Raw genomic sequence first — 57671 nt, 5'->3', positions numbered from 1 at the left:
CCTGATGCGGACCGGCGCCGCCGGCGTCCTGGTCGGCTTCGGCGGGGGAGCCACGTCCACCACCCGCCGCGCACTGGGGATCCACTCGCCGATGGCCTCCGCCATCTCCGATGTCGCCGCCGCCCGGCGTGACTACATGGATGAATCCGGTGGGCGCTACGTGCATGTAATTGCCGACGGCGGCATGGGCACCTCGGGTGACATCGTCAAGGCAATTGCCGTGGGCGCCGACGCCGTGATGCTCGGCAGCGCCCTCGCCAGGGCCAAAGAGGCCCCGGGCAAGGGCTGGCACTGGGGCCAGGAGGCCCACCACCTGGAACTGCCCCGCGGGGACCGGGCCAACGTCGGAACCGTCGGGCCTCTTGAAGAGGTGCTCTTCGGGCCGGGCCACCACACGAACGGCACGTCCAACCTGATCGGCGCCCTCCGCCGGTCAATGGCCACCACGGGATACTCTGACCTGAAGGAATTCCAGCGCGTCGACGTCGTGGTTTCACCGTACGCCGGTAACTGAGGACAGGTGGACGCCCTGCCCAACTAAGCGGCTAGGAAGTAGGGTGGATCTACTACCGGCAGCAGCGGCAATGGGAGGCGTTCCATGAACAATAGTCCAAACCAAGGCGGGGCCCTGGGGCCTGCAGCGCGGGAAGCGTCGATTGCCCGGCTCAGGGCGACGTCCGAGCCCGGCAATGAGCTGGACATCCTCATTGTTGGCGGCGGAATCGTCGGTACGGGGGCAGCGCTGGATGCGGTGACCCGCGGTCTCAGCGTGGGGATCGTGGAGGCCAGCGACTGGGCAGCCGGCACGTCGTCCCGGTCATCGAAGCTGATCCACGGTGGCCTGCGCTATCTGGAAATGCTTGACTTCGGGCTGGTCAAGGAAGCGCTGCAGGAGCGTGGGCTGCTGCTTTCTGAACTCGCCCCGCACCTGGCCCGGCCAGTGCCATTCCTGTATCCGCTCACGAAGCCTTTCTTCGAACGGCCCTACGTGGGCGCCGGCATCGCACTGTATGACCTGATGTCCGTTTCCAACGGGCACCGGCGCGGCGTGCCGTTCCACAAACACCTCTCCAGGCGGGGCACCCTCAGGGCAGCCCCCAGCCTGAAAAAGGATGCCTTTGTGGGGTCAATCCGCTACTACGACGGCCAGGTGGATGACGCGAAGTATGTGGCCAACCTGGTCCGGACGGCAGCCCACTATGGCGCCCATGCCGTGAACCAGATGGCCGTGGTGGATTTCCTCCGTGAAGGGGAACGCGTGGTGGGGGCCAAGGTGGTCAACCACGAGGACGGTTCGCACTTCAACATCCGGGCCAAGCAGGTCATCAACGCCACCGGAGTGTGGACTGACGAAACCCAGGCCATGGTCACCGACCGTGGCCAGCTGAAGGTCCGGGCATCCAAGGGCATCCACCTGGTGGTGCCGCGCGACCGCTTCCAGTCGACCGTTGGCCTGATCCTGCGGACCGAGAAATCGGTGCTGTTTGTGATCCCGTGGGGCCGGCATTGGATTATCGGTACTACGGACACTGACTGGCACCTGGACAAAGCCCACCCGGCAGCGTCCAGCAAGGACATCGACTACCTCCTCGAACGCGTCAACACGGTGCTCAAGCGGCCCCTCACCAGGGAAGACGTTGAAGGGGTTTACGCAGGTCTGCGGCCGCTCCTGGCCGGTGAGAACGACTCCACCGCCAAGCTGTCCCGCGAACACGTGGTGGCTCACCCCGTTCCGGGCCTGGTGGTGGTGGCCGGCGGAAAATGGACCACTTACCGCGTGATGGCCAAGGACGCTGTGGATGAGGCCACGCGCACCATGGATGAGCGGGTCCCGCCCAGCTGCACCGAAACCATCCCGCTGCTTGGGGCCAGCGGCTTCAAGGCTGCCTGGAACCGCAGGAACAGGACGGCTGACGAATCCGGCGTGCATGTGGCCCGGGTGGAGCACCTGCTCAACCGGTACGGGTCCATGACCCCGGAAGTGCTCGCCATCATCAAGGAGAATCCTGAACTGGCCGAGCCGCTGCCCGGCGCCGACGACTACCTGCAGGCGGAAGCTGTCTACGCCGCTACCCATGAGGGTGCCCGGCATGTCCATGACGTCCTGACCCGGCGGACCCGCATCTCCATTGAGTCGTGGGACCGTGGCGTGTCCGCGGTGCCGGTAGTGGCTAAACTGATGGGCGAAGTCCTTGGCTGGAGCGATGTGCAGCGCGAAAGTGAAATAAAGCACTACATTGCACGCGTTGAGGCTGAACGGCTGAGCCAGGAGCAGCCGGACGACGAATCAGCTGACGCCGCCCGCCTGGGCGTGGATGACATCGTCCCGTTGCGCTAAGGGCTCTGCGCATCACCACTCGCCTCACTGAAGGGACACTCCTTGGCGGAACTACTTGACCGGTACGATGCCGATCTCACCACCTCCGAATTGGTCATGCTGGAGCTGGAGGCAACGGACAAGGCGGATGCGGTGGCCCAACTCGCAGAATGCCTCTTCGCGGCCGGCCGGGTCACGGACCTCCCCGGCTTCCTTGGACACGTCAACGCCCGCGAACACCAGCTCGCCACGGGCCTGCCGGGCGGCATCGGCCTCCCGCACGCCCGCAGCGAATTCGTCTCGCGGACGTCCATTGCTGTTGGAATCACGAAGTACGGCCACGCGCTGGACTTCGGTGCCGCTGACGGTCCCGCCACCGTCATCCTGTTGATCGCCACCCCGGCCAGCTCGTTTTCGGACCACCTCGAGGTGCTGGCCACGCTGGCACGCTCCCTGTCCAAGGAGTCCTTCCGCGAGTCACTGCGGCGGGCCTACGACGCCGAAGTGATCGCCGAGCTCATCAACTCCAGCCTGGTGTTCTTCGACCACTGAAATTGGTGACCCCGGCGGCTCCGTTCCCTGGCCGGAAGCAGGGCGTTTAGTTGTTCTACGGCGGAACGAAGTACCTTTAAGGGGTGTGGAAAACAGCCCTTAAGCCCCGGTGGATCGCTGGCCTGGTGTTCGCGATCGTAGTATCGGGGGTGTTTGTCCTGCTCAGCCAGTGGCAGTTTGGCCGGTCCTTGCAACCCGAGGTTCCGGTCAGCCCTGCCACCGAGGAAACCAAGGCGCTGACGGACACCCTCCGGCCCGGTGGCTTCTTCCCCGGATCCGTGTCGGACCAGATGGTCTCCGCGGAAGGCACGTATGACCCCGCAAAACAGGTCCTGGTGCCGGGCCGCTTGAAGGACGGCAACACTGGCTACTGGGTGGTGTCCGCCTTTGCCGTGAAGGGGGCTCCTGCCCTCAGCGGTGTGGCCGCTTCCCCCGAAACGTGGATTCCGGTAGCCCGCGGCTGGGTGTCAGATCCCGACGACGCCGGCGCACCGCCGTCGGGCGCTATTCAGCTCACCGGACGGCTGCTGCCCTCCGAATCGCCGCTCCCGGCCACGGCGCCGGAATCCGGACGCGCCTCCGCCGTCTCCATCGCCGAACTCATCAATTACTGGGACATCAGCAGTTACCAGGGCTTTGTGGCCGCCACCGCTGAAGCGGCGGACGGCTCCGACGTGAGCGCTGCGGCGGTTGGCGGAGACCTGAAGCCGCTGAACATCGGCCCCCAGCCGCCCGCCCAGCAGGTCAATTGGCTCAATCTCTTTTACTCGCTGGAGTGGGTGGTTTTCGCCGGCTTCGCCCTCTTCATCTGGTGGCGCCTGGTGAAGGACGATTACCGGCGGGACCTCGAAGAGGAGCTCGACGACGACGCCCACCATGACACTCCGCCCACATCTGAACAGCTCCAACAAAAGGTAAAGCCATGATCGAACCGAAACCAGCCGTCCAGTCGGGTTCCGTGCAGGGGAAAAACAAGAAGCGCCGCTTCGGCGGTACCGAGGCGCAGATCCGCTCGGCGCTGAAGTTCTACAAGGTGTTGGCCTACCTGACCGGCGGGATGCTGCTGCTGCTGTGCGCCGAGCTGATAGCACGGTACGCGTTCGGCCAGTACCTGTTCGCCGGCGGGACCAACGCGGTCACAGGCCAGCCCTTCGTCCTGGGCTTCGCGGACGCCGAGCCCCAGGGCGTGCTGGGCGGAGTCAACGTTTCCGTTGGTGTGCTGATCGTCCACGGCTGGATGTACGTGGTGTACCTGATCTCCAACTTCCGGCTGTGGACGCTGATGCGCTGGCCGTTCTTGAAGCTCATCCTCCTGGCGCTGGGTGGAGTGGTGCCGTTCCTGTCCTTCATCGTGGAGAAGAAGTTCCACGCTGAGGTCGAGGCGGAGCTCGCCGCGCACCCGCAGGCCGCACAGCGGTACTGAGCACCGGCGGCCGAAGCCAAAGCGGAGTCTGCTCCGTCACAGCGGGCTTTCTAACGTGCGGCAGGGCAACGCGGCCAAGTAGGCTAGTACGGTGACTACTCCCACTGCATCCCAGACTTCCCAAAAGCCGGTGCTGGTTGTTGACTACGGTGCCCAGTACGCGCAGCTGATTGCCCGCCGCGTCCGGGAAGCAAATGTGTATTCGGAAGTGGTTCCGCATACCTACAGCACCGAGCAGCTCCTGGCCAAAAACCCTGCTGCCATCATCCTGTCGGGCGGCCCGTCCAGTGTGTACGCAGACGGCGCACCTTCAGTCGGCGCCGACCTCTTTGAGGCCGGAATCCCGGTCTTCGGCATCTGCTACGGGTTCCAGGCCATGGCCAACGCCCTGGGCGGCAAAGTCGACAAGACTGGCCTGCGCGAATACGGCTCCACCCAGACCACCATCCTAGGCGAGGGCCGCTCCGTGCTTGAGGGCATGCCGCAGCACCAGAACACGTGGATGAGCCACGGCGACTCCGTGCACCAGGCCCCCGAAGGCTTCGAAGTGCTGGCGACCACGGCGGGCGCCGAAGTGGCTGCCTTCGCCAACGAGGAGAAGTGCCTGTACGGCGTGCAGTGGCACCCGGAGGTGAAGCACTCGGCTTATGGCCAGCAGGTGCTGGAGAACTTCCTGTTTAAGGGCGCCAAGCTGGAACCCAACTGGACCACGGGGAACATCCTCGAGGAGCAGGTGGACCGCATCCGGGCGCAGGTCGGCGAGGCCAGGGTCATCTGTGGCCTCTCCGGCGGCGTGGACTCCGCAGTGGCCGCAGCACTGGTCCAGCGGGCCGTCGGCGACCAGTTGACCTGTGTGTTTGTTGACCACGGACTGCTGCGCGAAGGCGAAGCCGAACAGGTGGAGCGCGACTTCGTGGCCGCTACCGGCGTCAAGCTCTACGTTGCCAACGAGCAGGAGCGGTTCCAGGCCGCCCTGGCCGGCGTCAGCGATCCGGAGACGAAGCGCAAGATCATCGGCCGCGAGTTCATCCGCGCGTTCGAGGAAGCCGAACTGGCCATCATTGCCGAGGCGGCCGCCCACGGTGAGAAGATCAAGTTCCTGGTCCAGGGCACGCTGTACCCCGACGTCGTCGAATCCGGCGGCGGTGAAGGTGCAGCGAACATCAAGAGCCACCACAACGTGGGCGGCCTTCCCGAGGACCTGCAGTTCGAACTCGTGGAACCGCTGCGGGCACTTTTCAAGGACGAAGTCCGTGCCGTCGGCGCCCAGTTGGGGCTGCCGCAGGAAATTGTCGGCCGCCAGCCCTTCCCCGGCCCCGGCCTCGGAATCCGGATCGTCGGCGAGGTCACCAAGGAACGCCTGGACCTGCTCCGCAAGGCGGACGCCATTGCCCGCGCCGAGCTGACTGCGGCCGGCTTGGACAACGAGGTATGGCAGATGCCGGTGGTTCTGCTTGCCGATGTCCGCAGCGTCGGCGTGATGGGCGACGGCCGGACCTACGGCCACCCGATCGTGCTTCGTCCCGTGTCCTCCGAGGATGCGATGACGGCCGACTGGTCCCGCCTGCCCTACGATCTCCTGGCCCGGATCTCCAACCGGATCACCAACGAGGTGGAAGGCGTTAACCGGGTGGTGCTGGACGTAACCAGCAAGCCGCCGGGAACCATCGAGTGGGAATAGCAGTGTGAGTGGCCGGTCCCCGCCAGCGGGGGCCGGCCATTGCTTTTATCCGGCCAAATCCCGCAATTTGGCCTGACCCAGTGTTGCGGTCTCTCATCCCGGCTCGTTTTGCGGCTACCCTCGAAAGTATGCCGGTATGGTCCAGGGCGTCACGTGCAAACGCAGAAAAGAAGGCAGTAGTGTCAGTTGGTCAAGGCCACCCGGAGGGTTCTGAGGAGCTTGGAAAATGGCTGTCCGGGCTTAAACCCGTCACCGGGGCAGACACCATGCTGCGCTTCACCAAGACCCCCGAGGGTTCAATTGACCTGACGCATGCCCACCCGTCGGGGCTGGCCCAGTTGATGGCGGGCCGCCGCACCCGCCTGTCCACCCTGATCCGGGACCACCAGCAGTACGTGGTGGCGGCGCGGGCATCGCGGAACATCCGCTCCAAGATCTTCGAACTCGGAAACGACCGCGGCATTGATGCCGGGTACCTTTCCGCCGGCACTGTGGTGTGGACCTCCGCCGTCGGCGGCAAACCCCAGCGTGTTTCCGCTCCGGTCATGCTTACCGCAATTTCGCTTACGGTCCGTCCCGGCGAGGACGACTACGAGCTTCAGCTCACCGAACAGGCGCACATCAACCCGGCCCTGGTCCGGCTCCTGAAGACCATCCACGGCATCGTTTTTGACGTCAACGCCGTCACCCGCCTCGCCTACAGCACCGCGCGTTTTGACCCGCAGCCCGTCCTGGACCGGCTTGCTTCGCTCATCCGGCCCATCCACGGCGCGGAAGCCCAGCACAACCTGCTGGTGTCCACCTTTGCCGACCTCTCCGGCAACCTCGACGACCCCTGGATCAACGAGGGCAACCCGCTCATGAACGCATTGGCCAAGGCAGCCGGCGGCGAAGTGGTTGACGTTGACCCGCCGGACACGTCCCGCTTTCCCAGCGTTGACCAGCGCCACCCCAGGGACGAATTCCTCCTGCTGGATGCCGACCCGGACCAGCAGTACGTCGTTGATGCTGCGCGTGCAGGGGACTCCCTGGTGGTCAGCACACCGCCGGGCACCGGCCAGACCCAGACAGCCATCAACACCATCGGCGCCCTGGTGGATGCGGGGCGGACGGTCCTGGTTGTTGGTGACCGCCGGGCCAGCCTTAATGAAGTCTCGGCGCAGCTTGAATCGCTGGGCCTGGAATCGATCCTCTTTCAGCTGTCCGGCACCGCCACTCCGCAGCAGCTCAAGACCCAGCTGGTCCGCGCCATCGTGCGGAACGAGAAATCGCTTGAACCGCAGTTGGGGAACCTCCACAAGACCCTGACCGAACACCGGCACGCCCTGATGGACCATGTGGCGTCCCTGCATAACGTGCGCCAGCGCTGGGGTTGCTCGCCGTACCAGGCCATGCAGTCGCTTGCCGAGCTGACCTCCATCCACCCGGCGCCCGCCACCACGGTGCGGCTCAAGCGGAGCGTGCTGGACAGTATCCGCGACCGCAACGAGCTGGCCGGCCGGCTGCGCCGCGCCGCACAGCTTGGCAGCTTCAGCCGGGCGTCCACCACCAGCCCGTGGCACGGTGCCAGGCTCCTCACCCGAAAAGAAACCGAGGAAGCCCAGGAGCTGGCCCGCTCCGTGGCCAAGAACCTGCCGGTCCTGCGCGACCGGATGCACGGTGTGGCCGAGCATGCCGAGATCCGGTTGGGTATCTCCTTCGCTGAATGGGGCGAGCAGCTAGAACTGCTCGTGGCTGTCCGCGAAAGCCTGGACAAGTTCACCCCGGACATCTTCGACCGGCCGGTCAACGACCTGATCTCCGCCACCGCGTCCTCCGCCTGGCGCCGGGAGCGGAACCTAGACATGGCGTCCATGCAGCGTTCCCGGCTGCGCCGTGTGGCCAAGGAGTATGTCCGGCCGGGCGTCCACATTGCTGACCTTCACAGTTCGCTGGTGCTGGTGCAGGAGCAGCGGGCCCTCTGGGCCGGTTATGCCACCTCGCAGCGCCATCCGGCTGTTCCCTCCGGCCTGGCCGAAATGAACGTGATGTACCGTGCCCTCGACGCGGAGCTGACCCAGCTGGGGGCGGCCCTGCTGCACACGACAGCGGGCGGCTCGCTGGCTACGGCCCGCTATGAGGAATTCATGGAACGGCTCGAGCGGCTGGTCGCGGACACGCACACCCTGAAGACCCTCCCTGAACGCACGCTCCTCGTGGAAAACATGCGCGAACACGGACTGGGTGAACTGCTCGCTGACCTTGCCGACCGCGAGGTACCCGCCGAGTCCGTGGCTGCCGAGCTTGAGCTGGCGTGGTGGCAGTCCGCGCTTGAAGCCATGATCAGCGGCGATGATTATCTGGCCATGTCCGACGGCGAAGCCCTCCGGCAGCTGGAGGCCGAATACCGGCTCGCGGACAACGCCCACATCGCCAGTGGTGCTGCGCGGCTTCGCTGGGACCTGTCCGAGCGGTGGCGGGCGGCACTGACCGAGCACCCGCGCCAGGCCCAGTTGCTGCGCAGCCTGCTCAAGGACGGCCGGGTGACCCTCGCCGCGCTGACTGCCCAGGCGCCGGACCTCGTCCCGATGCTTGTCCCCGTGTGGTCGGTCAGCCCGTACCTGATGACCGGGCTCCTGCCTGCGGAACAGTCTTTTGATGCCGTGGTCATCCTGGATGCTGAAGCGACGTCGCTGCAGGCAGTCCTGCCGTCCATAGCCCGCGCGAAGCAGGTTATTGCCTTCGGTGATGCCAGGATCGCCAGCGCGCGGACCTTCACCGTGGGTGTGGAGCGACTGGCCGTTGGCGACGCGCCCCACCAGCGCGTCGGAAGCGCCTACTCGGCGTTGTCGGCCGTATTGCCAGTCTGGCGGCTGAATTTTGTCTATCGCTCAGTGGATGAGGACCTGGTCCTGCAGCTGAGCAAGAACTTCTACGACGGCGGCCTCCGCCGGCTCCCGGAAGGGCAGGCGGCCACTGGCCTGGACCGGGCCCTGACGGTGGAGTACCTGCCCGACGGGACCGGACTGCCCAGTGCTGACCACGAAGGCGTTGAGTCCGTGGTGGCAGAAGTCAACCGGGTGGTGCAGCTGGTCTTCGAACACGCACGCCTGCGCTCCCGCACATCGCTGGCGGTGGTTACCGCGAGCCTGCGCCATGCTGCCCGGATCGGCGAGTCCATCCGGCTCCAGCTGCCCAACCACCCAACCCTTGCCGGGTTCTTCGGCGGCGGGCCGGAGTCGTTCCGCGTGGTTGACCTTGAGAGGGCACAGGGCCTGGTCCGCGACCACATCATCTTCTCGCCCGGCTTCGGCCGCACGCCCCACGGCCGGGCGCTGCACAACTTCGGTCCGCTCTCTGCCGAGGGCGGCCGCGAGAAATTCGCGCTCGCCATGACGCGTGCCCGGCGCTCGATCCACGTCCTGACATGCTTCCAGCCCCAAGATCTCGATCACACCCGGCTTTCGTACGGCGCCGTGGACTTCTATGAGCTCCTCAACCGTGAGATCGCGGGCAAGACGGACCTCGGAACCCCGGCGTCCCGGGCTGCGGCCAGTGAGCAGGCCCTCGGGGCGGACCCCCTCGTGGCGGACCTCGGGGACCGGCTCCGCGCCCGGGGCGCCCGGGTCTGGCACCAGTACGACGGCGTCATTGACGTGGTGGCCGCGGCAGACCCGGTGAGCACCATGGGCCAGGACGACGCAGATACCCCGTGGCCGGTGGCGATTGAATCCGACGGCACGGAGCAGTACCGTACCATGAGCGTCCGCGAGCGGAGCCGCCTCCGCCCGCAGTTGCTGGAACGGATGGGCTGGCGGTACATGCCGCTGTGGACCATTGAAGTCTTCACGGACCCCTCCGCCTGCGCTGACCGCATTGCAGGCTACCTGGGCCTGGAAAATGTTCTGCCACCCGGTCGCGGCACTGCGTCGGGAGGCTTCTTTGACGAGGACGTGGATTCGCCCGCGCAGGGGACGGCAGAGAACTACTGGAACGATGACCAGGCAGAACGCCTGGACCGCGAGGAGGAGGTTGTGGTGAGTACACAGAACCCCGGCCGGGCCGATGCCCAGGGCAATGACGAGCAGGACACCCAGAACGGGGAGCACGCGCCCGCGCCGGAAAGCGAGCAGGCCGGTACCGCAGGCACCCTGCCGAACAAGGCAGCCGAGGACGACCCCCGGAATTGGGGCGACGGCTCGGACACCGATCACGATGCCTGGCTGAAGGAAAACAAGCCGCCGCACTGGGGCTGAGACCGGCCACGCTGCGTCACCCCGCCGCATTCGACGGTCCCACGAGGACAAAAAAGAGCTTGCCTTGTGTGGACGCGCCAGCCAGGCGGGCGGCCTTGTCGGGTGCTGCCGCTACCACAATCAGCCCGTCCGTCTCTCCTGTGCCGAGCCACTGTCCCGTCTTGCCGCCCTGCCCGGACGTCCAGAGGACGGGTACTGCTGAAGCGAGCACTTCGGACGGGGAGTTCTGGTCATAGCCGTTGGCGCCGGTCAGAACCACGTTGACCAGTTGCCCGGGCGATACCAGCTGGATGGAGGAAGGATCTGCCATCCGCAAGGGCACGGCCGCAGAACCTGGCGGCGTTCCGGTCAGGAGGCCTGGCCCCAGCAATTGGGAATCGGTCAGCAACTGGCCTTTCCGCAGCGGAGCCGCCAGTTGCTTGCCCGTGGCTTCACTGGCATCGGCTATGGATCCGGCGTTCACCATCTGCGGGGGGATCTTAACCGGGCTCAGGTCGGCTGCCGCCAAGGCCGTACCGGCGGGCAGGTCCCTCGCTGCGGCCAAGGCCGTCGCTGTGTCGGCAGGCGGGGGAGTGAGCTGATGGACAGTAATCCCGGCAGCGACGCACAGCAGGAGCGCGATGGCGAGACGCCGGTTCCGGCCCAGCCAGGACACAAGTCTGTTGCTGCCGCCGCGGCTTGTACGTCGGGCTGGAATCGGGCGGCGGACGGTGCGTGCGGGCGCGGAGGACCGGCGGCTGGGGCGGAAGAGGGTGGCGGGCATGGAACCCACGCTACGTTCCGGGGACAGCGCCGGACAGCGGCAGAGGTGCCTATGTGGACAACTCTTGTGACGGCGTCGGACGTGGCCCTGGACGGTGCGATGGCACCGGACTTACCCTGGCGGATCAGCTCGTCGGGGGGCGGCAGAGAGGGTAAGGTCAGCTGGCGGCGGCAGGTGCCGGTGCAGCTGCCGGGGCGGGTGCGGCTGGTGCCGCAGAAACCGTGCTGCCCTTGGCGTCCCGGGAATCGGTCCGGTAGAAACCGGAGCCCTTGAACACCACACCAACGCTGTTGAACTTCTTGCGCAATGCCCCCTGGCACTCTGGGCATGACGTCAGGGTGCTGTCGGTGAACGACTGGAAAACGTCGAAGGCGTGGCCGCAGTTCTTGCAGGCGTAGGCGTAAGTGGGCACTGGTGATCCTCCTCTGGGGCAAACGAGAGGTCCTGTGTTGCAATGAACAAATCTTGCAGTCCATTAGCAGTCTCAGGGCCTGAGTGCCAATTCTACCACCCCCGGAAAGTAGCCCTGAGAGTGCCGGAGGGGCCGATCAGGAACTGCCGGCCAAGGGAACCAGGCCAGACGGGGTCAGGGCAACAGGAACTGTACGGTCGAACTCTTCGGCAGGAATACTTCCTGCGGGCAGCACTTCGGAATCGAAGACGATGGCTGCCAGCGGGATATCGAGCCCCTCGCTGGCCAACGAGCCCAAAAAGACGTCGTAGTAGCCGCCGCCCTGGCCGATCCTGTTTCCGCTGCGATCCAGGGCAGTCGCCGGGATGAAGAGGCCGGCCACTGAGCGCATGATGGCCAGATCGTGGCGGGGTCCGGCGGGTTCCACGACCGGGGCGAAACGGCTGCGGACGAACTTTGCCTCGGGTGTCCAGGCTGTCCAGCTCAGCCGCCGCCCGGGCTCGCAGACGGGGAGCAGGACGGTGTGGCCACGGGCGTGGAGTTCCCGGATCAGCGGCAGCGTGGGCGGCTCGGGCACTACGCCAAGATAGGCGCAAAAGGTCGACGGCGCTCCGCTCGTCAGCTGTTCGGCCCAGGCTGCGCCGTGGACGGCCAGGGCGCCGCCGGCTGCATCGCGCTGGCCGGGTTCAATGTCGGCGCGATGCTTGCGATGGCGTGCCCGGATGCCTTCCTTGGCCGCCCTGTCGCGATCGGACATACCGTTCCCTCTTTCATGTGCACGTGGCCCGCGGCGCCTTTTGCGGTGCGCCGCTGCGGGCGCCAAGTCTGCATGGCCAATAATTACTGAATGATCGGCCCCTCCGTTAGATTAGTCCAGTGACTACCTCTCAGCAGACTGTACGCAAGGCCGTAATTCCCGCCGCAGGGCTCGGCACCAGGTTCCTGCCGGCCACCAAAGCGATGCCCAAGGAAATGCTCCCGGTGGTGGACAAGCCAGCCATCCAGTATGTGGTTGAAGAGGCCGTCAACGTTGGTCTTAACGACATCCTGATGATCACAGGCCGCAACAAGCGTGCCCTGGAGGACCACTTCGACAGGGTTCCTTCGCTGGAGGACACCTTGGAAGCCAAGGGCGACATGGCCAAGCTTGAGTCCATTCAGGCAGCCAGCAACCTCGGTGACATCCACTATGTCCGCCAGGGTGATCCCAACGGCCTGGGCCACGCGGTACTTCGTGCAAAGCAGCACGTCGGCAACGAACCGTTTGCTGTCCTCCTCGGTGACGACCTGATCGATGCCCGGGATGAGCTCCTCAGCACCATGATCGAAGTCCAGGCCAAGACCGGCGGATCCGTGGTGGCCCTGATTGAGGTTGAGCCGTCCCAGATCAGCGCCTACGGCTGCGCCGACGTGCAAACCATCGACGGTGAAGGTTACGTCAGGATCAACAAGCTCGTCGAAAAGCCGGACGTGGATGAGGCGCCGTCGAACCTGGCCGTCATTGGCCGTTACGTTCTCCACCCTGAAGTTTTCGACGTGCTTGAGCGCACCGGTCCGGGCCGCGGCGGAGAAATCCAGCTGACGGACGCGCTGCAGGAACTGGCAGCCGGCGAAGGCGAGGGCTACGGCGTTTATGGAGTAGTCTTCCGCGGCCGCCGTTACGATACTGGTGACAAACTCAGCTACCTCAAGGCCTGCGTCCAGCTCGCCATTGACAGCGAGGATCTCGGTCCTGGCCTGCGCGAGTGGCTGCCGGGCTTTACTGCCGGTCTCGCTAAATAGCTGCCGTGCGTCCCGGACCAATCTGGCCCACAACCCTGGAGTGCGGCGACGTGATCCTGCGCCCCATCAGGTACAGGGACAAGAGGGAATGGACAGAGGTCCGGTCGCGCAACCGGGAGTGGCTGGCGCCTTGGGAAGCTTCCAACCCGGCACCCGGGGGCCTCTTGCCGGACTACCGGCAGATGGTGCGGTCATTGAAGATCCAAGCCGCCCAAGGCACCGCCTTGCCGTTCCTAATCACCGAGCGTAGGTCCGGTTCCGGCTCGCCGGTCATAGTCGGCCAGTTAACCGTGTCATCGATTGTGTGGGGCTCGGCCATGATGGCAACGCTGGGTTACTGGGTTGACCAGGAACGGGCCGGCCATGGCATTGCTCCCACATCGGTGGCCCTTGCCACGGATCATTGCTTCCAGGCCCTTGGTTTGCACCGGATGGAGATCAGCATCCGGCCCGAGAACGGTCCCAGCCTGCGCGTGGTTGAAAAGCTTGGATTCCGCGACGAGGGCTACCGGCCGCGGTACCTTCACATTAACGGGGAGTGGGCTGACCACCTGTCGTTCGCCTTGACGTCGGAGGACGTTCCCGAGGGGCTGCTGAACCGGTGGATGGCCTCCCGGGCCTGAGCCGGGGGCTCGCGCTGGGTCATAAATCCATTGATTTGTGACGTTGCCCGCGACACACCGAGGCTAATGCGGGTGTGGCTGACTTTCTACTCATACGGTTTTGATTGTGGACTTCCCCCTAAGCAGCTCAGTGATCCTTGTGGTTGCCGTTGTGCTCTGGATTGTCTGGGTTGGGCCTTACGTCCTGCGGAACGGCCGTCACCAGGCCCAGGCCGCGGGTGAGTACTTTGCGGAAGTGCCAGCTATTGAAGCATCGGACCCGAGAGCCCGGGCGGTCATGAACATCACCGCCCAACAGGAGAAAGCCATGGATATCAGGAAGAGCCACGGAACCGCAGCCGAGACATCCGGCAGTGCGACGACGGGCGCGTTCCGGATCCGATACGGCCGGACAGCCATCGCCCTCGCCGGGGTGGTGGGTTTGCTGACCGCCTTTGTTTCAGGCATCCTGCTGCTGTTCGGGCTTGGCACGGCATTGCTGCCCGTTGCCAGCTTGGCTATTACTGTTGCCGCCCTTGCGTTGCTGCGCTCTCTTGCATTGCGAGACCGCAATTCCAAGGTGAACGCCGCCTTTCGCTCCGCGATGAGCGCGCCGGTCGGCCGCCAGGAACCCACTGCCGCGGCTGCCACCCGGCCCTCAGCTCAGCCGGAACCTCGGCTCTTTGATGCCGAGGCCCACCAGCCCGCCCCGAAGCCCCTCACCGCCATGGAGCTCAGGGAAGCCGCTTTGGCAGTCGCAGTTGCGGCCGGAGACACGAGCGCCAGCCCTGCACCGTCAGCCGTGCCTGTCACCACTACCTGGGACCCAGTGGACGTGCCGAAGCCCGTGTACATCGAGGCTGCCAAGGCCGAGCGACCGGCTCCCCAGCCGCTTGACCTCCCCGAAGCGCCGAAGGCCGTGGGCAAGCCCTCTCTGAAGCAGGGCACTCTCGCAACCGAGCCCGCCACAGCGGCAGCCAGGCCACTCACGAAGGCCCAGAGCGCCCTCAGCAACCTCGACGACGTCCTGCAGCGCCGCCGCGCCTGATCCGTCAATTGGCAATGCGCGGGGAAAATTTGTAGCCTAAGTGCACCGGTGCCGCCGTTCCACACCAGGGAGCGGACTGTTCCGGGGCTATAGCTCAGTTGGTAGAGCGCTTCGTTCGCATCGAAGAGGTCAGGAGTTCGAATCTCCTTAGCTCCACAAAGAAAGCCCTCTGACCTGCGGAAACGTTGGGTTGGAGGGTTTTTTGATTGCCTCGAGATGGATCAACCCCACGGAAACCACACGCTTTCGAAAAATTTGGGTTGGGCTTGAGGTATTGCATTCCACGCGTCCGGACTCCGTGACGGTGGCCGGCATTCATCTGGACATGCCTTCCGGACCGGATAGTGATTCTGTTCCAAACTTTTGGAGGGCCTCCGTGAGGTCCGGTGATTCGGTTGCCTTGGCGATGTAGTGCTTCTCTGTGATGGCCGTTCCGGAGTGACCCAGCTGGGCGGCGGCTTGCTTGGAACTGTATTCCCGGTCGATGAGAGTGGCAACGGACTTGCGGAAGACGTGCGGTGTGACCCATTCATAGGCGGACCCGGCCCGGGCGTCCCGCCATTGCCTACGGAAGTTATGTGGGCTGCGCACAGTTCCTGTGGAGGACGGGAACAACATGTCTTCGGCCTTGGGCTGCTCGGCTGAATGCCTGCGTTGGAGTGTTTGCACGGCAAAGGGAGGCACCTTCATGGTGCGGAAGCCGGCTTTTGTTTTTGGATGGTCTTGGCGATAGGCGCCGCGGCCTTTCTCCATGACGACAGTTCCCGAGATGGTGATGGTTGGCGGTTCCGCTTGGAGGTCGATGTCCTGCCAGCGGATGGCCAGGACCTCGCCTATTCGGGCGCCGGTGGCAAGGAATATATCGAGAACGTCAAGTAGGTCTGTTGCGCGTGGCCGTCCTTGGTGTGTGGGGTCCTCCTGCCACCTGCCAATGACAGTCCGAAGCGTCTGGACGTCTTTGACTGACAGGGCCTTGACGTCCTTCGTGGCGATCTTGATTGGTCCGACATCCCGGATTGGGTTGCTCTGAAGCGCATCATGCCGGACCGCGAGGCCGATCATGCCGTTAAGAACGATTTTGGAATGACGTGCAGTGGCCGGATGGTCGGCGGCGACGTTCTTGAGGAACCGGTCAATACGGCCGGTGCTCAGTTCGTGCAGTCGGAGGCCGGCCAGCGCGGGTTTGATGACACGCCTGTACGTGTCGCGATAGCCGTCGACGGTCCTTCGGCCTGCGCGACCGTTGTTCTCAATTTCGTCGAACCACAGCTCGCTGAGCTCGGATAGGCGAGTGTTTCTGGAAATCTCACTCGAGGTAGGGGCTTGCCGATCCTGGAACGAAGTGACGAGGTTTCGTTCTGCCGCCGCCCCGCTATTGCCCCAACCCTCCACGGTGCGGGTGATGCCATCGGAGTCACGGTACCTCGTCGCCGCACGCCAGCGGCCATTCGAGTGTTTCTTCCGACTGATCTTCCCCCATGTGCCGAGGGGAAGAGGAGGTCTTGGAGCCATCTACGCTTCCAGTCGCGAGGACAACCACGAGTCGTAGTCGGTCCGGCTGATCCGCAAGTGCCTACCGATTCGGTAGGCGCGGGGGCCGACGTGTTTGACCCGCCACTGATAGAACGTCTGCTCTGGGATCTGTAGCTGAGTGCAAATGTCCTTTGGGGTGAGCCACTGAACGTCAGCAGTTTCTGCAGGGCTGCTTTCTGGGTTGGTAGTCATGAGGTTCTCCGTCGTAGTTGCCGGTCCAGCGGCAAGTTGTGTTCCTGGTTCATGGGACCACAGCACCCGGGCGGCATGACGGAGTCGTGGAAGCTTGCCGCGAGATCCGAGGCGTAGCGTTGGACGCGCTCGGGAGAGGCGCTGAACTGCGTCGATGCGTGTTGCACCAGGCCTGCGTCCCGAAGGAGGCTGAGGTGCCACCGGACGTTCGACGGCGTTGTGTGGAGTTCGCTTCCGATCTGGCCACAGGTTGAGGGGCCGTTCCTGAGTAGGAAACGGATGATTCGGCTTCGCGTTCGGTTCATCAAGATGCTCGACATGGATACCACAACCTGAGGAAAGGTGAGGGATTTGCTTATGTAGACGGGTCTACACGAGCAGGTTACCCCCGTAGGCGTCATGTTGGAAGAGCGCGGCCGTGGAAATGATCCCCTACGAATGAGGAGATTGCCATGCAGGATCACCCGCAGATCAAAGCGTTCCACGAAGCCGCCTCGATGCTCCGTTCCGAACGCTACTGGGACCACGGGGCAACAGTCGATCGTGTGGAGTTTCTGCAGGCACTCGGCGAGGTGTTGACCGAGGTTTGCTACCACCTGGACGCGAATGAGGTGCTGCCGCGGGAATTGCTTGAAGTGGGTCAGGGCTTGGCGGGTCCTGCGACGCGGAGGCTGCCGGTACGGCCGTCGGCCGAGCTTCTCCTGATGACGTGCCTCGACCGTCGGATTGAGCAATTGATTGCCGCGCCGTACGTCTCACGGAATACTGGGGAGGAGTGGAGCTGCAGCACCTGACCGGGGTGCTGGCGCCGGGGTATCTGATCGAGGGGTGGGCAGCGCGGATGAACGGGACGGGCCTCCGTGGCATGGTGTCTCCCCAGGCCCTGCTTGCCCGTCGACTGAATCTTTTGCTCGACGTCGTGGTTGCCGAACGCGGGAAGCCTGTGACGTTCCGGGAGGTCCAAGCTGAACTCGAGGCCAGAGGCATCAAGTTGTCCCGCGCTCGCTGGTTCTACATGAAAGAGGGCACTGGACGCCTGGTCAGCGATCCGGTGCTACTGACAGGGCTGTGCAACCTTTTCAACGTTGATCCCTCTTACTTGATCGGCGACGACGCTGCCTTGCCGGAGCGGATCGACTCTCAGCTGGAGTTCGTGAAGTCCCTCCGTGCGGCCCGGGTAAAGTCCTTCGCCGCCAGGACACTGGGGGATGTCTCGCCGGACACGCTGAGGGCAATCTCTGAATATCTGAACAAGGATATTGGCCGGCACCCTGGAGGGGAACAGGCCGCTGCTAGCTTTCCAGAAGATACTCAAGATGAGCCGCCAGCAGCTCTTTGATCCTTGCGGGGTTGGCTGAATACCGCGGCGACCTTCCATGCCGCCGGCCCGGTTCCACATCGACGACGATGGCGCTGGTTTCTTCCAGCGCCAGCAGGTGTTTGGCCACGCTCGGCTCGCCGGCACTCACTGCTGCCACGATGTCCCCACGGGTCGCCGGGCCGTGTGCTGAAAGATACCGCAGGATCTCGTTCCGCGACCTGTTGCCAAACGTCGCGACGGCGGCCTCGACGTCGGCGGACCATGCGTCGTCGTGCGGCTGGGTAATCCTTGGCATGGAACCATTCTTACCGAACCATCCTCAAAAAGTAAATCCAGCAGTCTTGACGATACTTTAACTATCCTTGACAATAGCTTCTATAGCTTCTATAGCTTCTATAGCTTCTATAGCGTCTATAGCTTTCGTGTAGTCGTGGTTGGTCCTGATTGTTGAAGCCACGCTTGAGGTGCCAGCCATGCTGGTGCCGGACGTATTGGAATCGTTGAGTCGAAGCGGTGAAGACGCCATGCGAGTCGAATCCCGGGTGAATGACGCCCAAAAAGCACAAGCAATTGAAGGAACCATCGATGTCTCGTTACGCGGTACGCCGGAGGCCACCGCGCTTGCGGTTCCGGTGGATCAGATCATGTTCGCCGTCGACGGGGTGCACCGATATGTCGTTTCGCACCTTTCGCGGATCGGCCGGGCGTGCGATGCGGACGATGTCATGCAGGACGTCCGGGTGGCGGTGTGGGATGGAGTGACGCGGGGTCGTTATCGCCAGCTCCCAGGGGTTCCTTTCGGTGCCTGGGTTCAGGGAGTGTGCGCGAACGTGTGCGCCGCGCACATCCGCCGGGAGCTGAGCCATCAGACGTTTCCTCTGCTGATGGAACCAGCAGATGCCGACGGATCGGCGTCGTTCGATACTCTGGCGATCCTGGGCATCGGCGGCGTGGATCGAAGTGCTGAGAAGATCATCGACCAGGACTGGGCGCGAACAATCATTGAACTGACCCGGGAAAGCCTGCCCGCGGGAGTCTGGAAACTTGCCGTTGACAGTCTGACGGGCCCTCGCCAGTACGGTCCGCCGTCGCCGCAGGACCGACGGCGATGGCATGCCGTGACCGTGGTGCGCCAGACTGCGCGGACCGTGCAAAACGCGCTGGATGTTGACCATGCAGGAATCCGCAATATCGGGGACGTGTGCCAGTGTGCGGCAGAGTGCCTGCCCACACCGGTGCTCCGACGAACTGCGGCATCCATCGTACGTCCGGGCGTGAGTGGGCCAGCCCGTACCAAGGCGTTGGCGGCCTTGGCCGCTGAACTAGGCGTCACAGAGCGCTATGTGGCCGTGCAGATCGGCTTCGCCCGACGGCTGTATCAAACCTCATGGCGGATTCTCCAGGCCGGAAGGCGACCTGCCCTCTGAGTCATGTCCTGGGCCCGTCATCTTGCAATGAATGGACGAGGAGGCTGGAAATGTCGTTGACCCGGAAAATCGCATTGCCTGGCTCGAGCAGCCAGCGCCGATGGTTTGTCGCGGTGATCGCGCTGTTGACTCTTGCCACGGTGGTGTTCGCCTTCACGCGGCCTCCCCAAGGACCAACACGTGAACCAGAACCACCCTTACCGGCCGAGCTGCCACAAAGTGCGGCTCCCGCTGTCACCCGGCATCAGGCGCCAGCGCCGACGACGGCTCCCACCGGCCGGGGACCCGACAGGGACGGCGCGCCTCGCACTACGGATTTCCGCTTAGTCGCCTCCGCGGCGGCAATAGCGATTTACACTTGGGACACGCGTACGGCGTCCTACTCCGAGGTCTACTCCCGCCTCCGGAACTGGTGGCATGTGCTTCCTGACGGGTCCAATCCTCTGGCGGTGCTGGTGCAGGAGTTTGAAGCGACTGGTATCAACGCCGGAACCTATCCGTACCTGGCCGGGCAACAGGCAGACCGGTCAGCCACGGTGGCATCCCTGCTGTGCGACGGCGAGCTGGCCAAGGTGCGGGAGCGCCCGGCGCCTTGGGCAGGCCTGCATGTGTGCACGGTGTCCGTTCGTGTCCAGGATCAGTCGATCTCGGCTCGCAACACGTACACGGCCCCGGTCAGCGTGATGGTGAACTGTCCGCCGGCCGCTACTGCTCCCCTGGACCGATGCGTCATGGTCGGCTTCTATGCGGCGGCGAACAGGATCGTCTACTGATGCCGGCCGCCGTGGTGCTGGCCGGGCTTGCCAAGCGTCGCGCCATTTTGAAGGTCGTGGTGGCTGCTGTCATGACCCTGATCCTGGCGGGTGCCTTTGCGTTCTGCGCTGGCGTGGCGGTGCTCGGTGCCAACGTAGCGAATACGGCGACCGTCTGCTCCTCTACTGGCTTCAGTGGCCAGCCAGCCGCCGAGGAGGTCGGCGGCGTGAACATCCGCGATGGCAGCCAGGCGCCGGTCAATCTGACAGCGCGGCAGTTAAGCGTGGCCGAAGACTACATTTCAGTAGGGGAGCAACTGCGGGTGCCTCGAGATGGCCAGATCATCGCGATCATGATGGCTCTGCAGGAATCCAGCCTCAGACTCCTGGCCAACGCGAACATCCCCGCATCGCTTGGCTACCCGCACGACGGTATCGGAAGCGACCACGATTCTCTGGGCAGCGCCCAACAGCGCCCAGCAGCCGGCTGGGGGACCGTTGAGAAATTGATGGATTCCGCGTACAACGTGCGGGCCTTCTACGGCGGCCCCAATGGCCCCAACCACGGCAGTCCACGAGGGCTGCTGGATATCCCGGGCTGGCAGTCCATGACCAAGGGCCAAGCTGCCCAAGCGGTCCAAGTGTCCGCGTTCCCGGAACTGTATGCGCGGTGGGAGGCTGAAGCGACGGCGATCGTTGACGCGCTAGGGAGCGGACTCGCCCCAGTGGCGTGCACTGTGACGCAGGTGGCTCCGGCGGTGAGAATCGGGCGGGCCAATCTGAGCCAGATTCGCAAGGACATCCTGCGGTTTACTCAAGAAGGCGTTGGCGGCAACTATGTTTGGGGTGGGACGTCGTTCAAGGCCTGGGATTGCTCTGGCTATGTCCAGTGGATCTACCGGCAGGTCGGCATCAACCTCCCTCGAGTGGAGCAATGGCGGGTTGGTAAGCGAACGGAGGATCCGCAGCCGGGAGACCTTGTCGTGCAGAACTCGCAGGGACCGAATAACTGGGGACACGTTGGAATCGTCGCGGGGGACGGCATGATGTGGAGCGCCCTCAACCCCGCTGTGGGGACGCTCTTGCATCCAGTAGCTTGGAATTCGGACACGGCGTACTTCGATTTGCTGTCCTGACATCGGGCGCACTTTGGGCGTCCGCTGGTGGTCTTCCGTTTTAGGCGTTTACAAGCCCGTAGCAGCGTGTCACGATAAAGCTGTTGCGCGCTCTGCGGGTCAGTTTCTTTCGCAGAATATGACAAGGAACAGATCACTACAATCACCTCCTCAGAGGCATCTCCGGTACTTAGCGGCTCTCTCGCGAGGAATTCCTCATGTTCGATCTGTTCAAAGACCTTGATATCTACAAAGGGATCCCTCCGTACGCCAGCGAACATTATGGTGTCTATCAGCCTCTGCTGGGGTGGGAATCGCGGCTGACGAAGAAATGGATTCAGCGCGGGGGAATCGTTGTTGATCCGCACATCAAGAAGATCCTGGACGGCCGGTTCAAACCCGGCCCGGAACTCGTGCAAAACGATCATCCCCTCGAATTTCTGGCGTTTCCCCTGCAGCCAGGCTCCGGGATATCTCCCTACTCCGTCGTGTTGACCAAAACGCTCAACAGTGAATTGCTGGTTGTCCTTCGGGATGCCATACAGGGATTTGTAGAACAACATGACGGCCGGCTGCCGCAGGGCGCGGAATGGAATGCGCTGATCGAAATCAACAATCTGATGGACCCCGAGGAAGGGCCGTTCCGAAAGGTCAACGATATACACCGGGCCCGCCTTAATCAGCAGATGATGGCCCAAGCCCAAGGGGGCCAGATCAGCGCAGAGATGCTGGCGACAACAAAGCAAGCCCACCTATCACTTATGCAGTACGAATCTCAGATCGCCGTCTTCCTGCTTGCCCACGCCGAGGCGCAGGAAGGGGCAGATCCCAACGAGCTGGCCAAGCTGTTTTCTGTCGTTACCGCCGCGCCGGCCGATGACATCCTCAGGCCGACCGACCCCTTAGCGAGCATCGACCCCCGCGCCTCGGGTGGAGCGCTCTCTCCTGTGGGCTTTGTGCACTTGTTCCGCCAGTACTTCTTCGATCTGGGAACGTTCCTGGGCGAAAGCGTCGAGCACGTTTGGCTCGCACCCGGAACAACAATCGAGCTCATCGAAGTCAGTACCCGAAGGTCCATCGTGGAGCACCAGGAGGAAAGTGCGACCGAGACCACTACCGCTTCTGAAGAGAGCAGCGCCGTGAAGGATGAGCTCAGTGATGCAGTGAAAGCGGAGAACAGCAGCAGCACCAAACTTGGTGTGTCGACCACCAATACCGTGAATTTTGGTGTCTACCAAGGCACGGCTTCTGCAAACTACGGGGTCGAGAGCAGCCGGAAAGAGGCCCGCGAGGCTACGCACAAGCAAAACCGGGAACAAGCGGAAAAGCTTTCTTCCCAGATCAAGCGGAGCTACAAGTCCATCTTCAAGACCGTGACCGAGACGACAGATGTGCGCAGCCGCCGATACCTGCTGCAAAATACTTCGAACAAACTCATCAACTACGAGCTCCGGCGCAAGATGCGCCGCGTCGGAGTCCAGCTTCAGGACATGGGAAACCAACTCTGCTGGCAGGTTTTCATCGACGATGCAGGAGTGTCCTTAGGACTTTCCGAACTGGTGCATTTTGCGGAATCACCGGACCTAGCCAACCTCAAGGATCCCGATATCGGCCCACCCCCGGCCAACATCGCCAAGAAAGTCACGGTACCAATTCCCTTCACGCCCATCCTCAACTACAGCAACTGGCACGCCAACTACGAGTTCGCCTATCTGGAAACCGGTAACACTGCGTACAAGGACAAGTTCCTTGGCACAGTCAAGGGCGATGACGATGACGACGACAGTCAGATCATCATGGGCCCCTTCACCTTCAAAATTGACCCTCCGCAGAGCAATTACGTCCTCACCGACGACATCCGGATCATCGGGCCCCAAGGTAATAAGCAGGCTGTGGTTAGGACGAAAACCAAGAACGCGGATGGCTCGTTCACCTTGGTACTCCAGTTCATCAACTTCGGCAAAGAAAATGTCCTCAACCTCGATTTAGAGCTCGTCTTCGCCCCTCAGGCTGCCGCCCTCACCGAATACGAGACAAACAAGATGAAGATCCAGGAGAAATTCGACGCCGAGCGGCAGCGCCTGCTGAAGAAGAGTTTCCTGGAAAGCGTCAGGAAACGCATTAAGGACGCGAGCAGTATCAGGTCCCGGGCGGCATGGGATCTTAGAGAAGAAGAGCGCACGGTCATATACCGTCAGTTGCTCCAGCGGCTGATGCTCGACAGCTGGGACATCGCCTCTAAGAATCAAAAAGACACGGACAACCTTCGGCTCAGCCACGTCCGCTCTGAAATCATCCGGGCCATTTTCGACGTTGACGGCATGCTCTACTTTGTCGCCCCCGAATGGTGGATGCCGCGGCGGCACAGAAGCCAGCTCGATCTAAAAGTGCAGGTTGGGGACCCTGCCATCGAATTGACGGATAACGACGTCGTCAAATGGGATGACGTGGAAAAACGGCCCGATAATTATCGGATTACGGAAGACTCTGCTCCCGCAAGATTCGGCAGTTCGCTAGGGTGGCTGCTCCAGCTGGACGGTGACAATCTCCGCAACGCGTTCCTCAACGCACCCTGGGTGAAGGCCGTCATCCCCATCCGGCCTGGGAGAGAGCGGGCTGCGCTCAACTGGCTGAAGAACATCGAAGGCCACGAGAACGATGGATGGAACACGCCCTACATTGGCACGGCTGAAGAGGATGCCGAATTCAACGGGAAGACCATCGGGGAAGTACTGGAGATCATCGCAGGCCGGTTGGAAAAGGAGAACGGCAAGATCGCCAACGTGCTGGAAGCAGACAAGGTCTTTGAAAAAGGGTTTGACCCGCTGGCGTCGGGCTTCGACGCCGGGCTGCCCGCCAACAAGGTCTTCAGTCAGTGGATCTCGATTCTTCCCACAGACCAAATCGTGGCATCGGAGTACGAGCCAAAAGACCTCACACGGTAGCCTCGGCGGGGAAACAAGCGATGGAACTAAGGGATATCACCCGGGAGGCATCACTGCTGAAGTCCTACAAAACAACCTACGTCGACAACCAGAATCATGAGCTTCTCAGGATGTACCGGGACAAGGGCCGACAATTCCCAATACTGACAGACCACCTCTTCTCACCGTTAGGAAGCTCGCCGGAGGAGTTGATCGGCTACAAACTGCGGCGAAACATGGACGACGCCGATGCCGGACGTTTCTTCGTCCTCGAGCGCACCGACAACCCGAGTGACCAGTCGAAAACTAGGCTTTTCTTCGTATGGGTGGCCCCAACGCTGGTCGCGCAATTCAAGACCGATCCGTCAAACGCGCCCCGGGTGAAAGTGAGCGTCATCTTTCATCCGCGAGCCGGTCTGGAAAAGTACCCCGCGTACTGGAAGGGGGGAATAGAGCCGCTCAAGGTACCCAACTTTCTGGAGCTCGGGATCAGATACCTTAGCAAGGAAAAGCACGTTGTTGCCCAGCATTTCTGCGCCGTCGCCGGGCCCCGGACGCCTGGCGCTGCCGGTATCGACAGCCCGAAAAGTTCCCTCGCTGTGATGGTCGTAGTCCCTGTCTCCAGCGCCAACGCGTTCGCCAGCCTGGGGAACCCGCTGGAGCTCGAAGAAGCGCTGCGGCACATTACGAAACGATGCTACGAAGGCGTGACTGCGAAGCTGATCCCGGCGACTGCGGTCACCCTTGAGAGGGTGGCCGTCTCCGGCTACAGCCGCAGCGGGGTGGTTCTTCGCACCCTCCTGGACAACGCCAGGGCAAACGAGCCGTTCATGCGCAACGTAGTGAAAGAGTTCTACGCCTTCGACGTGATGCTAAACGAGAACGACCCGCAGGGCCGCGTAGTCAAAACGAAAAAGCAGGGTTACGAAGAGTTCTGGTCGAGACTCACGGCCTGGCAGGGCGGCGACTCCGACAGGAGGATCCGACTTTACAGCGCGGAGCCGGCAACGGTCGCCTCAATCTACAGCGAGCTACAAAACCGTCTCAAGAAATACGGAGGCGGATATCAAAGCAAAGTTGGCTTCAGCTCCTTCAACGGCAAGATGCGAGGGGACGGTTCTGGAAAATACGCCAACCTAAGCGATGGCTACGAGATCTATTCCACGGACAACTCACGATCCCTCGCCGTCATGCCGTCGGGAAACGCGCTTGTTTACCTGTCGAGCGACAACCTCGTCAATCCCAACGGCTTTGCCACGGGAGGGACCTACGAACCGGCACTGGAGGGGCACAGCTGGTTCATTTCGCGACTACTCTCGCACGCCCTTTTCCACAGCGGTTTCTAGCTGCTCGGACGCGCATCGTCGATGGGTCCGTGGAGCTCAAGTATTGGACGTTCGGTCATCCATTGTCGCGTGAGGGGTGACAAATCAAATCTATCCAGTGAAATGAACTGCTGCCGCAGTCATGTCGCCCCGCCCCATCGCCTCCATGAAGTCGTGAGCCCAAACCCCTCATCCCCTTGGAAGACGACAGATGGAGCGCGCGATGTTTCTGGCAGCGGTGGACCCTGGCATCACCCCAAACGCTAATTTTCCCTTTCTTGAATCGCTGAAGCAGATCGGCGGGGGCATCCTGGTCGGCGCGTTCATCGTCATCGCGATCGTGGCGATCATCGGCGCCGCGATGCTCCTGACGGGGAAACTGAGTCAGTCGTCCCGCCTGGCTTCCGGCGGTGGCATGATCCTGCTCTGGACGGGCCCCGTGGCTGCGATCCTCGGCGGGATCAACGGCTATATCCTCTGGTCCCAGACGGCGTTCCACCTCGGATTCTAGGGCCGGCCTGTCATGCCGGTTCAGTGTGATCTGAACGGATGGTGGCCGCCCGGGTGCGGTCTCGTGTCTCAGGCGAACGACGGCATTCAAGGTTCCATCACGTCGTTCTTCGCGAACATCCTCCAGGGCACCGCATCTTGGATCTGGTCGTTTATCACGGGTGCTTTCAGTGTCTCGGACGTGGATGACTCGCAATGGACAGCGGTCGAAGGGCTGACGAGTTGGTGGGTTGTCGTGATGATGACGCCGCTGGTCGTGGTCATGATCCTCCAACTGCTGTCCGGACTGATCAGCCAGCAGCCCCGCAGGCTGGTGCGGGCCATGGTGGGCGGCGCTGCCGCTATCCCGATGGTGGCCGGTGCCGTCTACCTGGTCCGCCAGCTCACTAAAGTCAGCGATTCGGCGTCGACGGCGCTCCTGGGGTCCATGGGCACGGATCCCTACGTGCTGTTCATGCGTCTCTTCGGCTTCGAAAAGGCCCCGGCGGACTCCGGCAGGGAGTGGAACGTCGTGTCGTTATCTCCAGGTACGAGCGGCGGCGCAGCCGGGGCGGTCGTCGTCACGGCGATGGCGGTCATTGTGGTCTGGGCGCTCGCGTTCGTTCTGATGTGTTCCATGATCTTCCGGTCGTTCGCGCTCATCGTGCTCGCCGCCGTCGCCCCGGTCGCTCTGATGCTGATGCCGTGGGAGAAGACCAAGTCGTTGACCCGCCGGTGGTCAGAGATTGTGGTGGCACTGCTCCTCGCGAAGCCGTTGGCCGCGACGGTACTCGCGGTGGCGATCAAGCTCTTTGCAGACTCGAAGTCGTTCGCCGGACTTGCCGCCGGCGTGGTCGGCATGGCTCTGGCGTGCGGCGCCCCGCTGATGGCCATGCGCCTGGTGAGCTTTGCTGGTGGTGAGTTGGCAGCGGCCGCGCAAACGGCAGGCGGCGGCCACGTTCTGTCCCGGAGTTCTGGCTTCGCTGCGCGACAGGTGAGCCGCCAGACGGGCGGTCGCTTCACGCTGGCCGGTTTGGCGGGCCGCTCAGCGATGAACCGTCCCATTCAGTCGAGCCGGCCGGACTTTCCCACGAGGACGCTGCCGCCCCGGGCGCCGCTGCCGGGGATCGGGACAGGTCCGACGCCGTCGCAGTCTCCCGGCGGTAGCGGCACTGCTGTGATGCCCGACGCCGGTCCGTCGTCTTCGGGCCACATGTCACCTGGTGCGCGGAACGGGCATGATACGCCGCAACCGAATGCAGGCACGTCGCCACGCGGACCGAAGCCCGGTGCGAACCGTGAGCCGCCTCGACCGCCGTCGGCCCAGTCCTCAACTGATCCCAACGTCGTTCCCGCAGCCGTTCCGCCTGTCCGGCCTCCGAGCCCACGCCAACCCATTGTCCAACCACCGAAGGATGGTGATTTCCATGTCTGAAAATTCGCGGGCACTCGAGGCTGTGAAGTTCCCACGCTATGAGCGCCGAGGCCTGTTCATGGGTTTGAAGTGGTACCAGTTGCTCTTCTTGGCCGGCGGTGTCCTGGTGGCCAGCACGGCATCGGCGGTCAGCGGCCCTGCTGGCATATTCGCCTCGGGACCGATGTGGCTGTCACTGCTACTCCTCGGGTTGCTGCAGTACTCTCGGATTCCGTACCCGGTCTGGGCCGGCCAGGCCACGCTGTTTTTCGTCAGAGTAGCAACGAAGCAGACCCGTTTTCTGGTCAGGCCGGAACGGGCAGCGTTGGCTGGTCGTCTGGCACTTCCTGGCGGATTGGGGAACCTTGAGCTGCGCCGGACGACGGGCGGCGAGGCGTTTATCGTGGATGCCCGCGCCCGGGAGGCCATCGCCGTCTTGCGTTGCAGCACCAGATCCTTCGCGCTCCTGGACGGTGACGACAAGGCCTGGGCCGTTCAGTCGTGGTCCCGGGTGCAGGCGGGGCTGGCTCAACGCAGCAGTGTCGCCAGAATCGCTGTGCAGGATTACACGGTCCCGTACCCCTCGTCCGCTCTGCGCGACTTCTATGACCGCACCGTCCCGAAGACTGGCAGCGCTGACAATCTCACCTGGGGGCAGCGCGCGTACGAGGACCTCATCTCCGCAGCCGGCTCTGCGATGAGCCACGACCTGCTGCTGGCGCTTGTTGTGGACACTGCCAAGGCCCGGCGCCGGATCAGGGAGTCCGGTGGCGGACTGGCCGGCGTCGAACGTGTCCTGCGGCTGGAGGTCGAGGCCATGACCACAGCCCTGGGCACCCATAGCGTCAAGGTGGAGGAGTGGCTCCCCGAGGCAGGCCTCCTCGACGTCGTCCGCGGCGCCTTCGATCCGGAAGCCGTGTCAGCGTCTGTCCACCAGAACCACGGCGACCCCAAGGCTGCGGCTCTCCCGCCAGGTCCCATGGCGGTCGAGGAGCACTGGACGTACATACGAACTGATTCCGGCGTTCACCAGACGTTCTGGATCGCTGAGTGGCCACGGCAGAAGGTCTTTCCGGGCTTCCTCCATCCGCTGATCTATGTGGGCGACTTCCGCCATACCGTGACCGAGGTGATCCGGGCAGTGCCCACAACCGAGGCATTGCGGGACATCCGCTCCGCCCAGGAAGCCCATGAGACCAGGCGTCGGATCAACACCCGTTTCGACAGGCCACTGACCCGCGAGCAACGAGCCGAGGAAGAAGAGGTCGCCCAGCGCGAGGAGGAGATCGTCGCCGGGCACGGAGACGTGAGGCCCGCTGCATACGTGACCATCACAGCGGCCACGCTTGGGGATCTGGCGCGGCATCGGCAGGAACTGGAATCGGCCGCCGCAGGAGCTTTCGTCGAGCTACGGCTGTTGGCCGGACAGCAATGGGCGGCGTTCGTCGCCGGCGCATTGCCGTTCGGGCGAGGCTTGCGATGAGGCGGGCAAGTCAGTCGGTTCAATTCGTGCCGGCTGGCGGGAGCCGCGAGGAGCGGAAGGAACGACGGCGGCGCGCTGCTCCGGCTGATAGCTCACCGTGGGTAGCGGCGCTTCACGGCTTGGGCGACGGGATCGGCGGCGGGCTTGATGCCCGCGAACGAGCCGGCGACTGGGGGAGCCGGGAACCCTCCTCGTTGCGCGGTCCGCATCGTCTGCGCCCGGCACCACACCGCGCGTCCACCCTGACCTTCGCCGCGGCGTATCCGTTCATCACCGAATCCGGCTTGGGACATGAGGGCACGTACATCGGCACAGACGTGTTCGGCTCCGGCGCGTTTGCCTACGATCCCTGGATTCTGTATGACAAGGGCGTCATCAGCGGCCCCTCGATCGTGGTCATCGGCACCGTGGGGACGGGGAAGTCGATGTGTGGAAAGTCTTTGGTGGCCAGGTCCATCACGCTGGGGCGAAAGGCCGCCGTCGCCTCCGACCCCAAAGGCGAATGGGTCGCCGTCGCCAACGCCGTTGGCGGCAAGGTCATTTCCGTCGGCCCCGGTCGCGCTGCACGGGTCAACCCACTCGATGCCGGGCCGCGGTCCAGCGCCCTCAGTGAGGCACAATGGCACGCCGTGGTCCGCCAACGCCGCCGCTACCTGCTGGTGGCGCTGGTATCACTGATGCGGCAGGGAATGCCGCTGCGTCCGGTGGAGCACACTGCCCTGGACATGGCCCTCATGGAGACCGTCGCCCAGAACTCGAATCCGACGCTGCCGATGGTCCTGGACCACCTGTTGAACCCGTCAAAGGAAACGATCGGGCTTGTGGGTAAGGACGGGGGACTGGCCGTCAGCCACTCGCTGCGGCGCACTGTTTCCGGTGACCTGGAGGGCATGTTTGACGCGCCCTCTACGGTTGCCTTCGATGCGGACGCGCCCATGATGGTGATGGACACGTCAGCCATGATCGGCGCCTCGGAGCAAGCGCTGTCACTCGCGGCCGCGTGCGGCGCAACCTGGCTGGAGGCAGCGGTGACCAACCCCGACGGCGGCAAACGGCTGGTGGTTTACGACGAGGGTTGGCGCATGCTGGCCGATCCGTACATGCTCGCCAAAATGAGCGAGCAGTGGCGGCTGGCCCGCACCTATGGCATTGCGAATCTGCTCATCATGCACAAGGTCGCCGACCTCAACGAAATCGGAGACAGCACCAGCGGGCACCGCCAGAAAGCCTTGGGACTGCTGACCGAAGCCGATACCAGGATCATCTACCGGCAAAAGCACGACGCTATGCGCCTGACCAAGGAAGCGCTCGGGCTGTCCGAGGCCGAATGCGAGCACGTGGAGAACCTCCCCAAAGGCGTTGGCCTCTGGAAAGTCGGGAACCGCTCCTTCATCGTCGCCAACCGGGTCACCACCGATGAACTCGAAGTCTTCGGCACCGACGACCGGATGATCTGAGGCCGGGCGTGAATCGGCGAAGCACCGACAACCCCCTGGTCACAGCAGGCCTGATGACCGCAGCCGGCTACGTCTGCCTGTGCTTCCTCATCCAGGCAGCCGCCCAAGTCCTGACGCACTGGCGCTGCGGCGACAGCCCGCCGTCGCCCTTCAACCCAGGCGCCGCCGTCGGCCTCCTCATTGACCGGATCGACTGGATAGTGAGCCAACCACCGGGGTGCGACGTCCGGACCGGCGCCGTCTGGTGGATCCTCGGCCCGCTGCTTATTCTGGCGGCTTCGCTCGCCGGCGGATCTTACCTCGCCTGGAGGAGATGGAAGCAATCCGGTGCATGGCTGCGCCAGGACATCCTGAACCGCGACGGGATCGCGCGCCGTGCCGAGATCCGCCAGGATTTTGGGGCAAGGGCCGTTCGGCGGCGCGGCAAGTTCACGCGGCCAGGCCTGGCCAATCCACGGATCCAGGACGTGGCATGGACGTTGGGCCGTTCCCGCGGTGTCACGATTCATGTCTCCACGGAGGAATCGATGGTCATCCAGGGTGCTCCGCGCTCCGGCAAGGGCCTGTACGTGGTCATCAATGCGATCCTCGATGCACCGGGCGCTGTTGTCACCACGTCGACACGGGCCGACAATCTGGTGGTCACCATGAAGGCCCGTGCCACCGGCGGCAGGCCCGTCACCGTGTTCGACCCGCAAGGCATGTCCGGACTGCCGACAACACTGCGGTGGTCTCCCGTCCGCGGATGCGAGGACCCTGACGTCGCGACGCGCCGCGCTCTGGTGATCACCGCTGACACGGAGATGAAGGGAGAGAACGCTGCATGGCAAAAGCGCTCCCTGATCATCCTCCAGTGCCTCCTTCACGCCGCTGCCTTGTCCGGGGAGGGAGTCCGCGCGTTTCGTCGCTGGTCTTCCAGCCCGGTCCTGGCACGTGAGGCGCTGGAGGTTCTCAGCCGGCCGGAGTCCGCCGTTGGTTGGCAGGCCGATCTGATGGGCATCCTCGAGGATGACCCCCGGAACACGTCCAATTCCTGGATTGGTGTCTCGGCCGCCGTCGCGCCGTTGTCCTCGCCAAGGGTACTGGCCGCACTGGACCCTCGGGATGAAACTCACGAATTCGACCCCAAGGAATTCATCCGGAGTTGCGGAACCCTGTATCTAATTGGCACCCGTGCGGGAGCGGCCGCAGCAGGGCCGTACCTTTCGGCCCTGATCGATGACATCGACAACGCCGCACGCGAAATGGCGTTTGTCGCTCCTGGAGGGAGGCTGGATCCGCCCTTGTCCCTTGTTTTGGACGAGATTGCCAATCTGGCGCCGTGGCCGGGCCTGCCCATCGCCCTTTCTGACGGCGGCGGTATCGGCATCTCAACCCTGGTGGTTCTTCAATCCCTGTCCCAGGCCCGTACCGGCTGGTCCATCGATGAGGCAGCCACGATCTGGGACTCGGCCATCATCAAAGTCATCTTCGGCGGCGGCTCCGACGAGCGTGACCTGCGCGCGCTCGCCGGGCTGTTGGGGGAGCGGAGCCTGACCCTGAACACGCGTTCCTGGTCGGCACAGGGCCGGCAGGATGGCGAGCAGATCAGGGAGAGCCCGGTCCTGCCGCTGCATGAGATCAGGCGCTTACCGGCTGGCACAGCTCTCATGCTGGGCCGCCGAACCCGGCCCATCCTTTTGGACCTGCGCGAATGGCACAAACGTAAAGACGCTGCCGAGCTCGGCCGGTCCAAGCTGGAGCTCGAACAGACCTTGGCAGATGGGCACCGTCGGCGACAGACACCAACTGAGGAGCCGGTCGATGACCAGCCGTGACGAGGTCGAACGCTTCGAGATCCCGTCCGGCGGAGCGGATGACGATGACCTGACGGCCGAGCTCTTCCGCTCTGCATTCCGGCCGCCGGCTCGCACATTCGGCGTGACATACCGCTGGCGGGAATTGACGGCTGAGCAGGCCGGTAGCGTTTGGCGTTCTTTGGCGGTCTGGGTCCGATGGTTTGTCGCCACGTACCAGCTGACGGCGTCGGTCATTCCGGATTGCTGGTGGCGGCACTCTGAAATTGTCGCCGAGCTCTACGCTCTGCAGCGGGCGGAGCTGGCTTCGTTCGCCAGCGACGATCCCGGTTTCGGGCCGCTGGCCTTCCACGAACGGCTGCCGCACGCCGTCGAGCGTCTGCGGATGCATAACCGGACGGCCGGGTGCGTCGGCCTGCAGGCGCACAAGGAACCGAGGCTCAGAACCCTGCGTCCTGACGCGCCGGACTTCGCCGGGTGGCAGACGGCTTCCCACCAGATCGGGGACGAATTCTGAAGTCAAGCTGTTAGCGCACAGCAAGGCCAGACGAGCGACACATCTGGCCTTCGGACTCCTGCGGCCTACCGGCCGGAGGCGACGAGACGGAACGGCACGGAGCGGACATGAGATTGCTGTCGATACTCTGGCACCGTAAGCAATGTCAATAGGGGAAAATATGAACAAACCTGGTGCGTGTCAGTTCTTTCGCATCATTGGCCTAGCAATGCAGGGAGTAGGCGGTGCTATCTACTTCGGCGCAGTCTTGAGCTCCCTGAGTTGGACGTCTATCCTCTCGGATGCCAGCGGCTCATCCGTCGGTATGGCTAATGGTGCAATCATTGCGCTCATCGGTTGGATAGTCCCTCTCAGCGGCATAAGTAGGGCCGGCGCGGGCATTGACTATCTCGTTAATGCTGCGCTTGTGGCGCTGATTCCGATTGACGGGCGGGAAACAGGAAAGCAGGGTGGCGAGCAGCGACGAATAGCCCCTGTGGTCCCGGACTGTTTTGAGGCTGTCCGGGACTTCTTAGCCTTACTCGACGGATATGTCGGTTGTCTCTCATTTTATATGAGGGCCGTTTGATTTCCGGGGCTCGGCTAGACAAGGCCAGCTGTGGTGCGGGTTCGGCTACGATGCGATTACCTGCTGCACCGAATTTGGGGGAATTAATTGAACAATGCAGATGCTGGTCACCCTTCAACGCCCAAGGGGAACTTGCCTTATAAGCCCGACCATAGTTGCGGGCTTGGTTGTCTTGGTTTTCTTGTTCTGTGCGGCATTATCGCCGGAATCAGCACGATTTTCACTGCATGTCAGTCCTCACAACCGTCACCCCCATCGTCCAAGACGGAGTACTCTGCCGAGACTTACTGCGAGAAGGAGATAGCGCGGGGTGTCCAGAATGTGTTGAACCAGCGCGGTGACATCCAGTACAAGCACCTGGGCGTGGGTATTTTGGGAAATGAATACAAAGTGACGTCTGTCGTTAACGTCGAGGGCATAGCCAGTGGCAACCGCCAGAGCCGGTGGATTTGCCGGATCGAGTGGACAGAGTCGTCTAAGACCTGGAAAACGCTAGGGGTGACTACTACGGGCTAGGTAATTCGGGGGCAGGACGCCCCGGACAATCACGAACTCGGTCAGGCCACCCACCAGGGGTCCGGCAACTTCACACGCAGGTCCAGCAGGTCCGGTCTGCAGGGAGCTGCCGTGGTCCACCTGACCGGCTGAGCGGACCCGCGCGTACCATGTTGCCTACTCCTACGGCTGTGTGAGCCGTCTGTCTTCGGAGCTGACTGGTGTTGGTTGGTTAGAGTGCGGCCCACTTGCTGGCCCTTGGAGTGTCCGGTCTTTGTCATCTCTGGCCCTTCTTGGTGGGTCTGATTCTCGGTCAAGAGCAACAAAGATCCATCAAAACACCGGCCAAATATTTGTCCATAAATATCGGAAGGCCACGCCCGGGTGCGTGCTTCAAGCTGTGGATGAGGATTTGCGGAAAGAATATTTAACCCGCACGAGCGGTAAAGCGTTTCCGTAGGTGGGAGGGGTGCAATTCGTGGAGAGATTTTTTATCCACAAGGTAAGCAACACGCTGTGCACCAGTGCCCACACTTGTTGCACAGGTTATCCACAGGACTAAGGATTCCGGGGATGGGTTAATCGCCGGTCTTCCAGTTACCGTCTTTCCTATGGACTTCCTTTCCTTCTTCAACGGCTTCTTCGCCTGGAGCCAGACGCCCCTGGGCGCAAACATTGTCGGGCCGCTGGTGGTGGTCCTCGCCACCGCTGTTGGCGTCCTGTTCATCAAGTTCATCCGGTCTATTCCGGACAGGTTTGACCGCTGGCTGAGGAGGAGAGTGGGGCTGATGTGAGCCGTTGGTACCGTTCCAGCCTGACGGAGGGGGCCGCGGTCACGCTGACTCGTAGTGGTGGCGAGCTATCGGTCCTGGGTGGCAGAGCACGACGCGGACAACCTTCCGGCTTTGATCAAGTCCTCGCGGAAGCGCTGGCTGCGGGCATGCCCTTCGTCGGGGCGAGGCTGCTGGCCACGCGGGCGGCCTGAGGATCCACGATGCCCAGGGAGTCCGGTTGGGTGCCGCTTCGTTTACTGTTACACCCGCCAGGGCACGTCCGTGGAGTTTAACTTCACGCGGATAGCAAACCTTCGAGAGGGTGAGTTGGCGGATCCGGCATTGATGGATGCATTCCTTCAACGACGAGCAGATATCCCCGAGCTGACAGCTGCTGCTTCCACTCTGCGGACAAACCGGTTGCGCGCAAGCGACCCAAGGTGCCCCTGTCGTCGTTAACTCCCGACTTAATCCTTTGCCCAGTTGCTGCACTCGCGGCTCTGCGTCAGTAGCCGCTACGCTGCTCCAGGTCGTGGATACAATCCGATGCAGGGCAGGCCGATCCATATAGGGCAGAAAACAACACCCAGCGGATCGCTTTGTGGTGACGTGCGACAAACGCCCGTGATTGAGCGGTGCTCGAATGCTGAAGTCATGCTGTTCCGGCCTCTCAGGACATGAACAGGTATCCGCGGGGTAGTCCGGCGGAATCCGAAGAAGCATGGAGGGTGGCTGTCGTGGCCCCTGAACTTGAAGGCGTATCGAGCGGTGTGGCAACAGTTGCTACGCCAGGCCCGAGCGAGTCTGCCAATCCGCGCATGACGCCGGAAGAGCGCATCTCTGCCTTGACGGAAGGCCTCCATCAGATCTTGGAAAAGGCTGTTGAATCCCCATCCCACTGGCAGGTGCTGCTGGACGCGTCGGCAACGTTGTGGCGATACTCGGGCGGCAATGTTGCCCTGCTCATGATGCAGATGGCCCAACGCGGAACCGAAGAACCCACCTTGGTGGCCGGTTACAAGGAATGGGCTCGCCACGGCCGCACAGTGGTGCGGGGTGAACACGCGCTCTGGGTGATCGCGCCACGCACGGCCAGAGTCCAACAGGTGGCGCTTCCTGACGGTACACGGCAGCGCATCCCTGCAGGTGAGCATGTGCCCCATGGCGCCGTCGAGGATGGAAAGAAGACGGTCATCACGGGCTGGCACGGCCAAGCAGTCTTCGACGTCTCACAAACACAGGGAACTCCGCTGCTGGTGCCCCGCGGCGGTGCCGAATCTGTGGTGGGCGCAGCTGATCTCTGGGGATCTCTCACAACGGTCGCGGGCCGACATGGGTTCAACGTCGACGTGACAGACGCCCAGTACGGGCTGACGAGCGGCTTTACTGACTTCAGCGATCATAGGGTCCAGGTCGGTGCCTGGCTCAGCTCCGAAGAGCGGATGGCCGTCCTTGCTCACGAACTTGGACACGTGTTGCTTCACGGGCCGGACGATGCGGTCGGCCGGCTCTACGGCAGCAGCGCGGATCATCGTGGACTGGCGGAGGTAGAGGCCGAGTCAGTTGCCTACACAGTGCTGAAGGCACACGGGATCGACCGCGGTCCGCAGTCCGCAAGCTACCTGGCCGGATGGGCTGACGCCGTCATCGAAGCGGAAAAGGATGCGATGGCCCATGACCGCAACAGGAAGCTACCGGCATCCCGAGCAGATATTGCGAAGTCCGTACTTGGACGCGTGACCGCTGCCAGTAAGGGAATTCTCGAAATCACACACCCGCCGGGATTCGGCGGCAAAGTCAACAGTTTCGACGCGGACCCACGGTTGAGCCCGGCAGCCGCCTACGCAGGTGTGGAACAACCTTTGCGATCGGCTGACGGGCCGGTGATGGCTGGGCCGTGAGGCCGACCGCAACTATTTTGTCCGGCGGGAGAGTCCCGCCGGCTGTGGAAAGGACAAGAACCATGGGAACTAAAATCCCGATTAGTATCGCTGGCAACCTGGTTGCCGATCCCGAACTCAGCGTCGGCGAAAGCGGTGTGGCTCACGCTAAGCTTCGCGTCGCAGTCAACCAGCGAATTCAGGGCGCGGATGGCAGTTGGCACGACGGAGAACCCGTCTTCCACAACGTCTCTGCGTTCCGTGCACTGGCCGAGAACTCGGCGAGTTCCCTGCGAAAGGGCGACCCGGTCACGGTCGCGGGCGAGCTCGAATTCCGCTCGTATGAGAAGGACGGCGAACGCCGCGAAGCTCGACGCATTGTCGCCGACACCATCGGACCGGATCTCCGCTTCGGCACCACGGTGTACCAGCGCATGTCACATGCGCCAGTTGCGGCGCCGGATGTTGACGTGCGTGCGCACCTTGATACGCCCGTTGCGGCAGAGGCTGCTACGCCGGGATACAACGTCGCGTCAAAGAGCCCGGTGGTGGTGCCCCCTTTCGGCCCAGCAGCGGGGACTGAAATGAGCTACTGAACTGGTTCCGACACATCCCAAACGAAATGGTACGCCGCAGCGCTTTTAGCAGCCCCTTCACGGGGACTGAGTCGGTCTTCCGGTGAGGGGGTTACTCAAGGCCAAGGCGGCTACACGCCAGAAACGATTTCATCGCAACGTGCCTTATTTTTGAACACGTTGGCAGGGTACGAGCCCGCCGGGAAATTCTGTTCTATGACGTCGAGAAGGCGACGAGCTTCGCTTGGGACCTTGTTGAACTTGTCACTGAGGTCCACATCGGGATTTGCCAATTTATTTCGGCCGATGTCACCGAGAACCAAGTGCGATATCAACAGTCGGCCGTGAATTGCAATGCCGCTTCTAATGCCAGAGGCCGCGGCCGCCTCCTTGTCGAGGGTCTTCGCAACTGCGTTTACGACATCGACTGCGCGTTGGACTAGCAGTCCATGGACGGATGGATTGAAGAGTGACTTGTAGGTTCCAGATTCTCGATCGAAAAGTCTTGAAACTTCTCTTTTGGCGAGGACGGCGTCGGCGATGTTGCCAGTGGCGCAGGCAAGGGCCACAGCCACCTGCCGCACATCAAGGATCTTTGCCGCGTCTTTACTTGACGGACGCTCGCCGGAGCGAAGAATGTACTCATAGCCCAATAACCTGAGTTCTTGTCCCAGTCGGTGCTGTTGAGCATCGAGGAAGGCAAAGTCTTGAACAGCGACAACATTTTGCGTATTTGCATACCGCGTTATGTTTCGCGCGAGGAGCTCCTGCTCTTCACTCAACTCGATGATCCGAATTGCTACGTACGCCATATTAAGCTCGGCCTCATGGCCAGCTTTAAGTACCGACCCAAGAGTTGAAACTGTCTGCGCTCCATTCACAATGCTAATTCCTCGTAGACGAAGAAGCGCCGCTTCCGTTGAACCCGCCCCCGCTAAGGCCTTCTCGATTTTGGTGGCCAGGACTGTGATGCCGTTGTTGTAGTACCAGAAATTCTCGGGTTCTGACAATACGGTGCTACGAATGCCGTCGTTGATCTCAGACTTTGGAAGAACCACTCGTATGTTCTCAGCAAAAAGTTCCTGCCCATGAGCTGAGTACCAGGCGGCTATTTCTCGAGCTGAGACCCTACCGAAGTAGGCAGCAACGGGTTCGGACTGCCGTCCCCAGTTCAATAACTGGAGGTCTGCGTCGATTGCAGTATGTGGATTCGAACCTATAGCCCGAAAGAGAACCGACTGGGTAAAGACCGAGTACTCAGCGATCTTATTATCGTCGCCCACGTCGTTTAGGATTCCAAGAAGGTCTTCCAATGGTTGCGCCACTTCTGAGCTCAAATTATCGGTTGCAGTAGTTGCAACAATTATCTTGAGTGAGGCGCCCGGGGTCTGCATAACAGTTTGAACAGCGATCCGCATCTCCTTGGAGCACGGCGGAAGTCCGGTGCCATCGATATCTAGAATGTATTTGACCCCATTTACAAACTTAAGCACGCCGGCCAAGTCTACGGACCCGGTCCCATCGTGTCTCCATTTTGACTGGACAACGACAACTATGTTGTTAGCTGAATCGACGCCGATTGCATCGATCCCTCGGTCTTCAGCTCCGTCGGTGATTTCCACATTGTAGGTCGACGAATCTGGATGATCAGTGAGAGCCATGCCCACAGCATGGAATGCCAGGAGACGTGACAGATTGTTGCGTTCGTCGAGATTAGATTTCCAGTGTTCTTTTTCGTACTCATTACGGAGATGGGTTGCTATCTGACGTACGTGGAGGGTGCTCAAATTTTCACTTTCTGCTTGGAAGGTTGTTACTGCGTTCTACTTCGATACCACCGACCTGCGCCTGCAACTCTTCATAAACCACTTCGCTCAGCATCCCTAGCAGAGCGTGCATTTTAGTCTTATCCCCCAAGGCCTGCAGGCTCAGGTTGTAGTGGCTGTCCATGGAGTTGGAGACTGCTTCCGTGACTGCTGACGCCAGATGCGGGCTGCTGCCGAAGTGTCTCCGGGAGTTGTTTTGAGCCTGCTTTTGTAGGGTCTCGTTCTTCACCAGTTCGCGCCGCACACCCTCGACGAAGTGCGCCACAGCGTCCAGCTCTTCGCCCTCGAACGGCAGGTTGGCCTGCTGGATGACCTCTTCCCAGGTCACCATGATGGGATCCTTGGCCTCGCCGGTTCCCGGATCCGTCAACGGCTTCAACAACTCTCCTTCACCGGAGAGCTGCAGCTGTGCTTTGCCTTTGTCCTTGAGCGCGTACTTGGCCAGGACCACGCCGGAGAGGTCCAGCGCCACCTTGGCGTCGTTCACCCGCAGCACCGGCATCAGGTGTCGGTAGTAGATCGAGCGCTTCTCCAGGTCCGTGTCGGCGTAGTCGTAGATCTGGGAGAGGAAGTCGTAGGCGCGGACGAAGGAGCCCAGATCCTTGCGGAACAGATCCAGCCCATCCTGGGCGGCTTTGTCACCATCGGCCACGGCTTCGTTGTATCGGGTGTTGAAGCGGGACTTGGCAGGTGCCACCCAGCTGGAAAGGGCGTTGTTCCCGGCTTCCAACACATAGGACTTCACCAACCCGTCCACCTCGGACTCGAGGTAGATCTGCGCGGCGTCGAGTTTGGCCTGCAGGTCGTGCACCACGTTCGGGTTGGACACGTCCTCCAGAGCGGCCTCGCGGAAGTACGGCTGGAAGGAGGCGAGAATTTCGTCCGGGTCGTTGACGAAGTCCAACACGAAGGTCTGGTCCTTGCCGACGGCGGTCCGGTTCAGCCGCGACAGCGTCTGCACCGCGGAGACGCCGGAGAGTTTCTTGTCCACGTACATGGCGACGAGCAGCGGCTGGTCGAAGCCGGTCTGGAACTTGTTGGCAACCAGCATGATTTTGTACTCGTCGGTGGAGTACGCCTCGGGCAGCGTCCGGCCCTTCAACCCCGGATTCATGTTCAGCTCGGTGAATGCCTCGGGACCCGACTCATCGTCGGTCACCTCGCCGGAAAAGGCGACCATCGTGCCCAAACCGGTGTAGCCAGCGTCGAGGATGTATTTGTCGATCGCGAGCTTGTACCTCACGGCTTCCTTGCGGGAGCCGGTGACCACCATTGCCTTGGCTTTCCCGCCGAGGCGCCAGGCGACGTTTTCGCGGAAGTGCTCCACGATTACCTGGACCTTTTGGCTAATGTTGTACGGGTGCAGCTTCACCCACTTCATCAGCGACTTCAGGGCCCCGGACTTCTCCACCTGGCTGTCATCCGAGTCGTAATCCCGTCCGTCGTGAGTCAGCCTGTACGCCACCTTGTAGCTGGTGTAGTTCTGCAGCACATCCAGAATGAAGCGCTCCTCGATGGCCTGCTGCATGGAGTACAGGTGGAACGGCTGCGGCAGCCCGTCAGTGCCCTTGCGGCCGAATAGCTCCAGGGTCTTGGCCTTCGGCGTGGCGGTGAACGCGAAGTAGCTGATGTTCTTCGCGTCCGCCCGTTTCGCCATTTCGGCCGCCAGATAGGATTCGACGTCGAACTCGCCGCCGTCGTTGACGTCCGCCAGCTCCTCGGCGGAGAGCACCTGCTTGAGTTTGTTGGCGGTGGACCCGGTCTGCGAGGAGTGCGCCTCGTCCGCGAGGATCGCGAAGTTGCGGCCCTTCAGCGCCTGGGATTCGGCAATGGCTTTCAGCGCGAACGGGAAGGTTTGAATGGTGACGATGATGATCGGTGTCCGCGCTACCAGGGCCTCGGTAAGTTCCGCGGACTTGGAACCGGCGTTGCCGCGGATGGGGACCACGACCCCGGACTTGTGCTCAATCTGGTAAATCGCGTCCTGCAGCTGTGCATCCAGGACGGTCCGGTCCGTCACGACAATCACGGAGTCGAAGATCTTCTTATCCTGGGCGTCGTGGAGGGCGCTGAGCTGGTGCGCGGTCCAGGCGATGGAGTTGGTCTTGCCGGAACCGGCGGAGTGCTGCACCAGGTAGCGGTGTCCCGGGCCCTCGGTGCGGGACGTCTCGATCACCTCGTTGACGACGTCCCACTGGTGGTAGCGCGGGAAGAGCAGGGACTTACGGACTTCGCGTTCGCCGGTGACGGGGTTGGTTTTGTCGCTGATCTGAAGATGCAGGAACTTGCCGAGGATGTTCAGCCACGAGTCGCGCTGCAGGACCCTTTCCCAGAGGTAGCTGGTCGCCGAACCCTTGGGGTTGGGCGGATTGCCGGCCCGGCCGTTGTCCCCGAGGTTGAAGGGCAGGAAGTAAGTATCCTTGCCCTTGAGCTCGGTGGTCATCTGGATCTCGTCGTTGCTGACGGCGAAGTGCACCAGGGCGCGGCGGCCGAAGGACAGGAGCGGCTCGTCCTTGTTCTTCCCGTTCCGCGGCAGTCGGTCCTTGCGGTACTGCTCGACTGCGTCATTGATGTTCTGCGTGAAGTCCGTCTTGAGCTCGATCGTCGCGACCGGCAGGCCGTTGACGAACAGGACCAGATCGATGCTCTTCAGGGTGTCGACGGTGGAGTAGCGGACCTGGCGAAGGACGCGGAGGCGCACCTTGCTGTACTGCTCCAGGGTCTCCGGGTTCAGCCCCATGGCCGGCCTAAACTGGCACATCTCGAACTTGGCCGCGACGTCCTTGAACCCCGTGCGCAGGACGGACAGCATCCCGGCCTCCTTGGCTGCAGGCTTGTCCAGGACCTTGCACAGCCGGTCCAGCAGGAGGCGCTTGGCGACCTCGTGCTCGGCGGGGGAGTCCGTGGGCTTCAAGACCTTCGCCAGCTGCACCGGCTGCGTATCCTGCAGCCATCCGAAGACATCCTCCGGGATGAGCGCGAGCTTTGCATCGTACAGCTCACTCGCTTTCCGGTGCGGCTCGTAGATCCAGCCCTCGGCCGCGAGTGCCTGGCAGATCTCCTCTTCGAAGACTATTTCGTTGTGCTGCGCCATGCTGTTTCCCCCTAGAAACTGTCGAAAAAGTCCTGGTCCAGCTTCTTCACGATCACCGTGCGATCGACCTGGACGCCGACGCCGTACTCGAACATGAGCGACGCCAACCGCTGGCCGTCGATGAGGATCAGGGTGTAGTGCGCTGTGTCGCGGGCAACGGCACGCGCTCCAGTTGTGAACGTCGAAGTTGTGATGAAGATGCCCTTGGTGGCTCGAAACTGGCCCAACGCGCCGCTAAACGCCTGCACCTCGGGTGCCCCGACATTGTTCCCCTCGGAGTAACGCTTAGCCTGGAGATAGACCCGGTCGAAGCCCAGAGCATCCTGCCAGACAATGCCGTCAATGCCCTTGTCTCCGGAACGTTGCGTGGGCTTCAGGTTGTCTTCACGATCTGTTCCGTAGCCAAGCGCTCTTACGACAAACGGAATGAGGCGCTCGAAGGCGTCGGGAGAGAGTTCGAGCAGATTGCGGTAGATCTCGTCGATGACAACTTGGTTGAGTGCGTCCGCGGACGCTTCCAACGACTCAGACGGATCGGAATCCGCCACGGACGACGCGGCAGACTGGGATGCTTCTGAACCCACCGTGAGCCCAACTTTGGGCCGACTCGACTTCTTGCTGTATTGCCGGTAAGACTCGTACTCCATGAGCGTCTGATAAGTAATAGGTGAGGTGGCCGAAACGCGGCGAAGTCCCTCCTCGCTGATCCTGTACTGACCGCGGGCTTCTCTAACAAGCAGCCCAGCCTTCATTGAGTCAAAGACGGCCCAATAGATGCGGTTCGACCACCGGGCCTCGCCAGAGGACATGATTTCGCTCATGTCCTCCTGCGTCAGACGGGTTCGCTTCGCCACCGCTTCGCGAATCTCAGCATTGCGCCGGGTTTGCCCGTCCGTCATTTCTCGAAGTACGGGGTCGATGAATCCATGCCACTGAGGCAACGTCATAACCATGCTGCTCCTTCTCGAACGTCGATTTTGCCGGTGACAGCAGCGGAGATGAGGGCGGAGCGGCGCTCAAGTAGAAGTGATATACCTGCCTTAGCCCGTTGCATCAGACCATCAATCCGTCGGACGGCCGTATCAAGGAAGTCAACGATGCGCTGCTGTTCGTCTCGGGAGGGCGCTGTGAGACGAAGCTCTATGAGTTTGCTGGCCTTGAGGCCTAACGCAGTCGATCCCGTAGCCCGCTCTTCAAGCTGAGCTTGAAAGTACGGGGAATTCGCGGCGTAGGCGGCAAATGCCGGTACCAACTCTGCCTTTGGGCGGAATTTGATGACGCGCTGAGCCAGGGCCACCTTGGGATCGTCGATGAGGGCAAAATTTCCCAGCGGGGCCTCCATGGTCATGAGGATGTCACCGATTGCGGGAATTCCCCGGCTCATAACGCTGTCGTAGTCTTCCACTGCAACGTATTCCGTCGATGCCGAGTAGTCGATGAAGCCCTTCCGAACATTCTTGGCAGTTACAAGGAAGATGCCGTCGTCGGTCTTCTTCGGGGTTGCGCCGCGGTAGTCCACGCGACCGGCCATATAGTGACACATGGGTTTCTGTGTCCAGTGAGCCGGGATGGCGCCGAGCCACGGGATGCCGGAGGGTTTGGTGGGGGCGGTGGGGTCGAGGCCTTTGGTGACGGCGTGGGTGATGCTGGCCTGGCGCTTCTCGGCGAGCAGTTCGATGAGCCGCTCCTGCTTGCCGATCAGGTCGTCGATCTGGGACGTTTCGTGGTCGAGGAAGGCTATGATCTGTTGCTGTTCCGCAAGTGATGGCAGCGGGAAAGAGAAGTCCTTCGTGAAGAGGTCCGGTACGCGCTTCAAACCTCCGGCTCCAGTCATGGCCGACTTACCCAGTTGCTTAAATCGGTCTTCGGTCAGGACGTAGAAGAGGAACCGGTTCAGGATTCGCGAGTTGGCTCGGGCCACTGTGATTTCGGTGGTGCCGAAGCCAACGCCCTCAGTGAGTCCTGACATGATTGCGGCTTTGCCGTTCTCGAAGCATGGAGTGACCTTGGCAAATGCCACATCTCCCTCTTGGAAGAACGAGTATCCGTTTCTAACGGCTTCAACTGGCCGCGTTTGATCCAAGCGGAGAGACGCGTCCTCGCCGATTGCCTCCATCGGCAGAAATGATGCCTCCAATTCGGGGTGGAACGTTAGCCATGCGGGCGCCGTTGGGTTGAGTTCCGCCACATAGCGCACGCGCGTCGAAGGCCAGCTCACTTCTCGATCTCAGCCAGGAGAGTGGTGATCGCGGCGATGAGCGTGTTCAGGTCGGCGTCGATTTCATCCAGCGACCGGGGTGCGACGTACTTGTAGAAGTGGCGGGTGAAGGGGATTTCGTAGCCGATTTTGGTCTTGGAGTCGTCAATCCAGGCGTCGGGAACGTGGGGGAGGACTTCCCTCTCGAAGTAGGCCTTGATGTCCTCGCCCAGGGGCACGTTCTCGGTGTCGCGGAGGTCCGTGTCTGCTTCGGGCGTGCCCTTGGGTCCCTTGCACACGTCGGCGGTGTCGTCGCGTTCGGAGAGCCCGGCGAGGACAGCTTTCAGGACCGGGGCGCCGAGCTTGAGGCCGGCGCCGGCCAGAGCCGGCTTAAGGATCTTGAGGCAAGCGTCACGGTTCTTCCAGAGTTTGGTTTCGCCTTCGCCGAGGCGGGTAAGAGTCTTTTCCAGTAGCTGTCGGTCGTCGTCGGACAGTTTTTCGATCGGTTTCTGCGCCAGGACGGCGTCGATGCGCTCCGGGGTGCAGGCGAAGTTGAGCTTGAGGGGCCGTTCCACGGTAATGGTGGAGTAGCCGAAGTCCTGGTTGTTGAAGATCTTGGAGGTCTCGCCGTCGTCCTCGAAAGTGCCGTAGAGCTGCACGATCTTGGCAATGTCCTTGGGGCCGAGTTCCTTGCGTTTGGAACCGAGGCTTTTGCGCATCTTCTGGAAGAAGTCGACTCCGTTGATGAGCTGGATCTTGCCGGCGCGTTCCGGGTGTTTTTGCTTCTTGCTGTTGGAGAGGATCCAGATGTAGGTGGCGATGCCGGTGTTGTAGAACATGTCCGTGGGCAGGGCGATGATGGCTTCGACGAGGTCGTTCTCGATAACGTATTTGCGGATCTCTGACTCGCCAGAGCCGGCGCCGCCGGTGAACAGCGGGGAGCCGTTTAGGACGATGCCGATGCGGGAGCCGCCGTCGTGCGCGGGCCGCATCTTGCGGATCAGGTGCAGCAGGAACAGTAGCGAGCCGTCGCTGACGCGGGGGAGGCCGGGCCCGAAACGGCCCTCGAAGCCGTGGAGGTCATGTTCCTTCTGGATCTGCGGCTGGATCTTCTTCCACTCCACGCCGAAGGGCGGGTTGGAGAGCATGAAGTCGAACTGCCGGCCAATATTCTGGTCGTTCGCCAGGGTGTCGCCGACCGAGATTTTGGAGATGTCCTGGCCCTTAATGAGCAGGTCCGACTTGCAGATGGCGTAGGACTCATCGTTGATTTCCTGGCCGTACGCGACCAGAGACGCGCTGGGGTTCAGGGAGTGGAGGTGTTCCTGCGCGACGGTGAGCATGCCGCCCGTTCCGGCGGTGGGGTCGTAAATGCTGCGGACGATACCCTCTTTGGTGAGGACGTCGTCGTCGTAATTCAGCAGGAGCTGGACCATCAGCTGGATGACCTCGCGCGGGGTGAAATGCTCACCGGCGGTCTCGTTGGAGGCTTCGGCGAAGCGGCGGATGAGCTCCTCAAACATGAGGCCCATCTCGATGTTGCTGATGGTTTCCGGGTGGAGATCGATCCCCGCGAAGTCCCTGGTGACGTGGTAGAGCAGGTCTGAACTGTCCAGCTTTTCGAGGGTCTTGGCGAACTCGAAGCGCTCGAAGATGTCCCTAGTGTTCTCCGAGAAGCCCTGGACGTAGCTGAGGATGTTGGCCTTGATGTTGGTGGGGTCATCCAGAAGCTTGGCGAAGCTGAACTTGGAGGTGTTGAAGAAGTTGTGGCCGGAGGCCTTCTGCAGGAACGTGTCCAGCGGGATGTTCAGGTCCTTCTTGGCTTCTGCTTCCTTCAGCACGGCGTCCTTGGTGTCGGCGAGGACGCAGTCCAGGCGGCGGAGGATGGTGAAGGGCAGGACTACCGAGCCGTACTGTGCCGGTTTGTACGTGCCCCGCAGAATGTTCGCGATGCTCCACACCAGGTTGGCGTTGTTGTTGCCGGCCACTGCTCCCACTTCCCTTGTCGCAGACAGTGGGGCGCGCTGGCTTCTTGACGTGCCGCCTGCGGCGTCCCCATTGCCGTGCAGCGTTTCTCGGTCACGCACGTACTTGTTATGCATTCTATGTGGACAGACAGACACTATCCGGCGCGTGGCTTTGCACGGTGTGGCATGGGCGACCGAGCTTGCGATGAGGCTCCGGCCGATTGCTACCTCCGACGGGCCGCCCGCTGGTTGGCCGAGAGAAGTTTTCTGTACGAGGACGGCCTCTGGGCGGCCGAGGGAGCCCATGCAAGGAAGTGTGAGGATCGTATGAAATATGCCGGTGGCCACGGTTCGCCCGGCATGACTTGGCCAGAGTCCGGCGCAACTAGCAGAACTGTGCCGGGCCAGATTGGATCGTGCATGGCCTCAAGCCAGGCTGTCTGAACATGGTCGAAACGGTTCCACTTGATGGTGATCCACGACCCTGTGGGTTCTAGTGCGTCAACGCTCAGAACCGTAACGTCTGTCGTTGTCCCACTGGTTCTCTTGACGTCGTCGAAGTGGTTCCACTTTTGGATTGCGCCAGCCATCCATGTGCGTCGCCGGCGTGCTCGGACTAACCAAACTGAGCCAGTAACCGTGCCCGCGAGAACGAAGAAAGCTGCCGACAAAAGCAGGAAAAAATTAGGCGGCCAGTTCGCGGCAACGGATCCAGCAAGGTAAACGACGCAGACGCCTACTGCCACGCTGGTCAGGACCAACGCAGGTGTCGCGAGCTTTGGCTTCAGAACTGGGTTCGCATCCATGGGTTACCTTCTTGACCAGTTTAGAGTTGCCAGCCGACATTGGTGAGGCTCTCTTCCCAAGTCGCTGGGCCGTCGGTCCATGTCGGAGCCTCGAGAGGGCTCGGGGAGGAGGTGGCTGCCTGATCAACGAAGCGATCGATATTTGCATGCTGCTCCATTTGCTCCCATTCGTAGGCCGCCGGAACTGGCCCCAGGGGAAGAGCCGAATCGTCAATGCCCCAGCGGTCCCTGTAGATCGCGAGCTGGTGAAGGACATTAGTGGCCACCTCTGGAGTCACCATTGGGCCCATTCTCTCCAGGAGGTTCCGCTTCCACTCTGCTTCGTTCATCATTGCGGCTCTCGTGACGCGGTCCGTCCTGTGCTGGATCCGTTCCTGTACCTGCTTCATCATGTTGGCGAGGTCGGGGCGCGCCGTGTGGAAGTGCTCGGTCAAGGGATCAATTCCCGCGGTGGGCATCGCGGACAGGAACTTCCGGAGTCGGGAGTGGACGACCGCCGCAGTGTCTCGAGCGGATGCGCTTGATTCCAGCGCTGCGGCAACAACGCGTTGCGTGCTCGGACGGCTGACTGCAACAGATTTGCGCCACGCGGCTACGGCTGCTCCCCACGATGGAGATTCCTGAAGCTCGGAGGTAATGCCTCGCGAGTGGCCCTCGATGAGCGCCGTGAGATCCTCGGCGGCCGCTATTTGAGCGAGGTAGTCGTATTCAGCGTTGAGGCGTTCCAGGCTGTCGGCTTTCGTTTGCTCGGTGTCGAGGACTTCGTGGGCTGTCCGTTCGGCGCCTTCGGCGGCGAGGACTTCGCCCAGGACCTTGCGCCACGTGGTTTGCATGGCGGGATCCAGTGGCTCTTCCTCCAGAGGATCATTCTCGCTGACATACGCGTGGTTTCCCGTGCGTCCCCGGGTCATGCTCACGTACAACAGCTCGCGCGTGAGTCGGCCTTGTGTCACTACGGTGTGGCCGTTGTCCACGGTGATGCCCTGCGAACGGTGGGCCGTCGTCGCGTATCCCAGCTCAACTGAGGCTTCAACGTAGTCGCGGCTCAAGCGAATCGTTGCGCCGCTGTCCCGGCGAACCGCGGTCAGCGAGCCGTCGGCCCTGCCGGTGCGGACGACATCGAGCATGGTCCCGTTCCGGATGAAGTCACCGCTACTATCGGTGACGGCGCGGTCGTTGCGGCGGGCGATGATCGTGTCGCCCGTGCCGGCCTGGAATCCATCGCTGAGCGATGCTGAATGTTCGGCATCCACGGCACCTTGGACAACGCGATCGGCCTGGGCACGCTGGTTGAGCATGCTCACCGTGTCATTGTCGGCCGCGATGAGGATTGACGACTTGCCGGCGTGAATGTCTGCCTGCCAACTCAGATACGCCTGGTTCACCATGTCGAGATACACGCCGTGGTGGATGCGCCTGTGGCCGTCGTAGTCGGCAATGGCGGCGAAGTCCCCAGCGCGAAGCTTCAGCGATGCGCCCTGCTCCCAAGCCTCCGTGAAGCGCCAAATCGTGCTCAGCCGCACCGTCCTGCCCTGCCGATCCAGCCAGCCGAGGACACCGCCAGCGTCAATGGAGTCCAATTGCCCCGGATCGCCCACCAAGAGCACTTTGGCCCCGGCATCCTGGGCCTGCTGTACCAGCGCAGACAGCTGAAGGGTGGACACCATGGAGGCCTCGTCAACGACGACCAATTGATTCGAATGAAAACGCCACCTGTCCTGTTCGGCAGCAAGCCAGGCAGCCCTCTGGGCCAGCCGAGTGAAGCGTGGACCGTCAGCCACATGGTGGGCGAGCCGCTGCTCGGTATCGAAGAACTGTGCAGCCCGGTTCCCGGCACCCTGACCGACAGACTCATATAGCCACTTGGCGACATTCTCCGTGGTCAATGCAAGCTCGCGTCCAAGGATCTCGGCGCTGGCCGCCGCCGGCGCCAAACCGACCACGGTACCGGCGCCAAAAGAAGCTTCCCAGGCAGCCTTGACCGCCCCGAGGGTGGTGGTCTTGCCGGTCCCGGCAGGACCGACGACGGCGTCAAGCCGGTTGCCGCTCAGCAGGACGTTAGCTGCTGCCGCCCGCTGGTCGGAGTGCAGATCGAGCCGACCACCGCGGTTGTAACTGGCCAGCGATTCCATAGCGGCGGCCGCGCTCACGGCCGGGCCGCCGTCGTCGTTCCTTGCGGCCATGACGATGTCCTCATTGGCGAGGGTCGCCGCATCCGTGTAGAGACGGGAGCCGTGGAAATCGAAAATGCTGTGGTCAGCGAAACGGAGATCGGCCTGCGCGTCCGCGGGGACCGTGTACCGGTACTCATTGAGCGGGACAGACTGGGCCTGGGCAGCCGTAGCGACGGCGTCGATCATGGTGTCACGGTCCGCCGGCGTGTGGCAGCGGATTTCGGCGCAGACACGCTCGGCCTCTGCCAAGAGGTTCCACCGATTCCAGGTGGCGCGCTTCGTGGCGACGCGCTCCCGGGTCAGTGACCCGACGGCATCCACCCAGTCCGGGGTGAAGTCGCAGGCACGGAACGGGGTTTTGTGGGAGCGGCGAATGGTGTTAGCGAGAACGTTGAGGGGTTCGAAGCCCTTGGCTGCGGCGCGTGTCCGCCACCGCGCGGAGAGGTCATGTAGCGGCGCGACTGATTCCGGCTTGGCCGTGCGTGTAGAGAGGGTTGCCTGCTGTCTGAGCTTGATTGTGGTGGTCGTGGTTGGGGGAGTGCCGTGAGTTGCGGTCCATTCGGCGACGAGCCGGTCGGTTTCGAGATCGATGAGGCGGGAGCGGTTGGAGAATTCGCGGATCAGGACATCGTCAACGCCGGTGAGTTGCTGGCTGGGGTTGTGCGTGTTGGCGGCTGGCTCGCGGATGTCCGTGTCGGTGCCGAGGTTCCGGTGGAGGGCATCGAAGAGGAGACCGTTGTAGTGCTCGCTGGCAGCCACCGCCGCCTTGTACAGCGTCCGCGAATCCAGGGTGACCCACGCGCCGTCGGTGATGCGCTGGACACGGTTGGCGATGACCATGTGGGTATGAAGCTGCGGGTCCCCGGCTCGTGATTCCCAGTGGTCGAAGGAAGCCGCGATGGCCCCGTGCGTGCCGAGGTGAGCGACGCCGTTGCGGCCGGCCCTCGTATGGATGACTGTTTCCTCGAGCCATTGCAGGGTGGCGTTGACGGCGTCGTGGTGGGTCTGGAGGATTTCGTTCTGGGTGCTCCTTGGGCTGAGTGCCCAGAGGACGGACACGGACTTAGGAACGCTGAAGGTCAGGTCAAAGCCGACGACGGCGTGCCGGGTTTCGGTGCTTCCCTGGCTGTTTTGGACGACCGTGGGTTGGCCGTGGGGGCGGCCCAGGGGAGCGGCCGTGTCCGGGTGGGTGGCGTGGTCGAAGATGGCTTTGGCGTCCGACTCCGTGACGACGTCTCCTTGTGTGCGGTCGATTCCCGGCAGACCGGAGCCGAGCCAGCGACCCTGCGGCGTTCCCGCTTTCATGTAATAAGTGGTGGCATCCGCGGGGGTGATGACGCGATCGTCCATCATGGTGGTCTTGAAGAGATATTTCAGACCCGACTGCGCGGAGAGCCGGGCGATGGACATGGTCATGGCTTCGGGGTTTCCGGGTTCCGGTTGGTGGCCGCCGTCCAGCCGCGGCGCCGGAACATCGCCTTGGTGCTGTCGTGGAGCTCGACGCCGGTGGCTTGGGAGAGTGCCAGCAGCTTGCCGGCGAGATGGACCAGGTCCAGGGCATCGGTGTGCTGGATGGTCTGGAGACGTGCCAGGTCGCCACGGAAGGTACGGACGGCATCGCGTTGCTCGGCGTTCTCGGCCTCGAGACGGTCGATGTCGACGGCTTGATTTCGGAGCTGGGCGCGGAGGGAATCCAGGAGTTGGCTGCTTCTGGCCACGGCCGGCGTCGGTGTGGTTTCCGACTTGCCGTTGCGCGCCATCGGGTCCGACGTCGGGGCAGCGGGCGCGGTTCGAACCAGTGCGCGGGGAGCCGGATGCGATACCGCGCCCCGGCGTCGTCGTCGTCGATCACGCTGTCTGTTAGCGCAGCGCGTCGAACAGAAGCGCTGCGACGTGCGCAACGGCTCAAAATGCTCTCTGCATTCCTCGCAAATCTTTCCGGTCACGATCGTTCATCAGCGTCAACTCAAGTCACGACATGACTTGCCGTGGGTCAGCGCTCACGGCGAAAGGCTTGGATGCCAGAGGTGTGAAGGATTGAGGCTGGAGCCGGATCAGATTAGCGGCGGGGTTAGGATCGGCTGTCGGCGACGGACGTAGGGAGTCCTCGAGGGAGAGCTAGGCACGTGTGGCTGCGATCGGTGCCTGCTCCGAGCCAAGGAAGAAAACCTGCTCGGCGTCTGGTTCCAATGAACAGAGGACGAAATTGTCCGCGGATCGGCCTAGCCCGCAGCGTCAATAGCGTCCGGCGGATACTTGCCCCCGTGACCGCCGCCAGCGCGCTCGACGCCCACGCCGGTCAGAGCTTGATTCCTCTGGTTCGCCAGTGCTGGGTGTCGACGTCGAAAGCTTTGAATCTTTGACCTGGCTCGCGTCCACCGTGCATGAGCTTGTAGCAGCGGGGCCTATCCGACCAGTGTTTCAGGACGGGTACGAGACCTCCGGCGAGTGTTGCCGTTACAGTTGCCATCAGGGGCACGCCCCCCAGGCCCTTGATGTCTTTGTATCCAAGCCAATGGATGCCGTTCTCGTACAGGCTTTGGAGTTCGTGGGGGTTAGCGAGCTGGTTCTTGTCTTTCGTGATGATGGCGTCAAAACCGTAATTGCCAAGACGCTCGAAGACTTTGACGTCGCTTGCGCCCGTCAGGTCCAATGCTTCTGGTGTGACGAATTCATGGGTCATGAATATTTGCCCCAGAGTAGTCACGATCCGTGGAGAAGTGTTTTCATCTACGAAAAACTTCATGCAGCTGCCGCCTTGACCATGCCGGAGAAATCTATCGCGTCTTGGGCGGCGGCCGCGCTGACGTTGGGATAGTAGTAGGCCACGTCCTCCGGCCCGACTGTTTCGCCGTCCACGAGGGATGCGATGGTGTCGTAGGCGATTCGTGAACTGCCGATTGTTGGCCACCCTCCGAGCCGACCGCGGTCGACCTCAAGGTGTGGCTTGGGCCGCCGGAAGTTCACCACCGTTTCGTTGTTGAGATTCGTATAAGGTTCAAAAATTTCCTCGAGAGTGAAGAGCAGCATTTGGCCGACGTTTTTGGAGACGTCCATGGTGACGCCCTCGGGAGTTTGGAAAACGATTGACGTCCCTGATAGCCCAAATTTGTACGTTGTCGGGTGTTCCGTGAACTGCATCAGCCGCATCGAATCGAAGGCTTTACCGATGTTTTGCATCGAAGTCCGAGCCCGGAGGAATGCAATCGTGCGCAGCGCCACGACGTCGCGATACGAGTAGAGCGCGGGATTGTCGCGGCTAACTTCCGGGATAAGGATCCCCCGTCCGCGCCACAGGCGCAGCTGATGGGCTGTGGCACCTGACAGGACTGCCGTCAGTTCGAGAGGGAAAGTCATGGCTTACTCTCGGCCGAGCTTCCATTGGCCTGAAGCGGCTTCCCGTGCATCCGAGAGCGGGCATCGCGGGTTTGTGCACCTGGGTCGAGCAGGCAGCCACTCCGCAGTCGTCGATGCAGAGCTTCGCTCGTCGATCCAGGAGACAGTTCCACGGCTTCCGCACTCCGGGCAATCTGGTGCCCGATAGGCCCTGCGTTCTGCGTCATTCATTCCAACCCCCCCCATGGTGGTTTGTGTGATCACTTGTGAGCACTCACCAAAGAATACAGTCGGATAGGCCCGTCACGACGGCTGCGCATCGGGGGTGGGGACAGGTGCCATTCGGAGCCGACGTCGTAGGGTCGCAATATCACCACCCTGTTTTGGCAAAGCAGTCGATGGCTTGGCCCCGAAAGAGGACAGGAGGCGTCCATGCCCACAACTGAGTAAATTGTAAATTGTTTGGGATTCACATGGGGTCGTCTAACTATTCAAGAACCTGGAAGGGTCCCGTCCGGCCCGCGGCTCCCGGTGCTGGCCAGAGACTGTGAGAAGTCGGCGGATCAAAACCATGGGCAGTTGGACGGTGTGCTGGAAATGCCAGGGGCTTGGCTGGCTCTGGACATGTCCAGAGTATGAGCGTTCAATGGAACTGAGATGATTCTGGACGGTCCTGGAAGAGGGGGCCGTTGGACTGAACGGCGACCGGGCGGCACACATCGGCGGCCGCAGGATGGGGTTCCGATGGACGGCGCAGCTTCCGCCAAATATTCGCCGGCCCGAAGCGCTGCAGAAGGTTTCCTTGCACTTAATCTGCCGAGTCGTCTTTCGTTGGAACGCTTGATATCGATTGTTGAATTCCTCCGGCAGCGGCGGATTGAGGTCGACGTCTCCGAGTCCCTGAACGGGGGATCTGTCTGCGGGTTGTGGCTGTCCACGGATAGCGCGGAGATAATTCTGCACGCGCCCACGCCGTCGGCACTGCATCGCCAGCAATTCATCCTGCACGAATTGGGCCATATGGTGCTCCGTCACGATGAGCTAGTGGTGTCCTCAAACTATGCCGAGACGTTGTTTCCAAACCTCTCCGGCGAGAAGGTGTCGCGGATCCTGAGCCGGAGTGACTTCCTGGACCATATCGAAGCCGCTGCCGAAACCTTGGCAGATCTCTTTGCCGCCGCCATCCGGGACAGCAGCCTCGAGCCGCGCTCGTTTGAACGGATCTTCGGATGATTCAGGACATTGCCGCAGCCGTGATCTGGTGTCTGGCGCTATGCCTCCTGCCGGATATTAAACGGCGCAAGGACCAAAGCATATTGGTGGCGGCCGTTACCATCGCCACCGCACTCACGCTCAACGTCGATAGGATCTACATCGCGGGGGACCAGCTCCTCGGGAACCGCAATCTGTTAGACCTCGTTGCCAATATTTTCATGGTTGTTGGTATCTACTTCCTGTCCCGTGCGATCCTGCGAGCCGCGGATGTCAGCGAGATAGTGGACATCCACAACAGGGTCGGGCAATCGGTTCTCGGGATTGTCGTTGTGGCCTTGATTGTCAGCTTCAGCCTGGTTGATGCTCCGCGGACTTCCACCTCCTTTATGAGGGATTTTGGAAGCCAGTGGCCGGCTGCCGTTTACTCGGGTGTTCAGTTCCTCTACATCGGCGCCGTGGTGGCCATCACCGGCTTTACCTGTTTCAGGTTCCGCGGTGAGATGGCCAAACCGTACTTTCGCGTCGCTTTTGTGTTCATCGGCTTGGGATGTGTCCTGGCTGTGGTGTTGGTTCTTGCCGTGCTGGGGATGGACGTTCTTCATCTCATGGGGGAGTTGGAGGCAATGACGCGTCTCTCCTACGTCTACGACGCCGCCGAAGTGGGCGCCATGGTTTTCCTCTGCGTAGGTTTGGCCTTGCCGCCCGTCGCACGTCGGCTGGAGCGCAGATCTGATGCCCGGGCCACAGCTGTCCTCGTCGAACGACTGTCTGGGCCCTGGGACCGAATCACGTCGGAGCGATCCGAGATCCGACTAAATTTGGCTCAAACTGCGGTCCACCGCCAAGATGCACCCAAGCGCCGACTGCATCGGATGTTGGTGGAGATCCAGGACGCACTGTTCGTGGACCCGCACCTTGCTCAATTGCTGAGTCAAAATGATCTGGATGTTCTCAGGGAAGCGGAGCAGCATCTCGAGAACCGGTTGGCAGGATCCGGACATCGACGACAAAGGTTGTCACGGAAGGGGGACACCACTCCGTGACCGACAGCGACGGTGGGATCTCCGAACAGCCGCAGGCGAAACTCGCGCGGAAACTCAATCTCCTCCTGGATCTTTTTGAGGCCCAGGGCTCATCGCCTCTGACGTATCCGCAGATAAGCAAGCACATGTCAGACCGCGGAACGCCCTTGTCTCGCTCCCGTTGGGCCTACATGCGTGCTGGGGACAGTTCCATGGCGACGGACTCGGTGCTTTTGCAGAACCTCGCCGAATTCTTCGGCGTTGATCCCAGATACCTTTTGGACGACGACGGCGAGGTTCCCGACTTGGTGGATGCACAACTTGAACTACTGCGCACACTGCGGGAAAACCGCGTGAGAAACTTCGCTGCGAGACAACTGGACGGGATTTCTCCGGAGACACTAGTGCGGCTCCGCAAAGCCATCGACGAACGCCTGAAAGTTCCCGAGGACGAGGCCGATGCGTAGGGCCAGTGCAGCTGTGGCCCTTGGTTGTGGCATTGCCGGCGCTGCCGCTTTCCTCGCAGCGGCCTATTTTGCCCGGGAAGTTGTGGTGCCCAAGGCGCAGCGCAGTGAAGATCTGGAAATCCTTCGCGTGTTCCGCGACGCCGACGAAACGCTGATGGTGGAGCTGCCGGCATCGGCACGGACGACGGCTCCAGGCCGCTACAGCATCTGGTTTTCCAACGGCACCGGCCACGCCTGCATTGGAGAGATCGTGTCCACGGACGCTGGCGCCGGGACGGTAGCACGCCGCGTTGAGCGGGTTGACTCCGGCGATCTCGGGACTGCAAAGGCCGGCATCTGGAGCGGATACGTCTATCCGACGCCGCATCCGTTAGGGCTGCCCTACTCGGATATTGAGATTCCCATCGAGAACGGTATAGCGCCCGCCTGGAAGTTCATATCCAAAGATGCCGGGGATGCCTCCACTTGGGCAATCCACATCCATGGCCTGGGCGGATCGAAAGCCGGTGCATTGCGCGGCGTGCCCGTTGCGGACCGGCTGGGATACACATCTCTAGTCGTTTCCTTCCGGAATGATCGGGATGCCCCTGCATCGAGGGACGGCCGGTATCACCTGGGGCAGTCCGAATGGCGGGATGTTGAAGCAGCGGTGTCGTATGCAGTGGGGCAGGGTGCACGCCAGATAGTTCTTTTCGGCTGGTCCCTCGGTGCCTCAATTGCTCTTCAGCTGGCGGCATCGTCAGAGTTTCGGGACCTCATCTCCCGGATCGTTCTCAATGCCCCCGTCATCGACTGGAATAGCACCCTGATGGCCAACGCCCGGTCCAGTATGCTCCCCGGTTGGGTTGCACGGCTTGGACTGCAGATGCTTGGGTCATCCGGAACACGCTGGATCACTGGCCTGGACGCTCCCTTGAGCTTTCATACCCTGGACTTTTTGGCTCGGGCGGACGAACTCAGTGTTCCCATCCTTGTCATCCACAACGAAGGGGACCGCTCGACACCCTTTGCCATTTCCCGCGAGTTCGTCACCCGGCGCCCCGAGCTGGCAACGCTGTTCACTTTTCCCTCCGCGGAGCACACGCAGGAGTGGAATTCCGACCCGGACGGATGGGACGCGGCGGTGGAGAACTGGCTCCGAAACGGCCCGCCGTGGTCTGCCGCCGTAACCCCATGACCGCGGGGCTTATGAAGCTTCGAGTCCCCGATCCCGGTAGGCCGTGCCCTTATCCATGCTCCAGCCAGCGACCATTCCGGTTCCGATCATTTGGTCGCTGAGCCTGGCCAGGCGATAGTTGGGGTCGGCGTCGAGGGCGAGCTGGAGGAACTGGTGGGCCTTGCTGCCTCTGCCTTCCCACCAGTTGATGAAGGCGATGGCGGTCAAGGCCGGAGCCGAGTGTGTTGTGGCACTGTGCGTGTAGGCGTGGACGAGCAGTTGCTCGGCCCATTCGATACGGGACCACTGCGGCTTGCCGTGTGTTTGGGCCAGGAGGATCCGGTCCATGGGTTCGTCGATTCCGGGGATGTCGGCCATGAGTTGGTCGCGGATGGCGGGGAACTGGAGGTTCGCGATCAGGCCGATGGTCTGCTCGTCGTCCGGGTATGTCTTCGCTTCGAGCATTTGTGTCCAGAGCGTCCTGGCTTGCTCCATCGCATCCCAGTGGCTCAGGCTTTGGATTGCGGCGACACGGCTCTCAACGGCATCCAGGGTCTGGGATTCTTTGGTCGATGCTGGCAGCGTGATGCGGTTGGTGGGTTCGATGGTGCTTCCGCGGTAGACGAATTCGGCGTTGATCTGGCTGGATTGGGTGGCACTCAAGGGGAGCCGGACGCCCTTCTCAGGATCGCCGTCGTACTGTGACACCGTCTGGTCTCCGACGAGGAGTCCTTCCCTGATGGTGAGTCCTCGCTCGGCTAGGGCGCCCGTGAGCGCAGCGATAGTTGCTGCGTGTGGCTTGTGGTCGCCATCCCTGGGCTCCGAGGTGTAGACGGCGAAGAGCACACCTTCGGCGCTGGTGTCGTGGCCGAGGTATCCGGCCACCATCTTTGCGTAGCTGATTTCGGTGCTTGGCTTCGGCAGGTCGACCCGGAGGGTTGCCCCTACGTGGTTGTCGGCGAGGGTGATGCAGACCAGGCTTTCTTGGGGCCAAAACCCCAAGGTGTGGCCAATGAAACTGAGGACGTCGGCGGCGGTTTTGATGGTGAGCGTTTCCATGTTCCTTCTCCTTCAGCGACTGGCCGACACCGGGCGTGTCTGTCAGATTTCGGCGTCGTTCTGATAGCGGAGTCACCGCTGGGTTTGAGGGGCCGGAGTGCAACTTGGGGGACCGGGAGCGGCCCGGAATTTCGCGAGGAAATAAGCGACGGAGGAGCGCCGAACGAAATTTTGGTTCGTGACCGGCGCATCGCGCCCTGGTTGCGCGGAGGTCCCGCCCAGCGATGATGGGGATCAGAATGACAAACAGCGATGATGCTTCTGATCATTCATGGATGGGATGCGGCGGCGCGGCATGACGCCATCGAGTTCTCTTGGTCTGTGCGGAAGCTAGGGCGTTTGTTGGGCGCCGGAGCGCGCTTCCAGCGTGCGATCGGCGCGTTCGACGACGGTGCGGTCGTGGGTGTCCAGGTGCCCGCCACTTGCGGGATTGGCCACTTCGCAGTCGCGGATTCCGACAAGGTGCTTGAGCCTGCGGAACCCGGGGTGAAGTGCGGCTGC

48 protein-coding genes and 1 tRNA gene (2 of these 49 running past the window's edge) are annotated in these 57671 nt (G+C 62.2%); 31 read left to right on the top strand and 18 right to left on the bottom strand.

Annotated elements, in window-relative coordinates:
* The 7 genes from ABIB45_RS08775 to ABIB45_RS08745 form a co-directional block, all read left to right on the top strand.
* Positions 1-514: the end of a GuaB3 family IMP dehydrogenase-related protein gene (locus tag ABIB45_RS08775; protein ID WP_354215485.1), read on the top strand. It extends 623 nt beyond the left edge of the window; only the last 514 of its 1137 coding nucleotides appear in the window; its start codon lies off the left edge, out of view; it ends in the stop codon at positions 512-514.
* Between the two features lie 84 nt (positions 515-598).
* The gene (locus ABIB45_RS08770) at positions 599-2338 is read left to right on the top strand and encodes a glycerol-3-phosphate dehydrogenase/oxidase (protein ID WP_354215484.1); all 1740 of its coding nucleotides are present in this window, start codon (positions 599-601) and stop codon (positions 2336-2338) included.
* Between the two features lie 42 nt (positions 2339-2380).
* Positions 2381-2869: a PTS sugar transporter subunit IIA gene (locus ABIB45_RS08765; protein ID WP_354215483.1), complete on the top strand. Its 489-nt coding sequence runs from the start codon at positions 2381-2383 to the stop codon at positions 2867-2869.
* A gap of 83 nt (positions 2870-2952) precedes the next feature.
* Positions 2953-3795 (top strand): SURF1 family protein, encoded by an 843-nt coding sequence (locus tag ABIB45_RS08760; RefSeq protein ID WP_354215482.1) that lies wholly within the window; start codon positions 2953-2955, stop codon positions 3793-3795.
* Positions 3792-4292 (top strand): DUF3817 domain-containing protein, encoded by a 501-nt coding sequence (locus ABIB45_RS08755; RefSeq protein ID WP_354215481.1) that lies wholly within the window; start codon positions 3792-3794, stop codon positions 4290-4292. Before ABIB45_RS08760 ends, ABIB45_RS08755 begins: the two co-directional genes overlap by 4 nt.
* Positions 4293-4383: 91 nt before the next feature.
* Positions 4384-5973 (top strand): glutamine-hydrolyzing GMP synthase, encoded by a 1590-nt coding sequence (guaA, locus tag ABIB45_RS08750; RefSeq protein WP_354215480.1) that lies wholly within the window; start codon positions 4384-4386, stop codon positions 5971-5973.
* Positions 5974-6101: 128 nt separating this feature from the next.
* Positions 6102-10208: an AAA family ATPase gene (locus tag ABIB45_RS08745; RefSeq protein WP_354215479.1), complete on the top strand. Its 4107-nt coding sequence runs from the start codon at positions 6102-6104 to the stop codon at positions 10206-10208.
* A gap of 16 nt (positions 10209-10224) precedes the next feature.
* Here the strand turns inward: ABIB45_RS08745 and cpaB are convergent, their stop codons facing one another.
* The 3 genes from cpaB to ABIB45_RS08730 all read right to left on the bottom strand — a co-directional run bounded on the left by cpaB (position 10225) and on the right by ABIB45_RS08730 (position 12140).
* On the bottom strand, positions 10225-10971 hold the full coding sequence (gene cpaB, locus ABIB45_RS08740) for a Flp pilus assembly protein CpaB (RefSeq protein WP_354215596.1): 747 nt from the start codon (positions 10969-10971) through the stop codon (positions 10225-10227).
* Between the two features lie 157 nt (positions 10972-11128).
* Positions 11129-11383, bottom strand: a complete 255-nt coding sequence (locus ABIB45_RS08735; protein WP_354215478.1) for an FmdB family zinc ribbon protein — start codon at positions 11381-11383, stop codon at positions 11129-11131.
* Between the two features lie 136 nt (positions 11384-11519).
* Positions 11520-12140 carry a 5-formyltetrahydrofolate cyclo-ligase gene (locus ABIB45_RS08730; protein WP_354215477.1) on the bottom strand — a complete coding sequence of 207 codons (621 nt, stop codon included), beginning with the start codon at positions 12138-12140 and terminating at the stop codon, positions 11520-11522.
* Positions 12141-12259: 119 nt separating this feature from the next.
* On the opposite strand from ABIB45_RS08730, the gene galU reads away from it, so the two are divergent.
* The 4 genes from galU (at position 12260) to ABIB45_RS08710 (ending at position 14971) form a co-directional block, all read left to right on the top strand.
* Entirely contained in the window at positions 12260-13165 is a 906-nt protein-coding gene (gene galU, locus ABIB45_RS08725; protein WP_354215476.1) for a UTP--glucose-1-phosphate uridylyltransferase GalU, read from the top strand.
* A gap of 5 nt (positions 13166-13170) precedes the next feature.
* Positions 13171-13788 carry a GNAT family N-acetyltransferase gene (locus ABIB45_RS08720; RefSeq protein WP_354215475.1) on the top strand — a complete coding sequence of 206 codons (618 nt, stop codon included), beginning with the start codon at positions 13171-13173 and terminating at the stop codon, positions 13786-13788.
* Positions 13789-13894: 106 nt separating this feature from the next.
* Positions 13895-14815 carry a hypothetical protein gene (locus ABIB45_RS08715; protein WP_354215474.1) on the top strand — a complete coding sequence of 307 codons (921 nt, stop codon included), beginning with the start codon at positions 13895-13897 and terminating at the stop codon, positions 14813-14815.
* Positions 14816-14898: 83 nt separating this feature from the next.
* Positions 14899-14971, top strand: a tRNA-Ala gene (locus tag ABIB45_RS08710).
* Between the two features lie 159 nt (positions 14972-15130).
* On the opposite strand, the gene ABIB45_RS08705 is transcribed toward ABIB45_RS08710, so the two are convergent.
* The 3 genes from ABIB45_RS08705 to ABIB45_RS08695 are packed head-to-tail and all read right to left on the bottom strand — an operon-like array spanning position 15131 to position 16845.
* Positions 15131-16327, bottom strand: coding sequence for a tyrosine-type recombinase/integrase (locus tag ABIB45_RS08705; protein WP_354215473.1), 1197 nt, complete (start codon positions 16325-16327; stop codon positions 15131-15133).
* Positions 16328-16540 (bottom strand): helix-turn-helix domain-containing protein, encoded by a 213-nt coding sequence (locus ABIB45_RS08700; RefSeq protein ID WP_354215472.1) that lies wholly within the window; start codon positions 16538-16540, stop codon positions 16328-16330. It lies immediately after the preceding gene.
* Entirely contained in the window at positions 16537-16845 is a 309-nt protein-coding gene (locus ABIB45_RS08695) for a winged helix-turn-helix domain-containing protein (RefSeq protein ID WP_354215471.1), read from the bottom strand. Before ABIB45_RS08695 ends, ABIB45_RS08700 begins: the two co-directional genes overlap by 4 nt.
* Positions 16846-16992: 147 nt before the next feature.
* On the opposite strand from ABIB45_RS08695, the gene ABIB45_RS08690 reads away from it, so the two are divergent.
* Together ABIB45_RS08690 and ABIB45_RS08685 are read left to right on the top strand one after the other, a co-directional pair.
* Entirely contained in the window at positions 16993-17334 is a 342-nt protein-coding gene (locus ABIB45_RS08690) for a hypothetical protein (RefSeq protein WP_354215470.1), read from the top strand.
* The gene (locus tag ABIB45_RS08685; protein ID WP_354215469.1) at positions 17316-17879 is read left to right on the top strand and encodes a hypothetical protein; all 564 of its coding nucleotides are present in this window, start codon (positions 17316-17318) and stop codon (positions 17877-17879) included. The genes ABIB45_RS08690 and ABIB45_RS08685 overlap by 19 nt, the downstream gene beginning before the upstream one ends.
* Here ABIB45_RS08685 and ABIB45_RS08680 read toward each other — a convergent pair.
* Complete coding sequence (locus ABIB45_RS08680) at positions 17833-18156, bottom strand: ArsR/SmtB family transcription factor (protein ID WP_354215468.1); 324 nt, start codon at positions 18154-18156, stop codon at positions 17833-17835. The two genes, ABIB45_RS08685 and ABIB45_RS08680, sit on opposite strands and share 47 nt — an antisense overlap.
* A 139-nt stretch (positions 18157-18295) precedes the next feature.
* Between ABIB45_RS08680 and ABIB45_RS08675 the strand changes: the two genes are divergently transcribed.
* From ABIB45_RS08675 to ABIB45_RS08610, 14 genes are all read left to right on the top strand, one after another.
* Entirely contained in the window at positions 18296-19288 is a 993-nt protein-coding gene (locus ABIB45_RS08675) for an RNA polymerase sigma factor (protein ID WP_354215467.1), read from the top strand.
* A 50-nt stretch (positions 19289-19338) separates the two neighbouring features.
* On the top strand, positions 19339-20061 hold the full coding sequence (locus ABIB45_RS08670; RefSeq protein ID WP_354215465.1) for a hypothetical protein: 723 nt from the start codon (positions 19339-19341) through the stop codon (positions 20059-20061).
* A complete protein-coding gene (locus tag ABIB45_RS08665) occupies positions 20061-21176 on the top strand; it encodes a C40 family peptidase (protein WP_354215463.1) in 1116 nt (371 codons plus the stop codon). The genes ABIB45_RS08670 and ABIB45_RS08665 overlap by 1 nt, the downstream gene beginning before the upstream one ends.
* Positions 21177-21373: 197 nt before the next feature.
* Positions 21374-24100 (top strand): hypothetical protein, encoded by a 2727-nt coding sequence (locus ABIB45_RS08660; protein ID WP_354215462.1) that lies wholly within the window; start codon positions 21374-21376, stop codon positions 24098-24100.
* A gap of 20 nt (positions 24101-24120) precedes the next feature.
* A complete protein-coding gene (locus ABIB45_RS08655; RefSeq protein WP_354215461.1) occupies positions 24121-25425 on the top strand; it encodes a diacylglycerol kinase catalytic domain-containing protein in 1305 nt (434 codons plus the stop codon).
* Between the two features lie 202 nt (positions 25426-25627).
* Positions 25628-25915, top strand: coding sequence for a hypothetical protein (locus ABIB45_RS08650; RefSeq protein WP_354215460.1), 288 nt, complete (start codon positions 25628-25630; stop codon positions 25913-25915).
* A 63-nt stretch (positions 25916-25978) separates the two neighbouring features.
* Complete coding sequence (locus ABIB45_RS08645) at positions 25979-27328, top strand: type IV secretion system protein (RefSeq protein ID WP_354215458.1); 1350 nt, start codon at positions 25979-25981, stop codon at positions 27326-27328.
* A complete protein-coding gene (locus tag ABIB45_RS08640; RefSeq protein ID WP_354215457.1) occupies positions 27321-28790 on the top strand; it encodes an SCO6880 family protein in 1470 nt (489 codons plus the stop codon). Before ABIB45_RS08645 ends, ABIB45_RS08640 begins: the two co-directional genes overlap by 8 nt.
* A gap of 26 nt (positions 28791-28816) precedes the next feature.
* Positions 28817-30247 carry a putative type IV secretion/conjugal transfer ATPase gene (locus tag ABIB45_RS08635; protein WP_354215456.1) on the top strand — a complete coding sequence of 477 codons (1431 nt, stop codon included), beginning with the start codon at positions 28817-28819 and terminating at the stop codon, positions 30245-30247.
* An 8-nt stretch (positions 30248-30255) separates the two neighbouring features.
* Positions 30256-32064, top strand: a complete 1809-nt coding sequence (locus ABIB45_RS08630) for a type IV secretory system conjugative DNA transfer family protein (RefSeq protein ID WP_354215455.1) — start codon at positions 30256-30258, stop codon at positions 32062-32064.
* Positions 32051-32560, top strand: a complete 510-nt coding sequence (locus ABIB45_RS08625) for a hypothetical protein (protein ID WP_354215454.1) — start codon at positions 32051-32053, stop codon at positions 32558-32560. The genes ABIB45_RS08630 and ABIB45_RS08625 overlap by 14 nt, the downstream gene beginning before the upstream one ends.
* Before the next feature lie 1674 nt (positions 32561-34234).
* Complete coding sequence (locus ABIB45_RS08620) at positions 34235-34417, top strand: hypothetical protein (protein WP_354215453.1); 183 nt, start codon at positions 34235-34237, stop codon at positions 34415-34417.
* A gap of 716 nt (positions 34418-35133) precedes the next feature.
* Positions 35134-36297, top strand: a complete 1164-nt coding sequence (locus tag ABIB45_RS08615; protein ID WP_354215452.1) for an ArdC-like ssDNA-binding domain-containing protein — start codon at positions 35134-35136, stop codon at positions 36295-36297.
* A gap of 62 nt (positions 36298-36359) precedes the next feature.
* Positions 36360-36872: a single-stranded DNA-binding protein gene (locus ABIB45_RS08610; protein ID WP_354215451.1), complete on the top strand. Its 513-nt coding sequence runs from the start codon at positions 36360-36362 to the stop codon at positions 36870-36872.
* A 110-nt stretch (positions 36873-36982) separates the two neighbouring features.
* On the opposite strand, the gene ABIB45_RS08605 is transcribed toward ABIB45_RS08610, so the two are convergent.
* The 9 genes from ABIB45_RS08605 to ABIB45_RS08565 all read right to left on the bottom strand — a co-directional run bounded on the left by ABIB45_RS08605 (position 36983) and on the right by ABIB45_RS08565 (position 52272).
* Positions 36983-38512, bottom strand: a complete 1530-nt coding sequence (locus ABIB45_RS08605; protein ID WP_354215450.1) for an AIPR family protein — start codon at positions 38510-38512, stop codon at positions 36983-36985.
* 130 nt (positions 38513-38642) lie between these two features.
* The gene (locus ABIB45_RS08600) at positions 38643-41771 is read right to left on the bottom strand and encodes a type I restriction endonuclease subunit R (RefSeq protein ID WP_354215449.1); all 3129 of its coding nucleotides are present in this window, start codon (positions 41769-41771) and stop codon (positions 38643-38645) included.
* 11 nt (positions 41772-41782) lie between these two features.
* Entirely contained in the window at positions 41783-42718 is a 936-nt protein-coding gene (locus ABIB45_RS08595) for a restriction endonuclease (RefSeq protein WP_354215448.1), read from the bottom strand.
* Complete coding sequence (locus ABIB45_RS08590; RefSeq protein WP_354215447.1) at positions 42715-43740, bottom strand: restriction endonuclease subunit S; 1026 nt, start codon at positions 43738-43740, stop codon at positions 42715-42717. The genes ABIB45_RS08595 and ABIB45_RS08590 overlap by 4 nt, the downstream gene beginning before the upstream one ends.
* A gap of 245 nt (positions 43741-43985) precedes the next feature.
* Positions 43986-45956 carry a type I restriction-modification system subunit M gene (locus tag ABIB45_RS08585; protein WP_354215446.1) on the bottom strand — a complete coding sequence of 657 codons (1971 nt, stop codon included), beginning with the start codon at positions 45954-45956 and terminating at the stop codon, positions 43986-43988.
* An 805-nt stretch (positions 45957-46761) separates the two neighbouring features.
* Positions 46762-50331, bottom strand: coding sequence for a MobF family relaxase (gene mobF / locus ABIB45_RS08580; RefSeq protein ID WP_354215445.1), 3570 nt, complete (start codon positions 50329-50331; stop codon positions 46762-46764).
* A complete protein-coding gene (locus tag ABIB45_RS08575) occupies positions 50328-50675 on the bottom strand; it encodes a hypothetical protein (protein ID WP_354215444.1) in 348 nt (115 codons plus the stop codon). Before ABIB45_RS08575 ends, mobF begins: the two co-directional genes overlap by 4 nt.
* Positions 50676-51214: 539 nt before the next feature.
* Positions 51215-51661 (bottom strand): PIN-like domain-containing protein, encoded by a 447-nt coding sequence (locus ABIB45_RS08570; protein WP_354215443.1) that lies wholly within the window; start codon positions 51659-51661, stop codon positions 51215-51217.
* Positions 51658-52272 carry a DUF433 domain-containing protein gene (locus tag ABIB45_RS08565; protein WP_354215442.1) on the bottom strand — a complete coding sequence of 205 codons (615 nt, stop codon included), beginning with the start codon at positions 52270-52272 and terminating at the stop codon, positions 51658-51660. Before ABIB45_RS08565 ends, ABIB45_RS08570 begins: the two co-directional genes overlap by 4 nt.
* 723 nt (positions 52273-52995) lie before the next feature.
* Here ABIB45_RS08565 and ABIB45_RS08560 point away from each other — a divergent pair.
* From ABIB45_RS08560 to ABIB45_RS08545, 4 genes are read left to right on the top strand one after another with little or no spacing between them, the layout of a single operon-like run.
* Positions 52996-53484 carry a hypothetical protein gene (locus ABIB45_RS08560; protein WP_354215441.1) on the top strand — a complete coding sequence of 163 codons (489 nt, stop codon included), beginning with the start codon at positions 52996-52998 and terminating at the stop codon, positions 53482-53484.
* Positions 53481-54509 carry a hypothetical protein gene (locus ABIB45_RS08555; protein WP_354215440.1) on the top strand — a complete coding sequence of 343 codons (1029 nt, stop codon included), beginning with the start codon at positions 53481-53483 and terminating at the stop codon, positions 54507-54509. Before ABIB45_RS08560 ends, ABIB45_RS08555 begins: the two co-directional genes overlap by 4 nt.
* Complete coding sequence (locus tag ABIB45_RS08550) at positions 54506-54955, top strand: hypothetical protein (protein WP_354215439.1); 450 nt, start codon at positions 54506-54508, stop codon at positions 54953-54955. The genes ABIB45_RS08555 and ABIB45_RS08550 overlap by 4 nt, the downstream gene beginning before the upstream one ends.
* The gene (locus ABIB45_RS08545) at positions 54948-56132 is read left to right on the top strand and encodes an alpha/beta hydrolase (RefSeq protein WP_354215438.1); all 1185 of its coding nucleotides are present in this window, start codon (positions 54948-54950) and stop codon (positions 56130-56132) included. Before ABIB45_RS08550 ends, ABIB45_RS08545 begins: the two co-directional genes overlap by 8 nt.
* Positions 56133-56141: 9 nt before the next feature.
* Here ABIB45_RS08545 and ABIB45_RS08540 read toward each other — a convergent pair whose 3' ends face one another.
* Together ABIB45_RS08540 and ABIB45_RS08535 are read right to left on the bottom strand one after the other, a co-directional pair.
* Positions 56142-57170, bottom strand: a complete 1029-nt coding sequence (locus ABIB45_RS08540; RefSeq protein WP_354215437.1) for a DUF4192 domain-containing protein — start codon at positions 57168-57170, stop codon at positions 56142-56144.
* Between the two features lie 269 nt (positions 57171-57439).
* Positions 57440-57671: the 3' end of a hypothetical protein gene (locus tag ABIB45_RS08535; protein ID WP_354215436.1), read on the bottom strand. Its footprint extends 290 nt past the window's final position; the window shows 232 of its 522 coding nt (coding positions 291-522); the start codon falls outside the window, past its right edge; its stop codon occupies positions 57440-57442.

Origin of the sequence: Arthrobacter sp. UYCo732 (assembly GCF_040547265.1) — a bacterium.
In the GTDB taxonomy this organism is placed as follows: Bacteria; Actinomycetota; Actinomycetes; order Actinomycetales; family Micrococcaceae; genus Arthrobacter.
This window is presented reverse-complemented; position numbering and strand designations above follow the sequence as displayed.

Excerpts from the sequence above, each read along its gene's own strand:
- ABIB45_RS08700 (WP_354215472.1), bottom strand. The coding sequence starts at position 16,540 with ATGACTACCAACCCAGAAAGCAGCCCTGCAGAAACTGCTGACGTTCAG.
- ABIB45_RS08605 (WP_354215450.1), bottom strand. The coding sequence starts at position 38,512 with ATGGCTCTCACTGATCATCCAGATTCGTCGACCTACAATGTGGAAATC.
- ABIB45_RS08680 (WP_354215468.1), bottom strand. The coding sequence starts at position 18,156 with ATGCCAAGGATTACCCAGCCGCACGACGACGCATGGTCCGCCGACGTC.
- ABIB45_RS08730 (WP_354215477.1), bottom strand. The coding sequence starts at position 12,140 with ATGTCCGATCGCGACAGGGCGGCCAAGGAAGGCATCCGGGCACGCCAT.
- ABIB45_RS08555 (WP_354215440.1), top strand. The coding sequence starts at position 53,481 with ATGATTCAGGACATTGCCGCAGCCGTGATCTGGTGTCTGGCGCTATGC.
- ABIB45_RS08655 (WP_354215461.1), top strand. The coding sequence starts at position 24,121 with ATGGAACTAAGGGATATCACCCGGGAGGCATCACTGCTGAAGTCCTAC.
- ABIB45_RS08560 (WP_354215441.1), top strand. The coding sequence starts at position 52,996 with ATGGACGGCGCAGCTTCCGCCAAATATTCGCCGGCCCGAAGCGCTGCA.
- ABIB45_RS08545 (WP_354215438.1), top strand. The coding sequence starts at position 54,948 with ATGCGTAGGGCCAGTGCAGCTGTGGCCCTTGGTTGTGGCATTGCCGGC.
- ABIB45_RS08670 (WP_354215465.1), top strand. The coding sequence starts at position 19,339 with ATGTCGTTGACCCGGAAAATCGCATTGCCTGGCTCGAGCAGCCAGCGC.
- ABIB45_RS08745 (WP_354215479.1), top strand. The coding sequence starts at position 6,102 with ATGCCGGTATGGTCCAGGGCGTCACGTGCAAACGCAGAAAAGAAGGCA.
- ABIB45_RS08575 (WP_354215444.1), bottom strand. The coding sequence starts at position 50,675 with ATGGCGCGCAACGGCAAGTCGGAAACCACACCGACGCCGGCCGTGGCC.
- ABIB45_RS08690 (WP_354215470.1), top strand. The coding sequence starts at position 16,993 with ATGCAGGATCACCCGCAGATCAAAGCGTTCCACGAAGCCGCCTCGATG.
- ABIB45_RS08610 (WP_354215451.1), top strand. The coding sequence starts at position 36,360 with ATGGGAACTAAAATCCCGATTAGTATCGCTGGCAACCTGGTTGCCGAT.
- ABIB45_RS08640 (WP_354215457.1), top strand. The coding sequence starts at position 27,321 with ATGTCTGAAAATTCGCGGGCACTCGAGGCTGTGAAGTTCCCACGCTAT.
- ABIB45_RS08695 (WP_354215471.1), bottom strand. The coding sequence starts at position 16,845 with ATGAACCGAACGCGAAGCCGAATCATCCGTTTCCTACTCAGGAACGGC.
- ABIB45_RS08540 (WP_354215437.1), bottom strand. The coding sequence starts at position 57,170 with ATGGAAACGCTCACCATCAAAACCGCCGCCGACGTCCTCAGTTTCATT.
- ABIB45_RS08620 (WP_354215453.1), top strand. The coding sequence starts at position 34,235 with ATGGACTTCCTTTCCTTCTTCAACGGCTTCTTCGCCTGGAGCCAGACG.
- ABIB45_RS08565 (WP_354215442.1), bottom strand. The coding sequence starts at position 52,272 with ATGACTTTCCCTCTCGAACTGACGGCAGTCCTGTCAGGTGCCACAGCC.
- ABIB45_RS08590 (WP_354215447.1), bottom strand. The coding sequence starts at position 43,740 with ATGTCAGGACTCACTGAGGGCGTTGGCTTCGGCACCACCGAAATCACA.
- ABIB45_RS08705 (WP_354215473.1), bottom strand. The coding sequence starts at position 16,327 with ATGGCTCCAAGACCTCCTCTTCCCCTCGGCACATGGGGGAAGATCAGT.
- ABIB45_RS08665 (WP_354215463.1), top strand. The coding sequence starts at position 20,061 with ATGCCGGCCGCCGTGGTGCTGGCCGGGCTTGCCAAGCGTCGCGCCATT.
- ABIB45_RS08770 (WP_354215484.1), top strand. The coding sequence starts at position 599 with ATGAACAATAGTCCAAACCAAGGCGGGGCCCTGGGGCCTGCAGCGCGG.
- ABIB45_RS08650 (WP_354215460.1), top strand. The coding sequence starts at position 25,628 with ATGTTTCTGGCAGCGGTGGACCCTGGCATCACCCCAAACGCTAATTTT.
- ABIB45_RS08600 (WP_354215449.1), bottom strand. The coding sequence starts at position 41,771 with ATGGCGCAGCACAACGAAATAGTCTTCGAAGAGGAGATCTGCCAGGCA.
- ABIB45_RS08625 (WP_354215454.1), top strand. The coding sequence starts at position 32,051 with ATGACCAGCCGTGACGAGGTCGAACGCTTCGAGATCCCGTCCGGCGGA.
- cpaB (WP_354215596.1), bottom strand. The coding sequence starts at position 10,971 with ATGCCCGCCACCCTCTTCCGCCCCAGCCGCCGGTCCTCCGCGCCCGCA.
- ABIB45_RS08755 (WP_354215481.1), top strand. The coding sequence starts at position 3,792 with ATGATCGAACCGAAACCAGCCGTCCAGTCGGGTTCCGTGCAGGGGAAA.
- ABIB45_RS08595 (WP_354215448.1), bottom strand. The coding sequence starts at position 42,718 with ATGACGTTGCCTCAGTGGCATGGATTCATCGACCCCGTACTTCGAGAA.
- mobF (WP_354215445.1), bottom strand. The coding sequence starts at position 50,331 with ATGACCATGTCCATCGCCCGGCTCTCCGCGCAGTCGGGTCTGAAATAT.
- ABIB45_RS08570 (WP_354215443.1), bottom strand. The coding sequence starts at position 51,661 with ATGAAGTTTTTCGTAGATGAAAACACTTCTCCACGGATCGTGACTACT.
- ABIB45_RS08660 (WP_354215462.1), top strand. The coding sequence starts at position 21,374 with ATGTTCGATCTGTTCAAAGACCTTGATATCTACAAAGGGATCCCTCCG.